The sequence below is a fragment of the Shewanella colwelliana ATCC 39565 genome (assembly GCF_000518705.1).
GTDB classification, from domain to species: Bacteria; Pseudomonadota; Gammaproteobacteria; order Enterobacterales; family Shewanellaceae; genus Shewanella; species Shewanella colwelliana.
Map to the genome: position 1 here is coordinate 173,015 of NZ_KI912479.1, position 52,961 is coordinate 225,975.

Consider the following 52,961-nt stretch of genomic DNA (forward strand, 5'->3'; position numbering starts at 1 on the left):
TTAACATTAAATCAAATTATAAAAATAACTTAACCTCAAGCGAAGAGACCTTTCAATGTGGTGCAGGGGCAATGATTGCGGGTGTGGCATTAACGGGTGAAGTGGTGACATTGAAGTAATATCACTCTGATATTGATAGTTCTAGTCGCTCTGACTAAGCTATCAATCTTAGCCAGATAAAAACGCCAGCATTCACTGCTGGCGTTTTGCATTAAGCACTATGTGTTTACGCTCGCATTGCTTTCTCACCGCGGCAAAGACCGACAACACCCGACCGAGAGACTTCAATCACTTTAGTGATCTCACCAATAGCGCTGATGAAGGCATCGAGTTTATCTGAGGTGCCCGCCATCTGAATGGTGTATAGCTCAGCGGTAACGTCGACAATTTGACCGCGGAAAATATCGGCAGTGCGTTTCACTTCTTCTCGTCCCGCACCTTTTGCCTTTACTTTTACTAAGGCTAGCTCACGCTCAATGTGGCTAGCTTCAGTAATGTTGGAGACTTTTAGGATATCAATCAGCTTGTGTAGCTGTTTTTCAATCTGTTCCAACACAGCTTCATCTGCTTCGAGGGTGATGTTAAGTCGAGAGAGCGTGGCATCATCTGTTGGTGCAACAGTCAGCGTCTCAATATTGTAGCCGCGTTGTGAGAACAGGCCGACGACACGTGACAAAGCACCCGGTTGGTTTTCAAGTAATACAGAAATAATACGGCGCATTAGCTTTTCTCCGTTTTGCTTAACCACATCTCGTTCATTGCTCCGCCACGGATCAGCATGGGGTAGACGTGCTCAGTTTCATCGACACTGATATCGACAAAGACCAACTTATCTTTCATAGCCAACGCTTTTTCAAGGCCAGCCTCAAGTTCAGCTGGATCGCTAATGGTCATGCCAACATGACCATAGGCTTCTGCAATTTTTGCAAAATTAGGTACAGAGTCCATATAAGAGTGAGAGTGACGGCCTGAATAGATCATATCCTGCCACTGTTTCACCATGCCTAAAAAGCGGTTGTTGAGGTTAATGATTTTCACCGGTGTATCGTATTGCAACGCAGTTGATAGCTCTTGAATATTCATCTGAATCGAGCCGTCACCCGTCACGCAGATCACGGTTTCATCGGGTTTGGCCATTTTGACACCCATGGCGGCAGGTAAACCAAAGCCCATGGTGCCTAGGCCACCCGAGTTAATCCAACGACGAGGTTTATTGAACGGGTAATAGAGTGCGGCAAACATCTGATGCTGACCAACATCAGAGGCCACATAAGCATCACCATTGGTGAGTTTATGCAGGGTTTCAATGACCTGTTGTGGCTTAATGCGGTCAGTGGTTTTGTCATAGCTTAAGCTATTGCGGCTACGCCACTGATTGATCTCGCTCCACCAATAGTCGATGGCACCTTCATCATTTTTGAGATGTTCATCTTCATCGAGCAATGCCAACATATTGTCTAGAATATTGTCGGCAGAGCCAACGATGGGGATGTCGACTCTTACGGTTTTTGAAATAGAGGAAGGGTCGATATCAATATGTAAAATGGTTGCATTAGGGCAATATTTTTCAACGTTATTGGTGGTTCGATCGTCGAAACGTACCCCAATACCAAAAATTAAATCTGAGTTGTGCATGGCCATATTGGCTTCATAGCAACCGTGCATGCCTAACATACCGATGCTATTCGCGTGGGTGCCAGGAAATGCACCAAGCCCCATCAGCGTGCTGACAACGGGGATCCCCAGCTTTTCAGATAGGGTTAAAATTTGTTGGTCGCAGCCAGAGATCACGGCACCGCCGCCGACATAAAGTACAGGTTTTTTAGCACTGAGTAGCGCTTGCAAGCCGCGGCGTATTTGGCCACGATGACCTGTGGTCGTTGGATTATATGAACGCATATTGATTGCTTCAGGATATTGGTATTCGTGCAATATCTCAGGGTTTAAACAATCCTTTGGAATATCCACCACGACAGGACCTGGGCGGCCAGTTGCAGCAATATAAAATGCTTTTTTGATAATGCCCGGAATATCTTTGGCGTCGGTGACCAAGAAGCTGTGTTTCACCACTGGGCGTGAGATACCAATCATGTCACACTCTTGGAATGCGTCATTGCCGATAAGATTACTTGGTACTTGACCAGATAACACCACAAGGGGAATGGAGTCCATGTAAGCGGTGGCAATCCCTGTGATGGCATTGGTTGCGCCAGGGCCTGATGTGACCAGTACCACACCAACTTCGCCCGTGGCACGCGCGTAGCCATCAGCCATATGCACAGCGGCTTGTTCGTGTCTAACTAGGATATGTTCGATGCCAGATTTCTGGTGCAGTGCATCATAGATGTCGAGCACTGAGCCACCAGGGTAGCCGAATATGTGTTTAACGCCTTCGTCGATTAAAGAACGGACGATCATGCTGGCGCCGGATAACTTCTCCATTGGTGATCCCTCATAAGTTACCGCTACGGTATGCAGTATCTTGCTACAGCGACGGTAATCGCTTGAATAATTAAGTTTGAAGGGTAATTCAAACTCGCTAACCACCCTGAAATTTGCTTTTCGCCTGTAGGCTAGGGGTGACTGTTATCTAATGAACAGAATTTCATCATATAAAAAAGAGTTGCTAATACAAGCATTTTCTTTAAAAAAATTTATAAGATGAATAAAAATCATCATTTTAAAAACGAAACCTTGTAAGGTTTGGCCTGATTTTCTTTGATTTGCGTGGATATTAGCCGAGTGGGAGCACTCCGCCGCTTGCTAGTAATGCGCTGAAAGTAAGAGACTTAAAATTAAGTCGTGGAGGACAGGTGACGTAATAAACATCAAGGTCACCTGTTTTTGGGCTATAAGCACTAATTTTGTGCTTGATGGGCGAAAAACTGAAATAGACCGACCAAGCACACCGCGCCTAACATTAACGCCGAAAAGGGCACGGCAGTTCCTGTGTAAAACAGCGCCAGTAGTGGTCCAGCTAATGCTCCGCAGCCAAAGCGTAATGTGCCTATTACCGCTGTTGCAGTGCCGGTTTCTTGTTGAAACTTCATCAACACAATCGCATCAGCATTGACTGACATTATCCCTAAGAAGCCCATAAATGGGATGAGCATGGCAACCGTGTAGTGAAAACTTAATTCTAATAGGTTAACGCTGAGTAGCGCGAGTCCAGCAAGAGTGGCTAGAATCGTGGCTGCTTTGAGCATTCGACGCGAGCCATATTTGACCACAATACGGCTGTTGATAATGTTCGCTGCCATTAACGCGCCCACATTTGTGCTAAATAAAATCGCAAACAGGGATTTATCTAAACCAAACACTTCCATATACACAAAAGGCGAAGCAGTTAAGTAGCAGAAAAAAGCAAATGAGGTCATAACGCCACTGGCAATATGCAGTTTGACGCCTGGCTTAGTAAAGACCACGGCATAGGCACCAAAAAAAGACTTCTGGCTGCGACTGCCTTGGTCTCTATCACTGGGCATTTTCAGCTTTAATACCACTAAGCTAAGTAAAAACAGTGCATAGAATGCCAAGATAAAGAATATAAGATGCCATTCGCCAAACTCTAAAATTAGGCTACCAACACTGGGGGCCAGTAGGGGGGCTAGCATCATGATCAAGCTAACATAGGACATCCCTTTGGCGGTATTATCCCCGTAGATCTCTTTGATATACCCAGGTACAACAACGGTTGCAGCTGCCCCAATGAAGGCTTGCAAAAACCGCAAGCTAAGGAACACTTCAACATTCTTCACAAACGCAAGTGCTAGACTAACGAGCATAAAACCACTCAGGCCAATGATAACCAGAGGCCGACGACCAATGCGATCGGCAATGGGGCCGAACGTCAACATGCCCAGAGCGTACCCAGCAAGATAGAGGCTTAAAGATTGCTGCACTGTGGTGATACTTGAATCAAAACTGCTAGCAAGTGTCGCCATAGCGGGTAGATACATATCAATCGCAAGGGGAGTGATGGCCACAATTGCCGCTAGCATAGGAATCAATAGCGTCAAATTTAATACGCTTGCTGTATTGGTTTGGTTCGGGATCGACGTTGACTTCACTCATACCTCTTGTGATGAATTGATGACGAAAATATGCTGATAACAAGGGGAAGAGAGTTGTTACCTGAAATGAAGCTTAATTGTAAGGGATCTATAGCCAAAGTGGCCAATGATTTATCCATAAAGCCCCATCGATTGTTGAGCTGATTTGTAACAAATATTTGCTTAAGCTTTATACTGCTGCGCTTGTTGGTTTTCGATGAGCGATTTGTTGATTCTCAGTGAATAGCTTGCTGTTTTGTGCCGCGATTAGTGTAAAAATTTGGGAACAATACCGATAAATTTGTCTTCAAAACGTCATCTCAATGTCACTTAGCTGTCGTCATCTCCACTTAGATTACCTCTATTTATCGCGTCATTTTGGCGTGAATTTGGGCATAACTTTATTAAAAGTGGGAATTTTATAATGAGAATGACAGTAATCGCATCGTTTATTGCCGGATTAACGTTAACGGCCTGCAGCGGTGATGACGGTAAAAATGGGGTGGATGGGCAAAATGGTGTGGCCAGTTTAGTGAAGGTTACCGCACTAAAATAGGTGACCCACAATGTGCGCTGGGTGGCCAGATGATTCAAACAGGCTTAGACAGCAATATCAGCGGAGTGCTTGACGAATCAGAGATTGATACTGCTCAGACTCAGTACCTTTGCACATCAAGCGGTATCGGATTGCATGCTAACCTAGTTGGGCGCTTCGAGTCGGGAGATTTTGGTCAAAGTGCTGCAGAAATTGTTGATTTTCATGCGGCGTCTAAACAGATTTTTGTGGTCAATGCTAACAGCGGCATGGTTGATATCCTCGATGCATCAAATTTGGCTACGTCACCGATAGTAGATGCTGACCGCCTACAATTGAATAACGTGGCTAAGCTTCGCTCATTAGATGTGGCTAAGGATGTCAATCAAACGCTGCTTGGCGGCGTTAATAGCTTAGCCATTTATGACAACTTGCTAGCTGTGGCGGTAGAACGCGCCGATACCCTAGGTAATAGTAAGCAAGGCAACGGAGTGATTGCTTTCTATCTGCTTAATGATACTGGCACCGCCGTTTATCAACATGCGGTAGAGGTTGGAGCACTGCCTGATAATGTGGTATTCACTCATGATGGAAAGCGAGTGATTGTTGCCAATGAGGGTGAGCCAAATGATGACTATAGTGTCGATCCACAGGGTTCTATCGCTGTGATTGCTGTTGATGATGGCGTTGTCGCTAAAACAGCTAGCTTCATCGACTTTAGCGCATTTAATGTTGGTGCTAGCCGCGCTGAAGCCTTGAGTCCACTGATTAAAATCAACGGCCCTGGGGCGACAGTTGCACAAGATATAGAGCCTGAATATATTGCGGTTTCAAGTGATAGCAAGCAAGCCTTTGTGAGTTTGCAAGAGAACAACGCGATTGCGGTAATAAATTTAGATAGTTTAACAATCGATAGCATTTTTCCATTAGGGCTCAAAGACTTTGGTCAAGCTCATAACGCTATCGATGCCAGTGATAAGGACGATAGGGTTAACCTCCAAACCTATGATGGTGTTTATGGCATGTATCAGCCAGATACTATCGCCAGTTACTCTTGGCATGGAGCCGAGTTTGTGGTGACGGCTAATGAAGGGGATTCACGTGACTATAAGGGGTTTTCAGAAGAGGCCCGGGCAGAAGATCTAGTCTTAGATCCCAACCATCCACAATTTGCAGCGGTGAAAGATAAGACCCAGTTGGCACGACTCAAGGTCACCACCTCAATGGGCGATGAGGACGGTGATGGTGATCATGACAAAATCCTTGCTTATGGTGGACGTTCATTCTCAATTTGGGATCAAAATGGTCAACAGGTGTTTGACAGCGGTAGCGATTTTGCGCGGATCACCTCGGCTGTCTTAGCTGATAACTTTAATAACAGTAATGAACAAAACAAGGGCGACAGTCGCAGCGATGATAAAGGGGCTGAACCAGAGGCTCTAGCGATAGGACGGATAGGTGATAAGTATTACGCTTTCATTGGCTTAGAGCGCACTTCTGGCTTTATGATTTACGATGTCACTAATCCATTTGCTGTGCAGTTTGTGGACTATGTTATCAATCGCAATTTTGAGGTTGATTTTGACATTGATGGCAATGATATAAGCGGTACGCCGGAGCTGGCGGGTGACTTAGGCCCTGAGGGAATGAAATTTGTCAGTGCGGCAAGTAGCCCAACAGGGCAGCCGTTACTGATTATCGGCAATGAAGTCAGTGGAACGACAAGTGTCTATCAATTGGCCTTATAAGCCGCCAATACGCTAAAAATAGCCTTAGTTGTTTTAGGCGTTATATTAAACTGAATAACAAGGGAGTGCGATTGGCACTCCCTTGTTATTTTATGCCTGTGCGCGGCTTGCAAACCCTAGATAATTGCCTGAAGATGTCCGCATACTCATTATCTACTCGCTGTCGTTTAACGCCTCGATGCGGCACCCATTTAATATTGAGAAATTTAGGCAAGCTTATGAAATATATTGGATATTAAGCCAAAAAACTGTTGCCAATGTGCATCATGGGATGGTCATGATTCAATTATGGTCTTTCTGGAAGTTTTGGCGAGGTGTTAGGGGACTGTCGCGCTAAAGTTGTCAGGTTGCATTGGTATGCGTTTGGTCAATAACAGAAATTAAGGGATTTTCATGAAAACAATTGGCCTGTTAGGCGGCATGAGCTGGGAGTCGACAGCAACCTACTACCAAAAAATCAATCAAGGGATAAAACGCGAATGTGGTGGATTAACCTCGGCTCAAATTGTGCTAAACAGTGTCAACTTTGCTGAAATTGAAGCTATGCAACATCAGGGCGATTGGGGCGGTACCGCTAAGATATTGAGTGAGGCGGCGCTTTCTGTGGAACGCGGGGGCGCAGATTTTATATTGATCTGTACCAACACTATGCACAAAGTATTTGATGAAATTGCCCATGCGGTGTCTATTCCTTTGGTGCACATTGTCGATGCAACGGCTGAGGTGTTACAGCTGCAAGGGATCAAACGCATCGGTCTTTTAGGTACCCGTTTCACCATGGAGCAAGCATTCTATAAAGGCCGGCTAGCAAACCATTTTGGTATCGAAACGTTAGTCCCGACGCCCTCTGAGCAAACAGTCATTCATGATGTTATCTATCAAGAGCTTTGTTGCGGCATTATCAGTGAAACGTCTAAAGCCAGGTATCTTGAGGTGATAACCGCATTGAAGGAGCAAGGAGCTGAAGCGATAATTTTAGGCTGTACAGAAATAGCGCTCTTGGTCGACCAAACAGATACCGACGTACCACTTTATGACACTGCGGCGCTGCATTGTGAGCGTGCAGTGCGCTTGGCACTGATAGACAGCGTGTGAACGAGTGATCCGCGCTTCGCTTTGGCAAAGCTCATGGGATTATGCTTGGCGCTAAATGTTTAGCGCCTAATGCCGTAGCCTTTATTTATTGCCTCTGTGAACCTTATAAGTTAGATCAGACCACTGAGTATGTACTGTGCTGCAAGTTAGTGATGCAGTGTTTTATCTCCTGCAGTATCTGCTCAAAAACCGTGTCGTTAACAACACCGCCTATGCTGATGCGGACATAGTTATCGTGATTATCGAAATCATCGCCATTGCGCACTAAAATTCCCTTAGCGGCCAACGCTGTCACTAGGTGGTGTGCTTTGATTGGCGTAGGCATCTGTATCCAGCCATTTAAGCCTCGCCATCGATGTTTAAGCCTTAAGTCATTAAATACGGCTTTACATCTCTGCTGCCGAGCGCGGATCAGCGTATCTCGTTCGCCACTGAGTTTGCCACTGGTGATGACTCTGGCAGCAATCTCAACATTTAAGGGCGACACCATCCAGCATTGGCTATGCAGCGCTAATTTCACGTTCGCCATAATCGAGGTGGGCAGTAACATAAACCCTTGTCTTAATCCGCCACCAAAGCGTTTCGATAGACTCGACAGGTAGACAACTTGTCGACTGGCAGCTTCAGAGCGTTGTTGTGCTTGCTGCCACAAAGGTAAGTGCCACTCTTCAGGGAGGCAGTAATTGACATCATCTTCGATGATATAAAATTGGTGTTCTACCGCTAAGTCCAGCAGGGCGATACGCTGTGCCATGCTGTATTGAATGCAGGTTGGGTTTTGATTATTGAGTGTTAGATAGATAGCTTTTGGTTGATGCTGTTTAACCAATGTTGTCAGCGCTTCCAGATCTACCCCTTCACTGGTCAATGGTATACCAAAGTGGTTGATATTAAGTTGGGTTGCAGCAACCTTTATCCCTGGATAGCAGTGTGCTTCGTGCAGTAATACCTCTCCAGGTTGGAGTAAACTATTTAACAGCGTGAATATGCCTTGCTGCGCACCATGGGTAAACAGAATTTGCTCAGGGTGATGGCTAATCCCTTGATAGGTTAACCATCGGTGAAACACTCGTTGATGATGATTGAGCGGGTTAGCGTGATAGCCCATTAACTCAGTGAGTTTGGCTGGTTCTTTGGCTAAATCAGCGAGGATATCACTTAAAGTACTGGTTTGATCGCCAAGCGGTGGCTGACAGGTGGCCAAGTTGACCTGTTGGGATGTATCGGCCGTCAGATGGGACTTTACATAGGTACCATCCCCCACTTTTGCTTCAACATAACCTCTTTGCTCCGCCAGTGCATAAGCACGGGTCACCGTGCCGACCGTCACTCCTAATACATCGGCTAGGCGTCGTTGAGGAGGGAGTTTTTGCTGTAGGCCAATTTCACCGGATTGAATGGCGGCTTCGATTGCACTCGTAAGTTGTTGATATTTTGGTCCGTTAAAGTCGGCTAAGTTTGGTGTCCAAATTGTACCCATTACAATAAATCCATTGAACCAAATAATTATCAAGATAATATGAGCTGCAATCGACTTTGTGTCAATAATTGTATGCGTACAATTTTGCTGGGTAGTGTGGAGGCATGACTAATTATGATAGATGAATCATTAATGGCTTTAATGACGTCGGCAGCACTGTTTTGTGCCACCATGACAATGACGCCAGGACCAAACAATGTGTTACTGGCCACATCAGGTGCTAATTATGGTGTCAAAAAAACTGTGCCTCATGTGGTAGGGATCCGTATTGGTTCAAGTAGTTTACACCTAGCTATGCTGTTGGGACTTGGTGCGCTGTTTCAGCAGTGGCCACAGTTGCACACTGGACTTAAATATCTGTCGCTTATCTATCTGCTTTATCTAGCCCTGAAAATTGCTCGCTTGCCTACAAGTGATGAGATCTGTGCTCAAGATGCTAAGCCGATGACTTTATCAGAGGCGGCGCTATTTCAGTGGATAAACCCTAAGTCTTGGATGGCCACTGTTACCCTATGTAGTGCGTTTACACTTGCAGGTGATGCTTATTGGTTGAGCGCTGTTGCAGGGATGATGGTGTTTAATATGGTCGGATTTCCAGCCTCATTTACGTGGGTATTTCTAGGTGCTGGCATCCGTCATAAGCTTAGTTCACCGAAAAGACGGGCGCGATTTAACTATTTGATGAGTGGTCTACTCCTAGTGTGTATACCTATGATGATTCACTAGCCATAGCGCGCCATTTGCAGTGTTAAAAAGGGACAATATAAAAAATTGTCCCCTTCATGGGCACTCATTAATCGCTATATTGGGACCAAAGGTGTGGCTTTTACCGCTTTCCAGCCATGTAGGATATTTGTCCATGATAGCAATAAATAAAGGGCTCTCTATATGCTGCCTCAGCCATCGCTGTGTTAGTGGAAACGGGGCGGAGTTCCACCAGGTTAAATCGACATGAGCAAATTGGCGAATGAACGGGAATATGGCATAGTCCGCGATGCTGTGACGGTTGTTAATCAGGGAGAGATGTTTAGTCTGGTCTGTCAGCGCACCACTATGTGCCAATTGGCGCTCTAGGACTTGGATGAATTGCTCACCTTGAGCGCGATAATAGCTTTCGTCATGTTCAGGGTGGCGATCCGCGTACTTATACTTATCTAACCAAGGTTTAAATTCAGTATCATTTTGCGCGATCAATGCCATGGCTTGTTGTTGTAGTGTTGGTGTTTGACTTAACTGCAGATCGTGGGGGTCGTTGCATGCCAATGCCCATTGCATGATTGCCAAACTTTCATCAATGACCTGACCACTTTCAAGCAGTAACACAGGAACGGTCCCCTTAGGGCTAGCTTCTAGCATCGCGTCGGGCTTATGTTTAAGCACTATCTCTCTTAACGCAACGGTTTGCTGAGCAAGCAATATTCCCAGTCTGGCGCGCATAGCGTAGGGACAACGTCTAAATGAGTACAGTATGGGGTGGGGCATCAACTTCTCCTTTTTGGCCGCTATTTTTAACTGCTTTGGCCGTGATGGCAAACCATAATCACCACTTTCTATTCTGTCTGGCTATATACCCTTACTTTTTGTCCCTGTTTGTTTGACTGTGATTTAGGTAAAATCGCCGCCAATTTTGTGCTGCAAGTCACTTTTTGTTGCACACCACCATGCACTGGGGATTAAGCCTCAGCCAGCAGTTAGAGGTTAATATGTCCCAAGTCGTCGTTTGTGCGTTATATAAGTTTGTTGCGTTACCCCACTTTGAACAGATCCAGCAGCCGTTATTGGCGCAGATGGAATCCTTATCGATTAAAGGTACCTTGTTGCTTGCCAGTGAAGGGATTAATGGCACCGTTGCGGGCGGCCAAAGTGCAATCGACTCACTACTTGCGTGGTTGGATGGCCAGCCTGGGCTGGACAATATCGTCTATAAGTTATCGTTTGATGATGAGATGCCGTTCTATCGGACTAAGGTTAAGCTCAAAAAAGAGATTGTGACCATGGGTGTTGAGGGTATCGACCCTCGTAAAGTTGTGGGCACCTATGTGAAACCGCAAGATTGGAATGCACTGATTTCTAATCCCGACGTGTTACTGATTGATACGCGTAATGATTATGAGGTGAGTATTGGCACCTTTAAACATGCGGTTGATCCTAAGACGCAAACGTTTCGTGAATTTCCTGCCTATGTCAAAGATAACCTAGATCCAAATCAGCACAAAAAAGTGGCGATGTTCTGTACTGGTGGCATTCGTTGTGAAAAGTCGACCGCTTACCTAAAAGAGCAAGGGTTTGATGAGGTTTACCACTTGGAAGGTGGCGTGCTTAAATACCTTGAAGAGGTAAAACCAGAAGAAAGCTTATGGGAAGGCGAGTGTTTTGTATTCGATAATCGAGTATCGGTAAATCATCACCTTGAGAAAGGCGAGTACGATCAATGTAATGCTTGTCGCTTACCGATCACCGAAGCGGATAAAGCCAGTGAGCATTATGTCAAAGGCGTGAGCTGTCCACACTGTATCGATAAGGTTTCTGATAAACAGCGAGCACGTTTTGAAGAGCGTGAACGTCAAGTTCAGTTGGCTAAATCTCGTGGCGAATCTCATATCGGCAGCGATGTGAATAGCGTAATTGAACAAAGACGCATGCAAAAAGCACAGTTAAAACAAAGTCAAAATACCAAGACTGAAAAATAAGCCGAGTAAAAGAGGTAAAAACGCCATAGAAGGCTATACTCATATTACTGCTAGCAGTTTGTTGCATCGGGCGACAACTCATTTTTACGGCAGGGTTAGCAGAGTGTGGTTAGCTGTTTTGGTGTTAGTTTTTTGGTTTGTCAGCAAGACTTCTGTTAACGGTTTTAAAGTAAGCAACAAAAGCGGGTATTGCATTAAGCAATGCTCGCTTTTTACTTTTATGGCCATTGTCCTGCGCAGTAAAGTGGGTATATTTCAACAAGCAACTATGTTCTAATTACGCCTTTAATTCGCGCAGACATTACCGCTCGATTATTCACCTTTTAAGCCGTTGTATTAAAGAAGCTAAAACGTCTTTAAAATAATGGCTTGATAACAGTAAAAAGGCCAGTAACACCTATGTTCAATCAATCGTCAACCCGTTTAAATAAATATATCAGTGAAAGTGGCATCTGCTCGCGAAGAGAAGCTGACCGATATGTTGAGCAGGGCAATGTGTTCATTAATGGTAAACGTGCAACCATAGGTGATCAGGTCTCTGCTGGTGACATTGTTAAGGTGAACGGGCAATTGATTGAACCAAAAGATGCAGAAGATTTTATTTTTATCGCCTTAAACAAACCCGTGGGTATTGTTAGTACCACTGAAGGCACCGAACGAGACAATATTGTGGATTTTGTTAACCACAGCTCACGAATCTTCCCCATTGGTCGCTTGGATAAAGACTCACAAGGTTTGATTTTTCTGACTAATAATGGTGATTTAGTCAATAAAATTTTGCGTGCTGGTAATAAGCATGAAAAAGAGTACATAGTGACGGTGAACAAACCCATTACTGATGACTTTATTGCTGGGATGAGTGGCGGTGTGCCTATCCTTGGTGTGGTGACGAAAAAGTGCAAGGTCACTAAGGTATCGCCACTGAGTTTTAAGATCACCCTGATCCAGGGGTTAAACCGCCAGATCCGCCGTATGTGTGAACATTTCAACTTTGAAGTGACTAAGTTAGATCGTGTGCGAATAATGAATGTCAGTTTAAAAGGTTTACCTGTGGGTGAGTGGCGCGATCTCACCGACGATGAGTTAATGGTTTTATTGAAAGCCTCTGAAGGGTCTTCCTCTGAGGCCAACCCTAAAACCAAAAGTAGTAAAAATAGTAAGCCTCGCAGCGGTGGTCATAGTAGTAAGAGTGGCAGCAAGCCCGCTGGTAATAAAAACAGTAAGCATGTCAAGAAAAGTGCGCCCAGACGAGGCGGCTCTAAACCGGCATCGCGCACCGGTGGCAAGCCATCGAGACCGGCAAAAAGTGGTCATAGACGTTAAGTATTCACACGTTAAGATTACTCATTAAAAAGCGCCGAGAAGGCGCTTTTTTGTGTCAAACACTCGTGGTTTATGGTTTTTTCGCTGGAGTGGATTGAGGGTTTTGCTCCTTATTTAAAACACCACTAAGCAGATCCATGGGTAATGGGAACAAAATGGTCGAATTTTTTTCAGAGGCTATTTCAGTCAATGTTTGTAGGTAGCGAAGCAAAATGGCGTTGGGCTCTTTAGCGAGTGTTTCTGCCGCCTCCACCAGTTTTGCCGAGGCTTCCATCTCACCGGATGCATGGATAACCTTAGCGCGTCTTGTCCGCTCAGCTTCGGCTTGTCTGGCGATAGCCCTAACCATGGTTTCATTGAGATCGACATGTTTAATCTCTACATTGGAAACTTTTATTCCCCAACTGTCGGTGCGGCTATCGAGGATAGCGCGAATATCGGTATTGAGCATTTCGCGGTTGGCCAACATCTCATCGAGCTCATGCTGCCCGAGTACCGATCGCAATGTGGTTTGAGCCAGTTGTGAAGTCGCTTGCAGGTAATCCTCGACGTTAATGATGGCTTTTTGAGCATCAATAACCCGAAAGTAGATCACAGCGTTAACTCGTACCGATACGTTATCACGGCTAATAACATCTTGAGTGGGCACATCCATCACTACGGTGCGCAAATCGACACGAACCATTTGCTGCACAAGCGGAATGACTATCACTAATCCAGGACCTTTGACCTTATAGAATCGTCCCAGCATAAAGACCACACCGCGCTCATATTCTCTTAAAATTTTAAAGGTACTAAATAGCACCACCAAGATGAAAAACATCAAGGCAGCAAAAAATAGATTGGTGTTATAGGCTAGGGTTTCCATGAGTATCTTCCTCGTTAGGCATGACTAACAGTGGTTCGATTTTGAGGGTCAGGTGATCGCGTTCAATCACTCTAACCTGTTGGTTCGTTTCAGTAGGCGTGTCGCTAATGGCCGCCCACTCTTCGCCTGCAAGGTGCACTATGCCTTGTTGTTCAAAGCCTTCAACTACTGTTGCTACAGCACCTATGATTGCTGCATCACCGCTAACTACAGGCCGACGTCTATTGCTCCAAAGCGTGGATAGTACCCACAGCGAAAAGAGCGTCGAGGTAAGAGTTACTGCTGCGATGAGTGGTAAAGAGATGGCAAACTGCTGCTGAGTATCGAGTAAAAAAAGTGAGCCGATTGAAAAGGCAACGACGCCACCGAGACCAAATAGGCCAAAGCTGGGAACCATTGACTCTGCGATAAGTAACACAATACCTAGCAGTAGCAAGCCCAATCCAGCATAGTTAAGCGGCAACATCTGAAACGCATACATGGCAATAATTAGGGCTATCCCGCCAGTAATCCCTGCCAGCCCAATGCCTGGGCTGTAAAATTCAAGTATTAGGCCGTAGATGCCAATAAGCATCAAGATATAGGCAATATTTGGGTTGGTGATTGTTGCGATTAGTTGATTCCGCCAATCACTTGGATGTTCGACCAAAATGGCATTGCTGAGATTGAGTTTTTGGGTGTTTCGTTCGAGGGTGAGTGGCCAGCCATTGAGCTTGTCGATAAGTTGATCTTCATTATCGGCGACAAGATCTATCACCTGTTGTTCTAATGCCTCCGCAGCGGTGAGCGTAGCAGCCTCTTTTACGGCAAGTTCTGCCCAGGATTGATTTCGGCCTCTAAGTTGCGCTATCGATCGAATATAGGCGATGGCATCGTTGAGCACTTTTCGCTCCATGGCGCTGCTATCGTCATTGCTGTCCTCTTTTGGGCTCGATGACGGGCTGCCCATCTGTACCGGCGTAGCGGCTCCTAAGGTTGTAGCGGGTGCCATGGCTGCAATATGGCAAGCGTAAAGAATATACGTCCCTGCGCTCATGGCTCTAGCACCAGCGGGGGCGACAAAGCAGGCAATGGGTATTTGTGAGGCCAAGATTGTTTGGTTGATGTCTCTTAAGCTACTGACGAGGCCACCAGGGGTGTCGAGCACTATAAGGATTAAGGTGGGCTGCTCAGTTTGACTCAGATTATTGGCATGGACAATTTCATTCACCAAATATTCACTCACTGCGGGGCCGATAGCGCCTTCGAACCTAAGCACTGTAATGGTTTGATGACTTGTTGCTTCTGAAGATTGGGGACTCACTTGGCCGTAACAGAATAGGGCTAGACCGAGCAAGCCAAGAGTAAATAATAAGCGTGTAAACATGGAAAACATAAGGGCTCCTCAGACATCGCTTATGGTTAAGTTTAGTTGATATTGCACCCATTAGAGGTTTTATAGCTGACTTGCTTGCATGGCTGTGGTAATTATCGGCAAGTAATGTAAACGCTGACCTATTTGCGTCGCTTTAGTTGTCTTTTAATGTCAGTGTGCTATTTTTCACGGCTTTTTATTGGGTGGAGCCGAGAAATGTTTGTTGGATTTGATTATGGCAGTGCCAATTGTGCCGTGGGGATCATGGAGCAAGGGCAGGTACGTTTGTTACCTTTGTCTAAAGATTCAAATTATTTGGTTTCAACCTTATATGCTTTAGATCGCGATCTCATTTGTGAAGCGGTGTTGCAGCAGCTAAGCCAAGATAAAAAAGCCCAGTATAGCAAGCTCCGTGCAGCGCAGTTAAGCCGTGCTCGTCATGCAAGGAGAGAACTAGACCTAGATCCCGATGAGCAAGCCGTGTTTGTTGGTGAGCAAGCGGTGCAGGCGTATTTAGATATGCCAGAAGAGGGCTTTTATGTGCGCTCGCCAAAGTCATTTCTGGGCGCGACAGGCTTGCGAGTCGATCAGGTCGCGCTGTTTGAAGATATTGTCACTATGATGATGTTGCACATCAAACAGTTAGCCGACGGATTACTCAATGGGGCGCAAATTACCCATGCGGTCATTGGCCGGCCGGTGAATTTTCAGGGCATTGGTGGTGAAGAGAGTAATCGTCAAGCAGAAGATATTTTGCGTTTAGCAGCGTCTCGCGCGGGTTTTGAAGATGTCGCTTTTTTGTTTGAGCCTTTGGCGGCCGGCATGGACTTTGAAGCGAGTCTAAACAGTGATAAAACCGTTTTAGTGGTGGACGTGGGCGGCGGTACTACAGATTGTTCTGTGGTGAACATGGGTCCAGCACATATAGATAAAGTCGATCGAAGTGAGGACTTTTTGGGGCACAGTGGTCAACGTATTGGCGGTAACGATCTGGATATCGCGTTGTCGATGAAGGCGTTTATGCATCACTTGGGTTTAGGCTCTATGATGGTTAACGGCTTACCTGTTCCGAGTAAACCTTTTTGGAATGCGGTGGCGGTCAATGACATTAGCGCTCAACGAGAATTTGCCACTTTAAGCAGCAGTAATATGATTAAAGAGCTGATTAAGGATGCAGAGCGTGCCGATCTATTAAATCGATTGTTGAAAGTGCAACGTGATCAGCTCGGTTACCGTATTGTGCGCAGTGCAGAGTCGGCTAAAATTGCGCTGTCAGAGCAAGATGAGATATCCATGGCGCTTGATTATATCTGTCCTGCACTTCATGCTGAGGTGAGCACGCAGATGTTTATCGACGCCATTGCTCAGCCTGTTGCCCAGATACAGGCCTTGATGGCTCAAGCCATTGATGAAGCAGGCCAACTGCCTGACATTATTTATGTTACTGGCGGTACGGCAAAAAGTCCTGCGATTTATAATAAGATTGCTGCCATTTACCCAGAAATTGAAATCGTGGTGGGTGATCATTTTGGTAGTGTGACCGCTGGTCTAACTCGTTGGTCTCAGAGAGTTTTTAATTGATTTTCAAGGAGAGAAAAATGAAGTACGCTAAGTTAGGCTTATTCATCGGATTAATGATCAGCCTGTTTGGATGTGGTGATGATGTTGGCAAAGTTAGTCTTGGCATGTTTACCACTAAAGATGTGATCATCGATGCCCGTGATGACCCAAAAATACCAGGGGTAACTTGTCATATTAGTCGTATTGAGGCCAATCTTGATTTTGCTGATCCATCGGATATGGGCATTGCTTGTCGTCAAACTGGACCGATAGATAAGGCTGATATTGCGCGTATAGATAGAAGTAAAAATGGTGAAGTGGTGTTTAAGGAGTCATTGAGTATTCTGTTTAAGGCGCTGAAGGTTCGCCGTATTTATGATGCAGAGAATCAAACGCTTATCTATTTATCTTACTCAACTAAAGAGACCAACGGTAGCCATAAACATGCCATCTCTACAGTGCCCCTGTACGGAACGAATGCGTGGCAATCAGCCGGGGTGGTGACAACACCTTAGTGGCACTTTATGCCCTTGTTGCCTTTAATCAATTGGTGAACTTATCGCTTAGCGTTTGAGGTTCAACTATATTTGGTGTAGACGCGCCGTCAATGTGCGGCGTTACTGCACTGGGTCATAGGGGAGCAACGGATGCATATCTCATCTTATCTTTTACTGATGGTCGAACAAGGCGCATCGGATCTGTTTTTTACCCCTGATTCTCCAGTGTTAATAAAAGTTGAAGGCATCTCATCTCCGTTAAATGAAGCGCAAGCATTAAGCGCTGCCCAGGTTAAGTCATTTGCATACTCCTTAATGAAAGACCATCAGTTGCACACCTTCGAGCAACAGTGGGATATTAGTATCGGGGTCACCATAGAGAATGTCGGGCGTTTTCGCGTCAGTATATTTCGTCAACGTAATCAAGTCGCTATGGTGATAAGGCTGGTGCGCAGTGAGCCGCCGCAACTCGACAGTCTTAATCTACCTGAATATTTAAAGCAGCTGGTGATGCTGCAGCGAGGGTTAATTTTAGTCGCAGGTGCCACAGGCTCGGGTAAGTCCAGCACATTGGCTGCGATGATCGATCACCGTAATTCACAACAACATGGACATATTCTCACTATTGAAGATCCGATAGAGTTTATTCATACCTATAAAAAATCTGTGGTTAACCAAAGGGAGGTCGGGGAAGATACTAAAAGCTTCGATAGTGCGTTAAAAAGTGCCATGCGAGAAGCGCCTGATGTGATCCTTATCGGTGAGATTAGAGATGAATCAACCATGCGCAATGCAATTAACTACGCGGAAACGGGGCATCTCTGTTTAGCGACCATCCATGCCAGCAACAGCATAGAAACCTTAGATAGAGTGATTAATCTTTTTCCTGAGCGGCAACATAAGCAGCTACTCATCGATCTGTCCCACAACCTTAGAGCGATTGTATGTCAGCGGTTGATCCCTGGGCTTGAAGGTAAACGCTGGCCTGCGGTGGAAATTTTACGAGATACACCATTTATAAAAGAGCTGATTAAACAGGCTAAAGTAGACGAAATTCGTGATGCGTTGGAACGTAATTTAGAAAAAGAGATCACCACATTCGATAATGCGGTTTTGGCCCTTTACCAAGCCAGACGGATTACGAAAGAGCATGCCATCGCTTATGGGGATTCGCAACACAATGTCGAGGTGCAAATTAGGCTACTTGACAGCAAAGCGGTGAGTGAAGGGCGCTATGATGATGTGGATGTTGATAAATAAACTGCCATGGAGTGACGGCGCCAATTAACTTGGCGCCGTGGTAACTATTTAGCGATAACTTGATTAAACCGTTCAAACCCTGCGCTGAGATCGGCAATTAAATCCTCGGGGTTTTCAAGACCAATATGCAAACGGATTAACGGTTTGCTGCTATCCCACTGAGTTGCTGTACGCAGCTTGTCGATACCAAATACCCCAAGAATTAGGCTCTCATACCCGCCCCAAGAAAACCCCATTTTAAAATGCGCCATGTTTTCGACAAATGCGGTTACCGCTTTGAGGTTGCCCTCTTTGAGTACAAATGAGAACAGCCCATTGGCTGCGCTGAAATCGCGTTTGAAAAACTCGTGCCCAGGGCAAGATTCAAAGGCGGGGTGACGCAGATGGTCAACTTCTGGACGAGTGGCTAACCAGTTGGCCACCTTTAAGGCGTTTTGTTCATGTTGTGCCATGCGCACGCCCAGCGTGCGCAGACCACGGCTGGCAAGATAGACATCGTCTGGAGACGTACATTGCCCCATGAGGTAACTATGCTCGCGCAGTTGTTCCCAGTGTTCTGCGTTGGCAGTGGCTGTGCCCATCATGACGTCAGAGTGGCCAACAATATATTTGGTGGCCGCTTGGATGGAGATATCTACCCCCATCTCAAATGGACGAGAATTGATTGGAGATGCCCATGTGTTGTCGAGCATCACAACGATGCCATGCTGGTGGGCGATTTTACTTAAGGTTGGTACATCCTGAACTTCCATGGTGATAGAGCCGGGTGACTCTAAAAACAACACTTTAGTATTTGGGCGAATGAGTTCTGCGATCCCTTCACCAATCATAGGGTCGTAGTAGGTGGTTTCTATACCAAAACCTTTTAGTAATTTATTGCATAGGTCGCGGGTTGGCTCATAGGCACTATCGACCATAAGTAGATGATCGCCAGATTGAAGAAAAGAGAGCAGGGCACCTGAAATTGCCGCGGAGCCCGATGGATAAAGTGCCGTGCCTTCACCACCTTCGAGTTGGGCGATAGCGGCTTGAAACGCAAAATGGGTAGGTGTTCCACGGCGGCCATAAAACATCTCGCCATTGGCACGATTCTGGATAGCAAAACGCATCTCTTCCATGGTATCGAATACCACAGTCGATGCACGAAATACAGGGGGATTTATTACCCCTTTGCTCCACTTTTTATCGCGACCAACACTAACAATTTGAGTCTCTTTTTTCATTGTGACGATTCCATGGCTAATCTATATCTAATTTAGCCATCTTAACATCTAAATGGCTAAATGAAAGTGAGTAATTGTCACCCCGTTAAACGCGATCAGGATAACTTATGCAGCACTTAATGGCAGGGTGATGCCAATCGTGACGCCGGTCGCCTGATTATCTTGGACAATATTACTGGCAGTAATTTCCCCGTGATGAAAATCGGTGATCAGGCGGGCGATATATAGCCCAAGGCCTAAGTGGGGCTTGTCTTGCACCTGCTGAGGCCTGACCGAGACCATAGACTCAAATATCTGTTCACTCATATTCTCAGGCAGGGCGGGACCCGTATTACTCACGCTAAGCTGTGCTGTGCGGCCCTTGGCCTGTAAGTTCACCACAATTGGACTGTTTTCTTGGCTAAACTCAATCGCGTTGGCAATCAACTTATCCATTAATTGTGCGATATATTCAGGTACCCCCGACATGACTAGGGGCGCTTCGGTGATCACTAACTCAAACTGTTGCTTGGTGTAGGTCATCTGATAGCCTTGCATACAGCCAGAAATGACCTTAGTTAACGGGAAGCTATCTCTGTCTGCATGCGTTAACGCCTCTTCCAGTCGAGTGGCTTCACTCATGTTGTTGAGGATCATATTGAGGCGGCTAACCCCTTCTTGGGCTCTATCGACATATTTTTGATGTTGGGCTGGCAGAGATTGAGCATTAAGGTGCTCCAGCGACGACCTTACCACGGCTACAGGCGTACGAAGCTCATGAGATAGCCTAGATGACATATTTTCCAAGTAGTGGGTGTATTGTCCTAAACGACTGACAATGTTGGCAAAACTTCGGGATAGATCGCCAATCTCATCACGCACTTTTGAGCCATGAATGCCTTGTTTAATTCGGCCCTGACTGTCGATGGCTTGTTCTGCTTCATCACGCAGTTTGCGGATACGGCTTGAGATACTCGAGGCGAAGAAAAATAGTGCTAAGGTGCCCATACTCATCACGGTCAAGATCACGTTAAACAGTTTTTCTAATGCCTTATTGCGCAAGGTTCTGATGCCATGAGTCGTCTCTTCGGCAATGACGACACCCATGACAGTGTCATCAATCCAGATTGGGCTGGCTGCGGCAAGTACAACGGCCTTACCGTCAGGGGTCAAACGCCATGTTGACCCCAGTTTCCCATCTAAGGCTTTGCGAATGTGACTGCCCTCTAACACGGTCGAATCTTTCAGTGAATCGACGAAGTTTTTTGGTGGCGTGGTCAATATTCGATAATAGAGAGGGTGCAAGTATTGCTGTTTAAAGTTCTCCCAGTAGCTGTTGTTTACCGTCTCTTTTGCAGCTTGTGCCCAGACATTAGTGGAGGTGTGAATATCCCCTGATTTCGCTAACACTCGACCATGTTTGTCGACCACCCAAATACGTGAGCTATTATGACTCATCCCTTTGACTATGCTTTCAATCTCGGGAGAAGGCACTAATACCGTGCCTAAATTATCGACGGTATCGGTAGCCGATGTGCCCACAATAGCCTCGATTTTGCGAGTCTTTTTATCGTTAACATCGACAATCGCAAAGCCTAACTTGCTGCCCACCATCTCTAGGGGGATTCGCAACTCAATATTGTAACCTCGGTCTGTTTTTAGCCATTTACCCTGAATTTTGACCTCAGGGACAACTGGAATTTTTAAACTGGGATCTTCTGGTAGCTCAAACGCACTGATCCAACCATCTTGCGTTGTGGCCACAATGTAGCGCCTGAACTTACCATCGGGCGCTAGGGTGGCGATGGCCAAGTGATCGTTACTGTCGATGCTAAGGCTGTTTTTACCTCGGTAGACCACATTAGCGTCAGTGACTTCAAAATAGCCGTAGAGGTAACCAGCATATTTGCCCACCATATGGGTAAAGTTGATGTTAAGTGGCGCATTCTCATCGGCCTTAAAGATTTGATGTGCCAAGCCGTAATTGATGCTTTTGTGGCGGTAAGGTGCCCAATCGTTAAGTTTGCCGTCGAGTTGAATAGGACTTGCTAGGGGATAGGCGTATAGATCACGGCCTTGCTCCACCTGTGATAGAAAGCTGGCTTGTTTGTCGAACAGTTTTGGCCGCTCATGCAGGGCGGTCGCCAAGGCTTGTGTGGTGCCCTCTAAGGTTTTTTCTTGGCCGTGACGCAGATACTTTTCCATCTCCCATACATATTGATATCCCAGCCATGGCAAGCACAACAGAAATAGCGAGAGTATGGCAACTTTTGGACGTAGGCCTATTGGAGGGTGGTACATACTTTAGCCCTGATTATCCCAACGGTAGCCCATGCCATAGACGGTGTCGATACAATCGAATTCACAGTCTTGGGCAATAAACTTTTTACGGATCCGTTTTACATGTGAGGTTATGGTGCTGTCATCGACATAGATTTTAGCGTCCTGCATCAACGCTTGGCGACTGCGAACATGGCCTGGACGCTTAGCTAAGGCGTGTACCATCCAAAACTCAGTGACGGTTAACTCAATGGGTTGTAGCTTCCAATAGACCTGGATGCGGTTAGCGTCGATAGTCAGATCACCATGTTCAATCAGATCATCTTGTTGATCGCTAGCTCCTTGTAGTTCGGAGCGGCGAAACAGTGCGGCCAAGCGCGCGATTAAGTGGGGGAAGCTAACGTCTTTACTGAGGTAGTCATCGGCGCCAAGGCGTAGACCACAAACCGTATCAAAGTCGCTGTCTCTGGCAGTAAGAAAGATAATTGGCAGGCTACTGGACATGGCCCGTAGCGATTGACATAGGGTAAAACCGCCATCTATCTCATGTTCTAAGCCAATATCTATGATGGCCAGATCTGGCAAACGGTTATTGAAGGCCTGCATCGCACTAGGGCGGTTGGCATACGCTTGTACACTATAGCCTTGCTGCTGTAATACCTCTTTGTAATTTTCGCGGATAGCGGCTTCATCTTCAACGATGGCGATACGTTTCATGCCTATCTCATTCACTGCTTAACTGACTAATTGATTGAGACTATACAGCAATTATTGCTGGAAAAAAGAGCCTCAAGGCAATTGCCTTTTTGTTGCCACAATTGATACCCAAACTGCCTTTTTTGTTCCCTGTCTGCGCCACTTCATTGGGTTTAAATAACCTCATTGAAACGAACCTCAGGGTTCTTAACTAAAACAGTTATTTGTCATATCGAGGAAAACAACATGAAAAAGCAGATTATTGCAGCCCTTATTACTAGCACTCTTCTTAGTAGTTCAATGGCCTATAGCGCAACAGATGTTGCAGTAACGTCAACTGAACATTCAGATCAAGAAGCACTCATTGGTGTGGGCTCCGGCATTGTGCTGGGTGCCGTGGTTGCCGGTCCCGTTGGTGCCATTATTGGTGCGTTTACTGGTGGCATTATAGGTAAATCGGTTGCTGATGACAGTGAGATTAAAGCGCAGCAGGCAGACATTGCTCAAAAGGAAAATCAAATCGCGCAGCTCAATAGTGAGCAGCAACGCTTACAAAGTGTCAGTGAGCAATATGCCAACGCAAAAGTGGAACTTGAGCGCCTTAAACAACGTCAAGGAGTACGTATCGAAGAGCTAGCACTGGGTCTTAATGTACAATTTAAAACAGGCTCATCGGAAATTGAGCCCCATTTTATTAGTCAGTTAAATGAGATTGCTGATGTGATGTCTATGTCTCCTGAGCTGACTTTAGACCTAACCGGATATGCAGACAGACGAGGTGAATCTACCTATAACCAAGCCTTGTCGGAGCAACGCGTTGCCGAGGTGCGCAGTTATTTAGTTAAGCAGGGCGTTGACGCCTCGCGTCTTGCTGCAAAGGCTTATGGCGCAACGGCACCCGTTAAAGATGAGCAGAGCTTTGAGAATGATTTTTTCGACCGTCGAGTGATGATCCAACTTTTGCCTAGTGAAACGGCTATCGCAGCAAACTAATAATGATGGATGGGCGGAGTGTTTATATGGATATCAAGTGGATTAACCGCTTTAACATAACCAACCTTTGCCCCCCAAGGGGGGCTTTTTTTGACAATATTAGAGGGCTCAGCCATTTGTTGCTGGTGGCAACAAGCATGCTATTAACCGCACCGATTTGGGCTACGCCAGATGATGAGCCTTTGGGGATGGGCTATTTAAGCTATACACCAGTAGACGGTAGTCCGTTGAAATCGTCCCAAATAGGCTTGCCTATCAATACCGATGTTGAGATGCAGATCTCAGGCTGGTTAAATCGGGTTGACGTGAAACAAGTATTCGTCAATCACAGTGATCAGTGGCTCAATGGCACGTATCAGTTTCCGTTGCCGCAGGATGCTGCGGTCGATGCGATGACATTGACTATCGGCACACGCGTGATAGTGGGAGAGGTGAAAACCAAAGGCGCGGCTAAGAAGCAGTTTGAACAAGCCAAAGCTGCGGGGAAAAAGGCGAGTCTACTCACCCAGCAGCGGCCTAATATCTTTACCTCACAAGTGGCTAATTTAGCACCTGGTGAGCGAGTTGTGGTTGAAATCAGTTATCAGCAAATTGTGCGTTATCGCCAAGGGGAGTTTAGTTTGCGCTTTCCCATGGCAATCACCCCGAGATATTCGCCGCTCAGCGCCAAGGTGTCTGCCGTGACGTTACCACAAAGTGCGATAAGTGATGGCTTGGAGATGGGCGTATTGTCTCAACACTTAGCCGATAGTCACGACAACCTTAATCATGACAATCAAGATGGGGGCTCGCAAAGCAGCGGCAAGGTCAATATTAAGGTTAATTTGGATGCTGGCATGCCACTTTTAGCTGTTACTACTCCATATCATCAGATGTCGCGTAGTGAACAGCATGATTCTTCAGTTGGTTTGCGTTTAACTAAGGTGGTTAACCGCGAACGTGACTTTGTGCTGCGCTGGCAGCCTGCACTTAATGATGAACCCACAGCGCTTGCATTTAGCCAATCTGGAAAGACTCATTATCCCGAATCAACCCATGAACTATCAGCATCTCTACTCGCGGGTCGCAGTGATACGGCCAAAGCAACGAATGAGACGATCAGTGATTACGGTCTGGTGATGTTGATGCCGCCACAGGATGAGTCGCGTCATAAGATGGCCAGAGAGTTAATTTTAGTCATCGACACGTCTGGCTCCATGAACGGGGAATCAATATTACAAGCTAAAAGTGCACTCCGGCATGCCTTGGCGGGCTTAAGTCACGTAGATAGTTTTAATATAATCGCCTTTGATTCCAGTGTTAGTGTGCTGTCGCCAACACCGTTAGCAGCGACGGCTGTTAACCTGGGCTTGGCCCATCAATTTGTGAATGCACTTACCGCTGACGGTGGTACAGAGATGGCGCCCGCTTTAGCGACTGCACTCGCATCAAAAAATGACACTGAAGAGCGTGGCAATAGCGCTTTAAGGCAGGTGGTGTTTATCACTGACGGTGCAGTGACCAATGAACAAGGCTTGTTTAATCTGATTGCTCAGCATATTGGTCGCAGTCGACTATTCACCATTGGTATCGGTGCTGCGCCAAATGGTTACTTTATGGAGCGTGCGGCCCAAGTCGGTCGTGGCACCTATACCTACATTGGCAACTTATCAGAGGTAGGTAAAGAGATCGGGCTATTACTTGAAAAGATTGAAAACCCTGTGATCAGCAATGTTGAAATCGCGCTCAGTGATGGCTCAATCCCTGACTATTGGCCAGTGAGTATTGGCGATCTGTATGCTAATGAACCCATTTTAGTTGCGGTAAGGTTGCGAGCAAAACAGCATCAATTTCGCAGTGATGAGCTGCTTGTATCGGGTGAACTTGATGGGCAATTTTGGCAGCGCCGTGTAGCGATAACACGAACTAGTCAAGCGGCTGGCATGGATCTCGTTTGGGCACGAAAGAAAATCGCAGCGCTATTGCTGAGCCAAAACAGTAGCAATCACGAATTGGTTAAACGGCAAGTGACGCAAGTTGCTTTGGCTTACCATTTAGTGAGTCCCTATACCAGCTTGGTCGCGGTGGATAAGACGCCGAGCCGGCCATCGAGTGAAACGGTGAGTAACGCCAGCGCTAGTGCGATGTTACCCGTGGCGACGCAGGCTAAATGGCCTAAAACTGGTTCGGGTAGTCGTTTATATTTGGCCATTGGTGGGTTAATGATGTTGTTACTTTTAGTGTATTGGTTGAGTTATACCTCGTGCGTAAGACGTTATCTCATTAATCATTTTAAATTGAGTATGGAAGTGACCCGCTGATGGCAACTGGGTTAAGTGTTGTGCGACGACGTTACGTCATCGTGGGCGTGGTTATCGCATCGTTACTGATGATTAAAGGAGGATATATGCAGGCCAAAGCGCATTTTGCTCAGTATCTGATCGAACAAGCCTGGCAGCGAACATTGGTCGATAATCTGGCCCATAGGCCCTGGAGTTGGGCGGATACATTTCCTGTCGCTAAGCTAAGTTTTGTCCATCAATCTGCTGCCCAACAAGGGGGTGATCTCTTTGTTTTGGCGGGCGCTTCGGGGCGCAACCTAGCATTTGGCCCTGCGGCAATCTTAGGGAATAGTGAGGTGAATCGTTGGGGCAATACAATTATTGCGGGCCATAGAGACACCCATTTTGCCCGCCTAAAAGGGGTTACCGTTGGCCAACTAATCAAGTTACAAGATAGCGGCGGGGCTGAGCGCCTTTATCGAGTAAGCAACACGCATATTGTTGAAGAGCACGATACACAGCTGCTGTTTGCTGCCGATGGGTTGCAACTAACGCTTATTACCTGCTACCCCTTTGAGGAGCTGTCAGAGCGAAGCAAGCTGCGATTTGTGGTGATAGCGTTACCAATCGACTCCGCTTCATTGCCCGCGGAGTCATTGGTAAAACTAGATAGGCATGACTCTATTTCGGCCTAGGCGTTTAGCTTCATAGAGGAATGCGTCAGATCGCTCAATCAACGTCACCGCGCTATCGCCAGTTTGCCATTCGCTAACACCAAAAGAGGCGGTAATATTATCGATACGTTGGTCTTTACGGCGATCTTTTAGGGTGACTTTTTCAAGTGAACGACGCATCGCATCGGCCAGGTGGCGAGCTTTGCGTTTGTGGCTGTTGGGGATAAGAATGGCAAACTCTTCCCCCCCATAACGATAGATTTTTGTGCCGTCTCTGCAAGATTCGTTGAGACGCTTTGCCACCGCTTTCAGTACGCTATCGCCCAACTGGTGGCCATAGGTGTCGTTAAACTTCTTAAAATGATCAATATCAATAAGAATGAGACAGCATCCTTCGGGCGCTTGGGCGAGCATACCATCTATATCCTGATCAAATGCTCGGCGGTTGAATACCCCTGTTAATGCATCGTGATAAACATCTTTTTCAGATCGCTTTAGCTCAGCGCGTAGTGTTTCTATTTCATCTTGTGCTTTTTGTAATTGCCCTGTGAAATATTCAGTACTGAGACGAATTTCATCTGATTCTTTAACTAAGTTACGTACTAAGCCCAAGACTTTTTCAAGGCTGACACCTTCCTCTTCGATCTTGTTGAGTTTATTGAAGTTGTTATCGACTCGTTTCTGAAACCGAGTCGCATCGTGATTGGTGTCTTTAAGTGACTGCGCTAACTCTACCGTCATCGCTTCGAGGTTTTGGCGCATGTCGATAACATCGACTTCCACCGGATCGCTAATATGGTCCCGATAGAGCAGGTGGGCGTTAACGGGAGGGCAAGTGCTGTACTGGGCGACGATACCATCCATTTTCTCATTCAGTTGTGGGTCTTGTTCTCCCACATAGGCGTACCACAATGCGTAGTTGGTTGGTGTCGTTGGGATTTGATGTTTGAGCATCAAAGGTACCGCTTTTTTGAGATTAATGGCGGCTTGGCGCATTAAATCTTTTGACATATCGCTCATTTCCTTGCCTAGCGTTAAAGTGAGCGAAAAGGCACAGTGTTGTGCTGCCTATTCGCTAGCTGACACGACTACTTATAAGAATAGCTATGTCGTGTCGCCTTAACCAAATTTAGTTGGATTTAGTTTGGGCCGGGGCCCAGGTTAGCCAAGCGGGTTCTGGTTTATCATGCAGTACAAACGCGTTGTTGCTAGATAGTTGATTCTCGGTAGATGAAACCTGCTCTGTCGCAACACCTATACCGCCAGCTAAAATGGTTTCTAAGGAACCTGTATCTATTTGAGCGCCAGAAAATAGCCCAATATCAACTTTTATGCCCGAGAGGTCCCAGAATTGGCTCGATGTATTGATTAGATGTTGATACTTGTCTGAGATATGAGCAGCCATGATCACTCCGGTTCCATCGTCAGCTAATCGATAGTGCTTAACCTCGCCAATTTTTAACCCTCTAAATATGATTGGGGTACCAACTTTGACAGAACCAAGGCTGTTATCCTTTAAAGTGACGACCAGATCATCGCCAGGGAGGGCTGCAGGCGCTTGCATCAATCCACTAAAGTGATTGACGCTCTCAGCGCTTTGCCCTGGTAAGACTGATACGTATGGACCGGTGAGCAGTGTTTCTGCCGCGGTGATGCCAGATAGTGAAATTTCCGCATCAACTAAGAAATATTGGGCATCCGTAGCCACAAATTTGTCAGCATAGTTACCATAAAGGTAAGCGTTGACATCAACACTGCTGAGATCGGCATTGAGTGAAACCGACTCAACTTGACCAACTTGATGGCCTAAATAACGAATAGGCGCGTTGGCACTTAGTTTGGTGGTTGCTGAAAAGGTGAGTCTTATGGGGACAGCTGTTGCTAAGGCTAATGCCTCTGATCCATATAAGTGATGTTGGTTACCCATTTGACCATTTTCTAATATACCTAGGGAAACACTGCCTTTTATGGCACCGTCTAGTGGTGCGACGTCAACTTTTACACCGCTTAAACTGGCATCTATCGACATGGCGCTGTTACGCCAAAACACCGTATTTTCTCTAATAAGTTGCTTAAACTCTTTCTCAATCGCCAAGGTGATGGCGAAATCTTCACTGTTAGATTGCCAAGTGACCTTTTTAACTTCGCCAATACGCATTTTTTTGAAATAGATAGGTGATTTGGCCGCTAAGCCTGCGCCATCTGCACTTGCCAGTGTGATGTTAAGTTGTTCAATACTATTGAAATACTGCTTAGCTTTGTCCGCTGATGCAAACAGGTGTAGTGGCTTGGTCAAAGGGCTTTGTTTATTACTGTTTCCTTGAACAAGGCTAATAGCACCTATGGTTAGGGTATCTAGATCGCGGGTGTTAACCGACACCCCATCAAGAGACGCTTCAATGGCAAGCGCCGATTCAGGAGTGAAATAGCTGCCTTGTGTCACCAATGCTTGATATTCAGACCAGATCTCAATTTGATAATTAACGCCGCTAAAGTCATGGTTGAAATTAACCTGCGTTACTTGACCAATTGGTAGCTGCTTAAAACGAACTTGTGCACCCGTTTTGACACCAGGGTTTTCTTCTGCGGTCAATGTCAGTACCAGCGGTTCAATATCAAGCTTTGGTGGTTGTTCTTGTAAGGTATATTGGGCTAGTGGCTCACCAGTGCCGGGGCTAAAACTCAACACGCTGCCTGTTAGTAAGCGAGCTGCATGCTTGATACCTGATAAAGAGATATCGGCGCCGCTAGGCCAAAATTGAGAATTAGCGCCGATTAAATGGGCGTATTCGCTATCGATAGTGGCGTGAAACTGGACACCATTTTCAACTAAAACGCTTTTATCTACTCGGCCAATTACTAATCCGCGAAAAACGATAGTGGCACCCGTTTGAATGGTGTCGGCATCTTTTGCTAGTAGAGTAAATTGAGTTCCACCGAGTGCAGTATCCTCATTATCATAAAGAGTAAACTGCTGATTAGTGATGGCTCTATCATCTTCACTATTAGATGAAAAGCTGACTCCGCCAGCAAGAATGGCCGATAAACTTTCGCTTTTTACTGATATGCCAGATAAAGAGGCATCGACTGACAGTCCAGAAACATTCCAAAAATGAGAACTCGTTTTAACTAGATGCGCGTACTGTTTCTGTACGTAGGCATTGAAGACAATTCGCTCATCATCGACCAGTTGGTAGCTGACAATTTTACCCACTGGGATCTGTCGATAAAATATTTGTGAACCCACATCGAGTGACCCAAGACTTGGACTGGTCAAGGTTATCATCAAACCGTCTGCGCCAGGGGCTACGGGCGGGGCTTGGGTTTCTGCAATAAATTCGCTGTTGTAATCGCCTTCTCCCGGTTGGATAGCAATGTAATTACCTGAAAACAGTGCATCGAGTCCTTCGACACCAGTGATCGATGCTTTGGGAGTCACTAGCCAAAATTTGGTTTCGTCTCTGAGAAAAGGGGTGGAGCGATAATCCATCAACAGATCCACATAGACACCTTGAAGGTCATCGTCGATGCTGATATCCACCACCTTACCCACAGTTAGCCCTTGATAGCGTACTAAGGTTTTGCCGACATCTATCCCCGTTGCACTGGGAAAGTGAATTTGCACTTCGACGCCTGACTCCCTAATGCTCTTAATGCCTAACCATGCACCCAGCGCTAGAGCGATGATGGGTAATAGCCAAATAGGAGAGAAAAGCTTTTTCTTTACGACTTTAGGTGTTTCAATTTCTGTCATCTTTCGATTCCAATCGGTCCCAGAGTAAACGCGTGTCTAATACTTTTGCTGCCAGTTGTGTCAACAAAATCACCAACGCAAAGGCTGTTGCCGCAGGAGCAGGTTTTGCATCGAGTAACTGCCCCATGTTGACCAGCGCAGCAGTGATGGAGATAACAAATAGATCTAACATAGACCATCTGCCTATCCATTCAATAATGTGAAAGCCCGCCATCAGTTTTTTCTTAGAGATTGGCAACTCGTAACTAATCGCCATTAAATAGATCCCAAGGCCAACGATTTTTAACATAGGCACAAGGATACTGGCAGTAAATAAAATAATCGCAATAGGCAATAGATCTAACTGAATGAGATGATTAATACCGCTGAATATTGTGTCTCTGCGTACCTGTCCTTGACTGGTCATGATAGTGATAGGGTAAAGGTTTGCTGGGAACAATAAAATGGCAGCGGTAATTAATAATGCCCAACTTTTTTGTAGACTGGTGACATCCCGTGCAGCAATACGCTGGCCACAACGGTTGCAGCACTCATCAGTGCTAGGGCAAAGGTTTTGGCAAGTCTGGCAACAGGTTAAGCCCAATGATTGACCTTGAACAGCGGCTTTTTTACTGTTCATCGAGCACGCTCCACATATGTTCGATATCATATTCGCGTTGTAAAAATATCACCATGACAAATAGCACTGAGAAGCAAAACGTACCTATACCGAAATACAGATCTGTGTAATCTGATAATTGAAACACGGAAACGAAGATGCTGATCATATAAATTTCGAGCATTGTCAGTTGTGACAATAACCCATGGTACCTTAGTAGGCGCTTGTAGATATCTCTAAAAAAAGGATTGTTAAGTTGATATTTAACAATCAAAATTTGCGCCAGGACCGACGCTATTAGCAAGCCCGGTGCAATGACCGCTGCGGTGAGTACAGCTATCCCGACAATCCAATAGCCTTGATCCGCAACAGACATCGCGCCTTCAATTATCGTTGTTGTACGCACACTGCCAAGAAAATGCAGCTCCAATACCGGATAAAAGTTGGCTGGAAAGTAGAGAAACAGAGCGGTTAAACACAGCGCAAGCATGCCATTGATAGAGCAGTAAGGGGTATCATAAAGATTGGTATGGCATCGCGGGCATAGTGCCCTCACGCCAGTTGGTAGCGCTCGTTTTCTCACTGCCAAATCGCAAGCACGGCAAAGTACGATACTCTTGTCTAACTCATCTTTATCCATAATGATTATGGCTTTTTTCCTATTGTTAGGTTGTTTGAATCAGAGGCTTTATTGATATAGGCCATCTTAAATGCGCTTACAACCTATTACTATAGGTAGTTACACCACTTAATGTTACTTATAGTATTGATTGAACTTGATTAACGTATAGCAAAAGATTCTATCAGATTATTTTGAACACTTGCATAAGAACTTATGTTTGTGAGATTCTACAACTGTATAAATAAACAGTGTGAGGACAGGCATGGCAGTTATAACAAAATTTGTCGTAGTCAGAGAAGGGGTTGAGAAGATGACATTCACATCTAAGAAGGAGGCTGATGCCTACGATAAGATGCTCGATATCGCGGACAATCTGCTACCTTTTTTTGAGTCATCGAATTTAGGGCTAGACGAAGCGACAACAGAAAAAATGTGTTTTTATATGGCCGAAAATAAGGACCAACTGATGTCACTGTTAAAAGGTGGCGCAGCGGCTAAACCTTTGCCAGCGAAAAAAACGGCTAAAAAAGCTGAAGCTAAAGAATAATTGTTAGGAAAATTGTATGACATCTCCATGTTACACCACGCTTGCTCGTCAGGTTGAGGCGCTATTTAACGGCGAAGATAATCTTATTGCGGCGATGGCGAACTTTTCTGCGCTTATTAATGAACACTTAGATGACATTAATTGGGCGGGGTTTTACCTAACCGAGGGTGAACAACTCATTCTTGGTCCTTTCCAAGGTAAAGTTGCCTGTACACGCATACCTATGGGAAAAGGCGTATGTGGCACGGCTGCCCAAACGGATAAAACGTTACGTGTCGCCGATGTGCATCAATTTGCAGGGCATATCGCCTGTGATTCGGCTAGCAACTCAGAAATTGTGATACCAATTCATCGTGACGGAGCGGTTATCGGTGTATTAGATATTGATAGCCCATCGTTATCAAGATTCGATGAAGCGGATCAAATCGGTCTTGAGTTAAGCGTAAAAAGCTTCGAAAAGGCTTTATTTGATTAAACTACCACCAATTTTGCGTAATTGGTGGTCGCAATCGTCTCTGGCACGCTTATAATAGGCTGTTCGACGAACATAAAAATGCCTAGTTACATTTCATTAGTTGAAATGAATACTTGGCGTTTGTTAAATGTAATTGATAAGGTATGTTGGATTGTGCAGTGAAGACATCGATTTACCCAATTTTTTGGGCGTGTTTTTGACTGAGTCTAACAAATATGAACGACGCACCCGCTACGACAACTGTAGTGTGGTGATAGTCCCTTTTAAACTGTGGAAGTAATGATGGAATCAACAGAAAAGTTGACCGACACCAACGCAATTCTTGCGTATTTATATGAAACATTTCCTTTATGCTTTATCGCTGAAGGTGAAACTAAACCTCTAAAAATTGGATTGTTTCAGGACTTGGCTGAAAGGTTAGCTGATGATTCTAAAGTCAGTAAAACTCAATTGAGAATTGCCTTGCGTCGCTATACCAGTAGCTGGCGTTACCTTAAAGGTGTCAAAGTTGGGGCACAGCGTGTCGATCTTGATGGTGTTGAGTGTGGTGAATTAGAGCAAGAGCACATCGATCATGCTCAAGCTACACTTAAAGAGAGTCAAGAAAAAGCAAAGGCAAAGCGTGTGGCGAAAGCTGCAGCGGCTAAATCTGAAGGTACAGCACCTAAATCAGAAAAGAAGCCATTTAAGAAGCCTGCGCCAAAACGTACAAAACCGACAGCGCCAAAAGCACCAAAAGCGGCCGTTGTTGAAAAAGAATTTATCCCTGCAGTGTTGACTGAGTTGAAACCAAATCAGCGTGTGAATGTCAAACTAGGTAAATCACCTGTTGCAGGTGTTGTATTGGACATCAAAAAAGAAGATGTTCAAGTACAGTTAGATTCAGGATTGACCGTTAAAGTACGGGTTGAACATATCCTGCTATAACTGTTCTATAGTCAAAGGAGTAACTTGTTGATGCGAAAACTCACTCTGGCAGCTTCAATTGCCAGCCTATTTGTAGGATTTTCAGCTTGGGCGTTGGCGCCTACAATTCCATCCAGCGAGTTGCCCTCACTGACTCAGGAACCGCAACATAAAGTAGCTAGCAAGCGAGTGACAGGTCTGTTCACTCGTGCGCACTACCATCGTTTTGATCTTGATGATGCCTTCTCTGAGCAAGTCTTTGACCGTTACTTGAAGCAATTAGATTATCGCCGTAATGTACTGTTGCAAAGCGATATTGATGGCTTTAAAGGTTATTCAACCCAATTTGACGATATGTTAAAAAGCGGTGACTTGAGCGCAGCCTATAAGATGTTTGATCTGGTTCAGCAGCGTCGTTACGACAGATTTGCTTATGCTCTGTCCTTGCTCGATAAAGAGATAGACTTCAATGCGCCTGGTGATAGCTATCAATATGATCGCGAAAAAGCCCAATGGCCCAAAGATGAAGCCGAACTCAATGAGCTTTGGCGTCAACGAGTCAAATATGATGCATTGAACCTTAAGCTGACAGGCAAGACTTGGGATGAAATTGTTGAAGTGCTTGAGAAGCGCTACAACAATGCTATCAAACGTCTTAGCCAGACCAAGAGTGAAGATGTATTCCAAGGGGTGATGAACGCCTTTTCTCGCACAGTTGAACCGCACACGAGTTACTTATCTCCACGTAATGCTGAACGTTTCCAAATGGAAATGAACCTGAGCCTAGAGGGTATCGGGGCCGTTTTGCAGATGGATGAAGATTACACGGTAATTAAAAGCTTGGTCGCAGGTGGCCCTGCTGCCAGTAGCGAAAAACTTGCCCCAGAAGACCGCATTGTTGGTGTGGGTCAAGAGGGCAAAGAGGTTGTTGATGTCATTGGTTGGCGTTTAGATGATGTTGTCGAACTGATTAAAGGGCCAAAAGGCAGCAAGGTGGTGTTGCAGATTTTGCCTAAGAAAGGCGGTTCGTCGGCAAAACCTGTGGACGTCACAATTGTCCGAGACAAGATACGTTTAGAAGACCGTGCTGCAACATCAGAAGTGATTGAACCAACAGCTGGTGATTATGCTGGCCGTAAGGTTGGCGTGATTAAAATCCCTGGTTTCTATATGAACCTTTCTCAAGATGTTTCCAAAGAGTTAGTTAAACTCAAAGAGGCAAAAGTTGAAGGCGTGGTTATCGATCTTCGTGGCAATGGTGGTGGTGCGTTAACTGAAGCAACGCTGCTAACAGGCCTATTTATCGAACAGGGTCCAGTGGTTCAAATTCGTGATGCAAATGGCAAGGTTTCGCAAAATCGAGATAATGATGGCCGAGTTACTTATGCTGGCCCATTGACTGTGATGGTGGATCGCTATAGTGCCTCGGCATCTGAGATTTTTGCTGCAGCATTGCAAGATTATGATCGTGCATTGATTGTTGGTGAGTCAACCTTTGGTAAAGGTACAGTTCAACAACATAAGAGCTTAGGTCGTATCTACGATATGTATGATAAGCCAATTGGGCACGTGCAATATACGATTGCTAAATTCTACCGTATTAATGGTGGCAGCACCCAACTTAAAGGTGTAACGCCAGATATTCCATTCCCTAGTGCCTTAGAGCCGGGCGAGTATGGTGAAGCGGAAGAAGATAATGCGTTGCCGTGGGATAAAGTTCCTGTTGCGCAATACGGCACATTGGGTGATATCAATTCTAATTTGATCAGTCATCTAGATAGCCAGCATCAAAAACGTATTAAGAAAGATGTTGAGTTTGGTTACATCTATCAAGATATTGCCGAGTTTAAAAAGAGCCACAATGAAACCAGTGTCTCTTTAGTCGAAAAAGAACGTATTGCTGAGCGTGAAACTAACGACAGTAAACAGTTAGCGAGACTTAATGAGCGTCGTGCTGCTGAAGGGCTAGCAGTCTACGCAACACTTGATGATGCCGATGAGGATGTGACGGCACCGGATGCGTTTTTAGATGAAACTGTCTACATCACCTTAGATATGGTGGATTTGGATAAGCTAGCTAAAAATCAATCGCAGTAAAAAAAAACTGTTATAAAAAACGCGCTATTGGCGCGTTTTTTTTACAAAAAATTATGAATCAAGGAGAACTGTGATGACACAGGCTCAGGCAAAATATTTAAAGGACTATAAAAGTCCTGACTACACAATTACCCATGTAGATCTTCATTTTTCTTTAAATGGCAAAGAAACCTTGGTCACAGCGAAAAGCCAAGTGAAGCGCCTTAATGAATCTGCGACAACCTTGATACTCGATGGCGACGACTTACAAATCACCCAATTGTTGTTGGATGGTGAGCCAGTATCTTACACCACAGAAAAGGGGCAGCTGATAATTAATGATCTGCCTGCCACGTTTGAATTGACGATTGTCACTCTGTTAGACCCTGAGGCGAACCTTGCGCTAGAAGGGTTATATATGTCAGATGGCGCATACTGCACTCAGTGTGAAGCTGAAGGTTTTAGACGCATTACATATTTTCTCGATAGACCGGATGTTTTGGCCATCTACACGGTACAAGTTGAAGCTGATAAGCAGGCATTTCCATATTTGTTAAGTAATGGCAATCGAGTTGCTTCGGGCCCACTAGACGGGGGACGCCATTTTGTACGTTGGTTTGACCCGTTTCCAAAGCCTGCGTATCTGTTTGCACTTGTTGCTGGCGATTTTGACCTGCTTGAAGATAAGTATAGAACTCGCAGTGGTCGGGATGTTGCATTGCAAGTTTTTGTCGATAAAGGCAATTTAAATAAAGCCCACCATGCCATTGCATCACTTAAAAAATCGATGAAGTGGGATGAAGAACGATTTAATTTAGAATACGACCTTGATATTTACATGATTGTTGCCGTTGATTTTTTCAATATGGGCGCGATGGAAAATAAAGGGTTAAATGTATTTAATACTAAGTATGTACTCGCCGATACGGCCTCTGCAACCGATGATGATTATCATGGCATTGAATCTGTGGTGGGGCACGAGTACTTCCATAACTGGACCGGAAACCGTGTTACTTGCCGCGACTGGTTTCAGTTAAGTCTTAAAGAGGGCTTAACTGTATTTAGAGATCAAGAATTTAGTTCAGATGTGGGTTCGCGGGCGGTTAATCGTATTCATGCGGTTAAGGTTATGAAAAATCAGCAGTTTGCTGAGGATGCTGGCCCGATGGCTCATGCAATTAGACCAGAATCTGTCATCGAGATGAATAACTTTTATACCGTTACCGTTTACAACAAGGGCGCAGAAGTTATTCGCATGATGCATACTTTATTAGGTGAAACGGGTTTCCAAGCTGGTATGAAGTGTTACTTTGAACGCCATGATGGTCAAGCCGTCACTTGCGACGACTTTGTTGCGGCAATGGAAGATGCGAGTGGTGTCGATCTGACTCAATTTAGGCTTTGGTATCGCCAATCAGGCACGCCAGAAGTGACTGTGACAGAGGAGCACGATGTTGAATCAAGCGAGTATCGTTTACATATAACTCAAAAGACCCAACCCACTGGCGAACAGACTGAAAAATTGCCGTTGCATATACCGTTTGATCTTGAGTTACTCAGTAGTCAAGGCGACTCATTACTTAATCGAGTTCTCAATGTCACGCAAGAGAGGCAAACTTTTGTCTTTGAAAACATGCCAACAAAGCCTGTGCCATCATTGTTGCAAAACTTTTCAGCACCAGTCAGGTTATCGTTTAATTACAGTGTCGAGCAGTTGATACTATTGATACGTTTTGCTTCCAGTGATGTGGCGAAATGGGACGCATCAGTAGCGCTATTTAGCCAAGCCGTTTGGCAAAATGTCGACAACCTCCATACTAACCGAGCAATGCACATCGACACTCGCCTTATTGATGCAATCAAAGGGCTCTTGTTAGAGGAAGGGTTAGATAAAGCACTATTAGCAGAGATCCTCCAGTTTCCTAACGTTGCGACCTTGAGTGAGCAAGTTACTCAGGTTGCACTTGATGAGTTGATACTCGCTCGTAGCTTCGTAGTAGAAGAGATTGCTACGGGGTGTGAGGATGAGATGTTAGCGCGCTATCGTGAGTTGAGAGGCATAGATGAAGCAGCGAGCCGGGCGCTTAAAAATGCTTGCTTGCAATTGCTACTGAAAATATCCGATGAGCACCAAATCCTCGCTAAATCTCAATATGATGATGCGCAAAATATGACTGACAGTTTAGGTGCCCTATCGGCGCTAAATGGTGAGCAGAGTGAACTACGCGAGCAGTTGCTGCATGATTTCCAGCTTCGTTGGGCGGACACGCCATTGGTCATGGATAAATGGTTAACCTTACAAGCAACTTGTCCTGGTGAAGATAGAATAGCCGCGATAAAGAGTCTAACCGGGCATTCAGCGTTTAGTTTTTCAAATCCAAATCGAGTGCGCTCTCTGATTGGTGCATTCGCTGCTGCGAACACTGAGGTTTTTCATCAACAAGGTGGAGAAGGTTACGCGCTGTTAACCGATGTAATTATTAAATTGAATAAATTGAATCCACAGGTTGCGGCACGAATTATTACACCGCTGATCCAATTTAAGAAGTTTGATAGTGCAAGGCAGACAAAAATGAAAGATTCATTGGCGCAGATATTGGCACTTCCCGATCTATCTAAAGATCTTTATGAGAAAGTTGCCAAGGCGTTAGGCTAAATATTGAATGACGAGACATGGATGTTTCGTCGTTTAAGTTTCCAATAATGTTAATAATATTATGACCTTCTTTTTTTCAATACAGATTAGTTATCGTGATTTTTTGAGCTACTACCAAGGTTATGTTGATAAAGTAGAAGTAAAAGAAATGGGCGGTAAAACCCTCTGGATACATGCTAGACACTTTAGACCATTTTTAACACCGTCTGGCTTAGTGGGTCATTTTAAATTGGTGTTAGATGAAAGTGGTAACTTTCAATCATTAACGCGCCAATAATTATTAGAGCTAATACTTCAAACGTTTGATTATATTTTTTGTCTTAAGCAATAATCCCTTTTAATGCTTTAATTGACTGTTTATTAGTACTTTTTTTTTGGGTAATCGTACCAGTTAAGTATTTGTTGATTATAATTTAAATCATACGTTTGAAAAACAGTCACTAAAAGCGCTTAAGTATACAAATCTCAAGGTAATTTTCTCTTTTTTCATCTTGCTCATCCCCTGCAAATACTGTAACAATGGTGTTACCTGTACGCTAACAAGATGTTGGCCTCCATTCCTATAACAAAGAATCCAGCAGGTTACGGAGAAGAGCTAAAATGAAAAACGTTAAAACTGGCTTTAATAAGTCAACGCTTGCTTTGGGGATCGTCGCAGCGTTGAGTATTGCAGCGATACCTACAGCGCAAGCGGTGTCGTTTGATTGGGGAGAAGTTCAAGGTTCGTTCGATTCAACTTGGAGTGCTGGCGCGAGTTGGCGTGTTGAAGAACGTAATTGGAATGATCACATTGGTAAGGTTAACCATCCGCGTTTTGATTGGTCTAACTATTCTGCATTTAACAACACCAAATATACCTCTGCTGAGATTTGGGCTCAGTCGGGGTCTTATTCGAGTAACGGCGATTTAAGTAACATGCTCTATTCACAAGGCGATGTTACTTCTATGGTGTTTAAAGGCTTACACGAGCTGTCGCTAAAATATAAAAACTTCGGTGTGTTTGCCCGTGGTATGTATTTCTATGATCAGAAAGCCAATAACGGCAGCTATGGTTTTAGCGATCCGCTTACTGGTAAAGAGTATGATCCTTGCGCCGATTCAGAAGCTTCAAAAGTACAATGTAAAGACGTTCGTCTGCTCGATGCATTTATTTATGGCGACTTTGATTTTAACGATGGTGCAAATCCATTAACGGTTCGTGTGGGTAATCAAGTTGTTTCATGGGGTGAGAGTACGCTTATTCCTCATGGCATTGGTGTGATTAACCCGGTCGACTTGAATATTCTTAATGCGCCAGGTGCCGAGCTAAAAGAAGCCTTTAGACCTCAAGGTATGATCTGGGCATCGTTAGGGGTTACTGATTCTTTATCGATTGAAGCGTTTTACCAATATGATTGGGAACCTGTTTGGGTACCCACTCCAGGGTCTTATTTCTCTACCAATGATTTTGCTGGTTACGGTGGCTATGGCCAAAATGCTCAGCTTGGGTTTAATGCTAACCCTGACATGAATCTTGATTTTTTAGTGTCTGAATATAATAACCTTGCTGCGATGGTTGCATCGGGTCAGTACGATGCGGCGACACTAGGTTCGCTAGCCTTAGCCTACCCAACCAAAGCCACGCTTATCGAAGATCAAGCCAGCGCCAGCGATTCTGGTCAATATGGTATTAAGCTTGGGTATTATGCTCCAGAGTTGGGTGAAACTGAGTTTGGCTTGTACTACATGAATTACCATAGCCGTCGTCCTCTCATTAGTGGTACCACTGCTAATTTTACGGCTGCAGCGATTGGGCGAGATTTAGCTCAACTTGGCATGATTGGCGCGACAGGAGGTACGGTTGACCGTGAAACACTACTTGGTTTAGAGACGTTCTCCAAGGCACAAATTGTTTACCCTGAAGATATTCAGCTTTATGGTTTTAGTTTTAACACCTTGGTCGGAGACACTTCTGTAGCCGGTGAAATTGCCCATCGCCAAGATGAGCCATTACAGATAGATGATGTAGAACTCTTGTTCGCGGCAATGCCACAGCAGCTTGCTAATGCAGGGCTACGTCCAGATCTTGATGGGATTTCACAGGTGCAGAATTATGGCCCTGGCGAATACGCTGAAGGCTTTATTCGTCTTGACACCACTCAGGCTCAGGTGACATTCACCCATCTGTTTGGCCCAACGTTAGGCATGAGCAATTTAACCATGCTTGCTGAAGTGGGCGGTGTGTGGATTCATGATATGCCTGGTTTTGATGAATTACGCCTCAATGGCCCTGGTACTGCGCGTTCTGGTGGTAATCCAGATATGCCTGGTATTATCGAAGCGGTACACAATGGCCCAGAAACTAACCCATTCCCAACCGATTTTGCGTGGGGATACCGTTTAGTGGCTAAAGCCGACTATAACAACCTTTTTGCTGGTGTGAACATGTCACCACGTATTATCTTCTCTCATGATGTCGACGGTATTACGCCAGATCCAATGTTCCTATTTACCGAAGGTAAGAAGTCGGTCGCAGTGGGCATTAACTTTGATTATCAGAGTCGTTGGGGTGCGGATATCTCATATAACTCTTTCTTTGGCGGTGTAGGCACCACGAATCAGATGTCTGATCGTGACTATGTGTCGTTTAACATCAAATATTCAATCTAATTCACAAGGACAATAATAATGAATAAATTAGGGATATTGTCGGCAGCTGTGATTGTTGCACTGAGCGCGTCTGCAGCTTATGCAAAAGTTTCAGACGCTGAAGCTGCAAAATTGGGTTCGCAACTGACGCCACTTGGCGGAGAAAAAGCGGCCAATGCTGATGGGTCAATTCCAGCATGGGATGGTGGGATCACTTCAGCCCCTGCTGGGTATTCAAAAGGGATGCACCATCCCGATCCGTTTGCGGCAGATAAGATTGAGTTTACTATTACTAACGCTAATAAAGATCAATATAAAGATCATTTAACCGATGGTCAGCGCAAGCTTTTTGAACTTTACCCAGATACGTTTAAGATGAATGTTTATCAAACTCGTCGCACCGCTTCTGTGCCTCAGTTTGTGTCTGATGCAACGAAAGCTAACGCATCACGTGCTGAACTGATTGCTGACGGTAATGGTATTTCGGGGGCATCAATTGGTATTCCGTTTCCTATTCCTCAAAACGGGTTAGAGGCTATCTGGAACCACGTATTACGCTTCCGTGGTATTGATGTTGAGACATCTCGTAGCCAAGCAGCACCGACTGCGAGTGGCGGTTACACCTTGGTCGAAACGGCTGAAGAGATCCGTTTTGAGTATTCACGCCCAGAGATGACGCTTGATAAGCTAAAAGAGACCAACACGCTGTTCTATTTCAAGCAAGTTGTTACACAGCCAGCGCGTTTAGCGGGAACGGCATTGTTGGTTAAAGAAACCATGGACCAAGAAGCGTTACCACGTCAGGCTTGGACTTACAACACCGGACAACGCCGTGTGCGCAAAGCGCCAAATGTCGCATTCGATACCCCAGGTACCGTGTCAGATGGTTTGCGTACTACCGATGATTTCGATATGTTCAATGGCTCTCCTGTGCGTTACAACTGGGAGTTAGTGGGTAAGCAAGAGATCTACATTCCTTATAACGATTACAAGTTGCATTCTGACAAGCTCAAATATGACCAAATTCTGCAACCTGGCCATATTAACCCAGAGCACGTTCGTTGGGAAAAACACCGTGTGTGGGTTGTTAAAGCGCAGCTAAAAGAGGGCATGCGTCATATCTATAAGAGCCGTACTTTCTATATTGATGAAGATTCGTGGCAAGTTTCTTTGACGGATATCTATGATAACCGTGATGAGCTATACCGTGTTGCGGTTGCCCATGGGATTAACTACTATGAAGTGCCAACTCATTGGACAACATTAGAAGTTATCCATGACCTGCAGTCTCGTCGTTACCTTGCAATGGGGCTAGATAATGAAGGTCGCATGTACAATTTTGACGCTAGCTTAAGTGAAGCAAACTTCACTCCTGCAGCGTTGAGACGTGCAGGTATTCGCTAAATCATCAGGAGAGGGGCCTTAGGCCCCTCATTTTTACGAAAAGGAAGTTTGTATGTCGTTTAGCATGCTTCGGTTAGTCTGTTTATCTTTTCTCCTTGTCTTCAACGTCTCCTCTGTTAATGCAGGTTCAGACAATGTTTCATCTTTACAGCCTTTAGCTAACCAATCATTAGTATTGGATATGGTTAAAGCGGGTCAAACCTCGATAGCCGTTGGGGAGCGAGGGCATCTATTTGTTTATCAAGATGGCTGGCAACAACAAGCATCTCCCACTTCAGCCCATTTAACTAAGGCAACATTATTTAATGAATCGCTTGGCTGGGCGGTTGGTCATGATGCTACGATTCTACATACCAAAGATGCCGGGTTAACGTGGCAGCTGCAGATGAGCTCGCCAGAAATTGAAAAACCCTTTATGGACCTACTGCTGTTTAACGAAAAGCAGGGGATAGCGATTGGCGCATACGGCTTGTTTTATCGCACAGAAGATGGTGGCGTCACGTGGGAAAGCGAATTTCACAGTGAATTATTATTTGAAGAAGATAAAGCCTATTTAGAGGAGTTAAGGGCGGAAGATGAAGCACTCTATTTGAGTGAAAGCAGTACCCTGTTGCCACACTTTAATCGAGTGGTACAACTTGATGATAAGCGATTATTGATGGTTGGTGAACTCGGGTTGGCTGCGGTATCACAAGATTTTGGTCGAACATGGCAGCGTTTGGAATTTCCTTATGAAGGCTCACTGTTCAATATTCTTGTTAGCCACCATGGTATTTATGTCATGGGGTTAAGGGGTCATCTGTTTAAAAGTGTCGGTGGATTTGATGATTGGCAAGAGGTAGAGATGCCTGTGCAGTCAACGCTAAATGGCGGCATTGTGCTGAATAAGGATGTGTTGAGGTTAGTGGGTAATGCTGGGGTCGTGGTTGATATTAAGCAAGATGATTCAGTGAAAATGGTTACGCAACGTCAAGGTGAAAATTTGGTCACTATCCTTGTTACCTCAGATGGAAAACAATGGGTTGCAGGTACAAAAGGTTTCATAGAATTAGAACAAGAATAATAGGGACCCGGACATGTTAGATAAAATCGTTAATGGACTAGAATCATTTCTCTTTAGGCAACGTGCGTTTGTCATTTTTGCCTTTGTGTTAGTTACGCTATTTTTGGGGTTTCAAGCCAGTAATCTAAAGATGGATGCGGCATTTGTTAAAAACATCCCACTTAATCATAGCTATATGCAGACATACCTTAAGCATCAGAAGCAGTTTGGTGGTGCTAACAGCATCATGGTGGCTGTCGAGGACACCAGTGGTAATATCTTTAATGCCAACTTCTTTGATACGTTAAAGCAGGTTCATGATCAGCTGTTCTTTATTCCTGGTGTTGATCGTGCCCAGGTTAAATCACTTTATTCCCCTTCAACGCGTTTTACCGAGGTGGTTGAAGATGGTTTTGCCGGGGGACCCGTTATCCCAGCCAACTTTTCCACAACCCCTGAAGGGTTAGAGACCGTTCGGAGTAATATTGAGAAGGCGGGGATTGTTGGCCGACTTATTGCCGAGGATTATTCTGCGGCCATGGTCACTGCGCAGTTGATGGATTTTGACCCGCAAACAGGTGAACCGTTAGATACCTTAGCGTTTGCAGCGCAGCTTGAGCAAGAGTTGCGTGGCCAGTATGAAGATGAGCAGATTAAGGTTCATATCATAGGTTTTGCCAAAATGGCAGGCGATGTCGCTGAGGGCGCCAAAGGCGTGGTGATGTTCTTCTTGATCGCTATCTTAGTGACGGCTGTCATGGTCTATCTATTTTCCAAATCGATAAAACTGACACTGTTCCCGTTAGCGTGCAGTTTGGTTGCCGTGGTGTGGCAGTTAGGTTTGCTGACGGTAGTGGGGTTTGGTTTAGACCCTATGTCTATTCTAATTCCATTCTTGGTCTTTGCGATTGGCGTTAGTCATAGTGTACAGATGATTAATGCGGTGAGGCGACGCGTCGGTGAAGGCGAAACGACAAAAGCCGCTGCCGCCTTAGCATTTAGAAGCCTACTTGTCCCAGGCGGCATAGCGTTACTGTCTGATACCGTCGGCTTCATGACCTTACTGGCTATTGATATCGGGATTATTCGAGAACTGGCTATCTCAGCGTCATTAGGTGTGGCGGTGATCATTTTAACTAATTTGATTCTGCTGCCGCTGCTTATCAGCTATACCAATGTCAAAGCATTGCCTGCGAACGCTAACAATAACATTGATAAAATTTGGTTAAAGCTCTCCTATTTTGCAACGCCTAAATATGCAGCTGTTGTGCTTGTTGCCACCATTGCGCTTTATTCTGTTGGCCTGCAACAGGCCAATAAAATGAAAATTGGTGATCTGCAAGGGGGCGCGCCAGCACTGCATTTTGATAGTCGCTACAACCAAGATACCTTTTACATCACCGAAAACTTTTCTATTACTACCGATGTGATGACTATCATCGTTGAGGCCTTTCCAGAGGCCTGTACCTATCATGATGTGCTGACTCAAATTGGTGAGTTTGAGTGGCAAGTTGCTAACACGCATGGGGTGGAGTCTACGGCTAGTTTGGCATCTATCGCTAAACGCGTTAATGCAGGCTTCAATGAAGGGAATCCTAAGTGGCAAGTACTCCCAAGAACAACAGCTAGTTTAGTGCAGGCTGTTGGGCAGATACCGACAACCTCAGGCTTACTTAACGGTGATTGCTCAGTAATGCCGGTCTACCTGTTTTTGACCGATCATAAAGCGGAAACAATTGAGCTGGTTATCGATGAAGTGAAAACCTTATCGGCACAGATGAATAACGATAAGTTGACCTTTAAACTGGCATCAGGTCCTGTTGGCGTGATGGCGGCCACTAATGAAGCGGTAGCCGAAGCACAATTGCCGATGATGCTATATGTCTATGGTGCGGTGTTTGTATTGTGCTTAATCAGCTTCCGCTCACTAAGAGCGACTGTGGCGGTGATTCTACCACTGTACGTCGTATCGACACTGGCTCAAGCCTTGATGACCCAACTGGATATTGGCCTTGCTGTAAGTACCTTACCCGTTATCGCTTTAGGGGTTGGTATTGGTGTGGATTACGGTATCTACATTCTGTCGACCATGGCGGTAAAACTGCGTGACGGTATGCCTGTGCAGCAAGCGTATCATCAAGCCCTAGTTGAACGTGGCAGTGCGGTTATTTTTACCGGGTTAACATTAGCAATTGGGGTAAGTACGTGGTTCTTCTCGGCACTTAAATTCCAAATGGACATGGGGATCTTGCTGACCTTTATGTTTTTGGTAAATATGTTAGGGGCCATAATTATTTTACCCGCCATTGGCGCGGTATTTTGGCGAAACCCAAGGTAGTTAAACAAAAGGGAGAGCTTAGGCTCTCCCTTTTTTTGCATAGTTACGCTAACTTTACGATTGTTTTTTCATCCAGGGTCACAAAAACGCGTCATATCGTGCGTTTAGGAGGATCTACCACTAAAATATTTCTCGAAAAGTGGCACATTTAGTAATAAACTTCGCGCTATGACCTAGGTCACACTATTTGGCCCGTCATATGATCAAGCATCCATAAAAATACAAAAACGCTACCATAGACCCTAAAGGAAACAGCAACATGGCCTTGAAAGATGCAATGCCTTCAGTACTACTTGAAAATGTAGTCAACCTAATTCATTCAAAAGTTCCCAATACACAAGCAAAGCAAGTTGAACAGTTCGCGACTAGCATATATGCCCACATGTCTAAAGATGACCTGCATGAACGCAACGATAGTGACCTATACGGTGCAGTCTTAAGTCTTTGGAACGCAGCCAATAAAACGCCTGTTGGCGATACACATATTCGTGTTTTTAATCCAAGCCAGTCTAAGCATGGCTGGAAGTCATCACACTCTATTATTGAAGTTATTCACCCTGATATGCCGTTCTTGGTCGATTCAGTGGGTATGGCGCTAAATCGTATGGGGATAACCACCCACATGATGTTACATACGCCGCTGACGGTTAGGCGCACAGATGGCAGCATTTCTCATGTTAGCTATGGTGAAGAAACGGATAAGGGAACAGAGAAGGTTGCTGTGTTCCTTATTGAGATCGATCGCTTAAGTAGCGATGCCGATATAAAGAGTTTAGGCAAAGAGATTGAATCTGTTTTAGGTGATGTTGACGCGTCAGTAAGTGACTGGCAGACCATGTCTAATAAATTGACCTCTACCATCAAAGATTTGGCCAAACGTCCTTATCCAGGTGAACAGAGCGACTTGGACGAAGCAGTTAACTTCCTTAGCTATTTAAATAATCATCACTTTACGCTATTGGGTTATCGTCGCTATGACCTCAATAAAGTTGAGGGTGATTTGGAGTTGGTGCCTGATAACGCCACAAGTCTAGGTTTGATGAACGTACCTGGTAAGCCTAAGTCTGATAAAGGCTTATTGTTATCAACGCTATCAGATACCGCCCGCAAAGAAGCGCTAGATAATAGCTTGCTTATTTTGACTAAGAGCAGTGAGAAAAGTCGCGTTCATCGTCCAGCATACGTCGATTACATTGGTATTAAGCGCTTTGATAAGAAAGGTAATGTCATTGGTGAAGATCGTTTCATCGGCTTATACGCGTCAAATCTTTACAATCGCAGCCCTCGTGAAATCCCGCTATTAGCAGAAAAAATTCAGCGTGTACTGGACGCATCAGGATTGACGCCACGTTCTCACGACTATAAAGCCTTAATGCACATTTTAGAGACACTGCCTCGTGATGAGATCATTCATGCGCGTGAGTCTGAACTTGCCAGCATGGCTCGTGGCGTACTAGAGATGCAAGATCGTGACAAACTTAAATTGTTTGTTCGCAAAGATGGATTTGGTCGTTTCTTATCTTGTTTAGTTTACGTATCGAAAGATCGTTACAATACCAAGTTACGTGAAGATACACAGCGCATTTTGGCGCAACACTTTAATACCAAAGAAGACGTAGAGTTCACTACCTACTTCTCAGAGTCGACCCTAGCGCGTACTCATTACATTGTTAAAGTTGATAATAATAATACGGATGTGGATGTGGCTGCTATCGAAAATAATCTTATTGAAGCTGCGCGCTCATGGGAAGACAAACTTAATAGTGCATTGATCACCGCTCAAGGTGAAGAGTCGGGTAATCGTTTGGTTAAGCGTTATGTCAACGCTTTCCCACGCAGTTATAAAGAAGACGTGCTGCCCAGTTCGACTGTTGTTGATGTTGAGCATCTTGAAGCGCTTGATGATGACCATAAACTGGGAATGTTGTTTTATCAGCCGCAAGAAACTGCGCTTAACGACAATAAGGTTCGTTTGAAGCTGTTCCATAAAGATGAACCGATTCATCTTTCAGACGTACTCCCTATGCTTGAAAACTTCGGGCTTAGAGTCATTAACGAGCGCCCTTGTGAAGTGAAAACTGCAGATGGCGCTACGTTCTGGATCCTCGACTTCTTGATGACAGTGCAGGGCGCTGCAGTCGATAACTTGGCAGATAGCCAAGATCGCTTTCAAACCGCGCTTTCACAGGTGTGGAACAAGCAGTTAGAAGACGATGGCTTTAACCGTTTAGTTCTTGCTACTGGTTTAACGGGGCGTGAAGTCTCAGTATTACGTGCTTATGCTAAGTATATGCGCCAAATTGATGCAACATTTAGCCAAGCCTACATCGAAGAGACATTCAGCAGCTATCCACAAATCGCTGACCTACTGGTTAAAATGTTTATTCGTAAGTTCAATCCAAAGCTCAAAACTCGCACGCTAGCGAAGTTTGTGGAACAGATTGATCTGCGTCTTGAAGATGTATCGAGTCTCGATGATGATCGTATTATTCGTCGATATTTAGATTTGATTAACGCAACGCTGCGTACCAACTTTTATCAGACCCTGCCAAAAGGCAACAATAAGCCTTATGTGTCGTTCAAGTTCTCTCCAGAAGAGATCCCTGAAATGCCACGTCCACTGCCCAAGTTTGAGATTTTCGTTTATTCACCTCGCGTGGAAGGTGTCCATCTTCGTGGTGGTAAAGTCGCTCGTGGTGGCTTGCGATGGTCTGATCGCCGTGAAGATTTCCGTACCGAAGTTCTCGGTTTGGTAAAAGCACAACAAGTTAAGAATACCGTTATTGTCCCGGTTGGCGCTAAAGGTGGCTTTGTTTGTAAGCAACTACCGACTGAAGGTGGACGTGATGCATTCTTTACCGAAGGGCAAGAGTGCTACCGTTTATTTATCCGTGGTTTACTCGACATCTCAGATAACATCATTGAAGGTGAAGTGGTTCCGCCAGTTAATGTTGTTCGCCATGATGAAGATGATCCATATTTAGTTGTTGCCGCCGACAAAGGTACTGCAACCTTCTCTGACATTGCTAATGCGATTTCAGAGGAGTATGGCTTCTGGTTAGGTGATGCGTTTGCGTCAGGTGGTAGCTTTGGTTATGACCACAAGAAGATGGGTATTACTGCACGCGGTGCATGGGAGTCGGTGAAACGTCACTTCCGTGAAATTGGTATCGACTGCCAAACGACCGATTTTACCTGTCTTGCGGTAGGTGATATGGCTGGTGACGTTTTTGGTAACGGTATGTTGTTGTCTGAACATACACGTTTGGTTACTGCCTTTAACCATATGCACATCTTTATCGACCCAACGCCTGATCCAGCTTCAAGTTATAAAGAACGCGCACGTTTATTCGAATTGCCTCGTTCTAGCTGGGAAGACTACAACCAAGAACTGATATCTAAGGGTGGCGGTATATTCCTGCGTTCGGCGAAGTCAATCACTTTGACTCCTGAAATGAAGAAGATGCTTGATACGAAGAAAGCATCTATGACGCCTAATGAGTTGCTCAAAGAGTTACTCAAGATGAAGGTTGATCTGATGTGGAATGGTGGCATTGGCACCTACATCAAAGCAAGCAGTGAAACCCATGCAGAGGTTGGTGATCGTGCCAATGACGCATTACGTGTAAACGGTAACGAAGTCAACGCACGCATTATTGGTGAAGGGGGTAACTTAGGTTGTACCCAACTTGGTCGTATTGAATACGCTGCCAATGGTGGACGTATGAACACTGACTTTGTTGACAACGTTGGTGGTGTTGATTGCTCTGATAACGAAGTTAACATTAAGATCTTACTGAATGCCATGGTTGCCGAAGGTGAGATGACAGTTAAGCAGCGCAACCGTTTGTTGGTTGATATGACTGACGAAGTCAGCCGAATTGTACTGCAAGATTGTAAAGACCAAACTCGAACTATTTCCGTTACTCAAGTTCGTGGTGCTGAACAGCTTAAAGAGCAGATCCGCTTTATTCATTATCTTGAAAAAGAAGATAAGCTAGATCGAGCGTTAGAGTTCTTACCGACTGACGATGAGTTGGCCGAGCGTCTAGCCAATGGCAAAGCGTTAACGCGCCCAGAGCTGTCTGTTTTAGTCGCCTATGCGAAGATGGTGCTAAAAGAGCAGTTATTAACCCCTGAAATTACTGATGATAGTTTCTTAAGCCAGTTGTTAATTGAATACTTCCCACGTCAACTGCAAGAAAAATACAGTGACCGTATGGTTAACCATCCGCTGCGTGCTGAGATCATCGCTACATCTTTGGCCAATGAGTTGGTTAATGATATGGGACTTAATTTTGTCCAGCGTATGCAAGATGAGACAGGTGCCTCAGTAGCGGAAGCTGCCATTTGTTATACTATGGCTCGTGAAGTGTTTGGTTTAGCTGACTTAACTAAATCTATTACTGCGCTAAACGGTATTGTACCAGCGGTAGTTCAAGGTGAAATGTTACATCAGCTGCGCAGAAATCTACGTCGTGCTTGTCGTTGGTTCCTACGCCATCGTAATCGTAACCAAGGTATTGAACAGACTGTTGCCTTCTACAGCCCTGTATTTGAAGAACTTCGAGAGAACGTTCATCAATATATGGTCGAAGACGAAGTACAAGGTATATGTGCTGAAATCAAGGCATTAGTGAAAGAAGGTGTTCCAGAGAACGTGGCGACTGACGTGGTCAACATGAGCACCTTGTTCTCGGCACTAGATATTTCACAAATTGCTCAAGTTGAAGGAAAACCTGTGGCGTTGGTTGCAGAGGCCTACTATAAGCTAGGTGCTCGTATAGACCTGCATTGGTTCCTCGAGCAGATTAGTGCTCAACCTGTGGCGAACCATTGGCAAGCCCTTGCACGAGCAGCATTTAGAGAAGAGCTTGATTGGCAACAGCGTTCATTGAGTTCTGCGGTGTTACGTACCTGCACCGACAGTTGTGATGCTGAAACCATTATTGCTCAGTGGATCGAATCCAATCAGGGCTTATTGGAGAGATGGTTCCACATGCTTGCAGACTTTAAGACCTCGCAAACCCATGAGTTTGCTAAGTTCTCAGTCGCATTACGTGAGCTGAACTTATTGATCCTTCATTGTGAAGGTCAATCATAAAATTTTATTATAATAATAAGCCCTGGCAATAGCCGGGGCTTTTTTCGGTCTAGGAGAATGCATGTTTTATAAAATCGCACAAAAAGTCATGTTTCAGATGGATCCAGAGAAAGCACATCATCTGGCCATAAACAGTCTGAAATCAACCTCTAATTCGCCGCTTGATTGTTTCTATGCGCAAAAACTAGAACAAGCACCGGTTGAGTTTATGGGACTTACTTTTCCAAATCCAGTGGGTTTAGCGGCCGGTATGGATAAAGACGGTGAGTGTATCGATGCTTTTCATGCGATGGGATTTGGTCATATAGAAGTTGGTACTGTGACCCCAAGACCTCAACCAGGTAACGAGCAACCTCGTTTATTTAGATTAAAACCTGCCAAAGCGATTATTAATCGTATGGGGTTCAATAATAAAGGTGTGGACAATTTAGTGGCTAATTTGAAAGCGGCTAAATCAGGTGCCATGGTTGGTGTGAATATTGGTAAGAATAAAGATACACCAGTAGAGCAAGGTAAAGACGATTATCTTATCTGTATGGAAAAAGTGTATGAGTATTCCGCATATATTGCGGTAAATATCTCATCACCAAATACACCTGGTTTACGTAGTTTACAGTATGGCGATCTGTTAGATGATCTATTGGGATCACTAAAAGCTAAACAAAAAGATCTGGCTCAGAAGCACGGTAAGTATGTTCCGATCGCACTGAAAATTGCGCCAGACCTCAGTTTTGAAGAAGTTGAGAAAATTGCAGATTCTCTTATTCGCAATGAATTCGATGGGGCGATAGCCACGAACACCACCTTGACTCGTGACGGGGTGAGTGGTCTAGTGAATTCAAATGAAGCGGGCGGATTAAGTGGTAAGCCTTTGAATTCATTGTCAACAAAAGTAATTAAGCAGTTGGCTGATTGCTTGAAAGGGCAAATCCCAATCATTGGCGTCGGTGGTATTAATAGTGCTAATGATGCATTTGATAAATTAGATGCAGGCGCAAGCATGGTACAAATCTACTCTGGTTTTATTTATCAGGGCCCGCAACTGATAAAAGAAATTGTTGACGCTTATCGTATTAGATAAATCTGGATCTAAATTCGATCCTATATTGAGATCGCGCGATCGTTTTTAGATCGCGTTTGATCAACATAACGTATTGTTATCTATATCATATTTGTGATAAAAATTTTGTAATTGTGTGAATTATCATCTATTATCGAGCTGTATTTACAGTAATAGGTACACGTTATGTTATTGATGCCACAAAGGGATTGGCAATGGATATATAACGACGCGTATGGAGTATTAAGCGTTTCGTTAGGTTCGGATATGGAATTCCTGACTCCCTATAAAACAAAGGCTTTGATTCCGGATGCTTTGGCGACGATGGAATTTAGTGTCGAGCACGCTAAATTTTATATCGATTTTATTGAACGCCTCGGTAAATCTATTACTGTTTCAGATGCGCTGAAAGTTCAATTAAGCCTCAACGCAACGGCTGCCCACTTTATGCTCAAACCGCAAATGCCTAAGTCGTGGTACTTTGATAGCAGTGCGGTGTGCGTATATAGCGAACTGGCAAAGGTGTTTCAGTTACGTTGTCAAAGTGTCGATGCACAAGTGATGGTCGTCGAAAGCAACATACAATCCTCATTGGTCATGCTATTGTCGCCAGAGCTAGCGCTCACAGATAGTAAAAGCCTGCGCCAATTTGATTGCATCAAAGTAATGAATGACAGATTGCAACCACTCAAAATCTCTCGCCATAAAAGTGCAGCAGCTTAATCAAAAAAGAAGAGGGCACACCTCTTCTTTTAACGTAAAGACAAAATAATAGGTCACTGAGCCCCACTATTTAGATCCTTCTAATCGCCCCTATGACTGATTATTTCATCCGCGACTTTCCGTGTATTCCCCACAGCTGCTTATTTAGCTAGAACATGATTGGCTAAATATTGGGTATCTGCAATCTTTTAATAAGCCAATAATGTCAAAAGCTGATAGTTATCCATTGAACACTAATGGCAGGGGAGCATATTGATAGCGTTTAACAACATCTTTTCAATTTGTTCATGGCGGAAGTGGAGATATTGTTGACAGCAATTTCGCTTGATTGTTTAACAATAAGAGAGGGTGCCTAAGTCCTTAAGGATCTATTCATAATTATTATGATTAAAAGAATTGGTTGCGGGAGCCAGATTACCTATTTGAGAGCCAGGCGACGACCTTCGCTGATTCTGTAAAA

38 protein-coding genes and 1 pseudogene (1 of these 39 cut by a window edge) are annotated in these 52,961 nt (G+C 44.9%); 25 read left to right on the plus strand and 14 right to left on the minus strand.

Annotated features, from left to right (window positions below):
- On the plus strand, positions 1–119 hold the end of the coding sequence (locus L876_RS0117065) for a hypothetical protein (RefSeq protein WP_028764908.1). It extends 319 nt beyond the left edge of the window; 119 of the gene's 438 nt are visible here — the last part of the coding sequence; the start codon falls outside the window, past its left edge; its stop codon occupies positions 117–119.
- Between the two features lie 107 nt (positions 120–226).
- Here L876_RS0117065 and ilvN read toward each other — a convergent pair whose 3' ends face one another.
- The 3 genes from ilvN to L876_RS0117080 all read right to left on the minus strand — a co-directional run bounded on the left by ilvN (position 227) and on the right by L876_RS0117080 (position 4,070).
- On the minus strand, positions 227–721 hold the full coding sequence (ilvN, locus tag L876_RS0117070; RefSeq protein ID WP_028764909.1) for an acetolactate synthase small subunit: 495 nt from the start codon (positions 719–721) through the stop codon (positions 227–229).
- The gene (locus L876_RS0117075) at positions 721–2,442 is read right to left on the minus strand and encodes an acetolactate synthase 3 large subunit (protein ID WP_028764910.1); all 1,722 of its coding nucleotides are present in this window, start codon (positions 2,440–2,442) and stop codon (positions 721–723) included. The genes ilvN and L876_RS0117075 overlap by 1 nt, the downstream gene beginning before the upstream one ends.
- Positions 2,443–2,858: 416 nt before the next feature.
- Complete coding sequence (locus tag L876_RS0117080) at positions 2,859–4,070, minus strand: multidrug effflux MFS transporter (RefSeq protein WP_037429136.1); 1,212 nt, start codon at positions 4,068–4,070, stop codon at positions 2,859–2,861.
- A gap of 406 nt (positions 4,071–4,476) precedes the next feature.
- Here L876_RS0117080 and L876_RS22010 point away from each other — a divergent pair.
- Both L876_RS22010 and L876_RS0117090 read left to right on the plus strand, forming a co-directional pair.
- Positions 4,477–6,335: pseudogene (locus L876_RS22010) on the plus strand (choice-of-anchor I family protein).
- 393 nt (positions 6,336–6,728) lie between these two features.
- Positions 6,729–7,430: an aspartate/glutamate racemase family protein gene (locus L876_RS0117090; protein WP_028764912.1), complete on the plus strand. Its 702-nt coding sequence runs from the start codon at positions 6,729–6,731 to the stop codon at positions 7,428–7,430.
- Positions 7,431–7,545: 115 nt separating this feature from the next.
- Here the strand turns inward: L876_RS0117090 and L876_RS0117095 are convergent, their stop codons facing one another.
- Positions 7,546–8,910, minus strand: coding sequence for an aminotransferase-like domain-containing protein (locus L876_RS0117095; protein WP_028764913.1), 1,365 nt, complete (start codon positions 8,908–8,910; stop codon positions 7,546–7,548).
- 114 nt (positions 8,911–9,024) lie between these two features.
- Between L876_RS0117095 and L876_RS0117100 the strand changes: the two genes are divergently transcribed.
- Complete coding sequence (locus L876_RS0117100) at positions 9,025–9,636, plus strand: LysE family translocator (RefSeq protein WP_037429137.1); 612 nt, start codon at positions 9,025–9,027, stop codon at positions 9,634–9,636.
- A 54-nt stretch (positions 9,637–9,690) separates the two neighbouring features.
- Here L876_RS0117100 and L876_RS0117105 read toward each other — a convergent pair whose 3' ends face one another.
- Positions 9,691–10,392 (minus strand): glutathione S-transferase, encoded by a 702-nt coding sequence (locus tag L876_RS0117105; protein WP_028764915.1) that lies wholly within the window; start codon positions 10,390–10,392, stop codon positions 9,691–9,693.
- Between the two features lie 221 nt (positions 10,393–10,613).
- Between L876_RS0117105 and trhO the strand changes: the two genes are divergently transcribed.
- Positions 10,614–11,600, plus strand: a complete 987-nt coding sequence (gene trhO, locus L876_RS0117110) for an oxygen-dependent tRNA uridine(34) hydroxylase TrhO (RefSeq protein ID WP_028764916.1) — start codon at positions 10,614–10,616, stop codon at positions 11,598–11,600.
- A 399-nt stretch (positions 11,601–11,999) separates the two neighbouring features.
- Positions 12,000–12,923 (plus strand): 23S rRNA pseudouridine(2604) synthase RluF, encoded by a 924-nt coding sequence (rluF, locus tag L876_RS0117115; protein WP_028764917.1) that lies wholly within the window; start codon positions 12,000–12,002, stop codon positions 12,921–12,923.
- 70 nt (positions 12,924–12,993) lie between these two features.
- Here the strand turns inward: rluF and L876_RS0117120 are convergent, their stop codons facing one another.
- Together L876_RS0117120 and L876_RS0117125 are read right to left on the minus strand one after the other, a co-directional pair.
- Complete coding sequence (locus tag L876_RS0117120; protein WP_028764918.1) at positions 12,994–13,791, minus strand: slipin family protein; 798 nt, start codon at positions 13,789–13,791, stop codon at positions 12,994–12,996.
- Positions 13,772–15,166: an NfeD family protein gene (locus tag L876_RS0117125; protein ID WP_028764919.1), complete on the minus strand. Its 1,395-nt coding sequence runs from the start codon at positions 15,164–15,166 to the stop codon at positions 13,772–13,774. Before L876_RS0117125 ends, L876_RS0117120 begins: the two co-directional genes overlap by 20 nt.
- A 195-nt stretch (positions 15,167–15,361) precedes the next feature.
- Between L876_RS0117125 and yegD the strand changes: the two genes are divergently transcribed.
- The 3 genes from yegD to L876_RS0117140 all read left to right on the plus strand — a co-directional run bounded on the left by yegD (position 15,362) and on the right by L876_RS0117140 (position 18,462).
- Positions 15,362–16,726 carry a molecular chaperone gene (yegD, locus tag L876_RS0117130; protein ID WP_028764920.1) on the plus strand — a complete coding sequence of 455 codons (1,365 nt, stop codon included), beginning with the start codon at positions 15,362–15,364 and terminating at the stop codon, positions 16,724–16,726.
- Positions 16,727–16,743: 17 nt separating this feature from the next.
- A complete protein-coding gene (locus tag L876_RS0117135; RefSeq protein ID WP_028764921.1) occupies positions 16,744–17,220 on the plus strand; it encodes a CreA family protein in 477 nt (158 codons plus the stop codon).
- A 132-nt stretch (positions 17,221–17,352) separates the two neighbouring features.
- Entirely contained in the window at positions 17,353–18,462 is a 1,110-nt protein-coding gene (locus L876_RS0117140; protein WP_028764922.1) for a PilT/PilU family type 4a pilus ATPase, read from the plus strand.
- A 44-nt stretch (positions 18,463–18,506) separates the two neighbouring features.
- On the opposite strand, the gene L876_RS0117145 is transcribed toward L876_RS0117140, so the two are convergent.
- From L876_RS0117145 to pdsR, 3 genes are all read right to left on the minus strand, one after another.
- On the minus strand, positions 18,507–19,685 hold the full coding sequence (locus L876_RS0117145) for a cystathionine beta-lyase (RefSeq protein ID WP_028764923.1): 1,179 nt from the start codon (positions 19,683–19,685) through the stop codon (positions 18,507–18,509).
- 105 nt (positions 19,686–19,790) lie between these two features.
- Positions 19,791–21,965: a proteobacterial dedicated sortase system histidine kinase gene (gene pdsS, locus L876_RS0117150; RefSeq protein WP_028764924.1), complete on the minus strand. Its 2,175-nt coding sequence runs from the start codon at positions 21,963–21,965 to the stop codon at positions 19,791–19,793.
- Positions 21,966–21,968: 3 nt separating this feature from the next.
- Positions 21,969–22,661, minus strand: coding sequence for a proteobacterial dedicated sortase system response regulator (gene pdsR / locus L876_RS0117155; protein ID WP_028764925.1), 693 nt, complete (start codon positions 22,659–22,661; stop codon positions 21,969–21,971).
- 225 nt (positions 22,662–22,886) lie between these two features.
- On the opposite strand from pdsR, the gene pdsO reads away from it, so the two are divergent.
- The 3 genes from pdsO (at position 22,887) to L876_RS0117170 (ending at position 26,589) form a co-directional block, all read left to right on the plus strand.
- Positions 22,887–23,633, plus strand: coding sequence for a sortase-associated OmpA-like protein PdsO (gene pdsO / locus L876_RS0117160; RefSeq protein WP_028764926.1), 747 nt, complete (start codon positions 22,887–22,889; stop codon positions 23,631–23,633).
- 137 nt (positions 23,634–23,770) lie between these two features.
- Positions 23,771–25,933 (plus strand): marine proteobacterial sortase target protein, encoded by a 2,163-nt coding sequence (locus L876_RS22015; RefSeq protein ID WP_162149008.1) that lies wholly within the window; start codon positions 23,771–23,773, stop codon positions 25,931–25,933.
- Positions 25,933–26,589 (plus strand): class GN sortase, encoded by a 657-nt coding sequence (locus tag L876_RS0117170; protein ID WP_028764927.1) that lies wholly within the window; start codon positions 25,933–25,935, stop codon positions 26,587–26,589. Before L876_RS22015 ends, L876_RS0117170 begins: the two co-directional genes overlap by 1 nt.
- Here the strand turns inward: L876_RS0117170 and L876_RS0117175 are convergent.
- The 4 genes from L876_RS0117175 to L876_RS0117190 form a co-directional block, all read right to left on the minus strand.
- Positions 26,560–27,579, minus strand: coding sequence for a GGDEF domain-containing protein (locus tag L876_RS0117175; protein ID WP_028764928.1), 1,020 nt, complete (start codon positions 27,577–27,579; stop codon positions 26,560–26,562). The two genes, L876_RS0117170 and L876_RS0117175, sit on opposite strands and share 30 nt — an antisense overlap.
- Before the next feature lie 118 nt (positions 27,580–27,697).
- A complete protein-coding gene (locus tag L876_RS0117180; RefSeq protein ID WP_028764929.1) occupies positions 27,698–30,322 on the minus strand; it encodes an MlaD family protein in 2,625 nt (874 codons plus the stop codon).
- Entirely contained in the window at positions 30,309–30,941 is a 633-nt protein-coding gene (locus tag L876_RS0117185; protein ID WP_028764930.1) for a paraquat-inducible protein A, read from the minus strand. Before L876_RS0117185 ends, L876_RS0117180 begins: the two co-directional genes overlap by 14 nt.
- Positions 30,931–31,560: a paraquat-inducible protein A gene (locus L876_RS0117190; RefSeq protein WP_028764931.1), complete on the minus strand. Its 630-nt coding sequence runs from the start codon at positions 31,558–31,560 to the stop codon at positions 30,931–30,933. Before L876_RS0117190 ends, L876_RS0117185 begins: the two co-directional genes overlap by 11 nt.
- Before the next feature lie 244 nt (positions 31,561–31,804).
- Between L876_RS0117190 and L876_RS0117195 the strand changes: the two genes are divergently transcribed.
- The 13 genes from L876_RS0117195 to L876_RS0117255 all read left to right on the plus strand — a co-directional run bounded on the left by L876_RS0117195 (position 31,805) and on the right by L876_RS0117255 (position 52,501).
- Positions 31,805–32,089: a YebG family protein gene (locus L876_RS0117195; protein ID WP_028764932.1), complete on the plus strand. Its 285-nt coding sequence runs from the start codon at positions 31,805–31,807 to the stop codon at positions 32,087–32,089.
- Positions 32,090–32,105: 16 nt separating this feature from the next.
- Complete coding sequence (locus L876_RS0117200; protein WP_028764933.1) at positions 32,106–32,564, plus strand: GAF domain-containing protein; 459 nt, start codon at positions 32,106–32,108, stop codon at positions 32,562–32,564.
- A 282-nt stretch (positions 32,565–32,846) separates the two neighbouring features.
- On the plus strand, positions 32,847–33,491 hold the full coding sequence (proQ, locus tag L876_RS0117205) for an RNA chaperone ProQ (RefSeq protein WP_028764934.1): 645 nt from the start codon (positions 32,847–32,849) through the stop codon (positions 33,489–33,491).
- 30 nt (positions 33,492–33,521) lie between these two features.
- Positions 33,522–35,567, plus strand: a complete 2,046-nt coding sequence (gene prc, locus L876_RS0117210; RefSeq protein ID WP_028764935.1) for a carboxy terminal-processing peptidase — start codon at positions 33,522–33,524, stop codon at positions 35,565–35,567.
- Positions 35,568–35,640: 73 nt separating this feature from the next.
- The gene (gene pepN, locus L876_RS0117215) at positions 35,641–38,202 is read left to right on the plus strand and encodes an aminopeptidase N (protein WP_028764936.1); all 2,562 of its coding nucleotides are present in this window, start codon (positions 35,641–35,643) and stop codon (positions 38,200–38,202) included.
- Between the two features lie 61 nt (positions 38,203–38,263).
- Positions 38,264–38,479, plus strand: coding sequence for a DUF2835 domain-containing protein (locus L876_RS0117220; RefSeq protein WP_028764937.1), 216 nt, complete (start codon positions 38,264–38,266; stop codon positions 38,477–38,479).
- 323 nt (positions 38,480–38,802) lie between these two features.
- On the plus strand, positions 38,803–40,851 hold the full coding sequence (locus L876_RS0117225; RefSeq protein ID WP_028764938.1) for a DUF1302 domain-containing protein: 2,049 nt from the start codon (positions 38,803–38,805) through the stop codon (positions 40,849–40,851).
- Positions 40,852–40,869: 18 nt separating this feature from the next.
- Positions 40,870–42,234 (plus strand): DUF1329 domain-containing protein, encoded by a 1,365-nt coding sequence (locus L876_RS0117230; protein ID WP_028764939.1) that lies wholly within the window; start codon positions 40,870–40,872, stop codon positions 42,232–42,234.
- 52 nt (positions 42,235–42,286) lie between these two features.
- Positions 42,287–43,297, plus strand: coding sequence for a WD40/YVTN/BNR-like repeat-containing protein (locus L876_RS0117235; protein WP_028764940.1), 1,011 nt, complete (start codon positions 42,287–42,289; stop codon positions 43,295–43,297).
- Between the two features lie 13 nt (positions 43,298–43,310).
- Positions 43,311–45,614: an efflux RND transporter permease subunit gene (locus L876_RS0117240; RefSeq protein ID WP_028764941.1), complete on the plus strand. Its 2,304-nt coding sequence runs from the start codon at positions 43,311–43,313 to the stop codon at positions 45,612–45,614.
- 259 nt (positions 45,615–45,873) lie between these two features.
- The gene (locus L876_RS0117245; RefSeq protein WP_028764942.1) at positions 45,874–50,718 is read left to right on the plus strand and encodes an NAD-glutamate dehydrogenase; all 4,845 of its coding nucleotides are present in this window, start codon (positions 45,874–45,876) and stop codon (positions 50,716–50,718) included.
- A gap of 61 nt (positions 50,719–50,779) precedes the next feature.
- A complete protein-coding gene (gene pyrD, locus L876_RS0117250; protein WP_028764943.1) occupies positions 50,780–51,799 on the plus strand; it encodes a quinone-dependent dihydroorotate dehydrogenase in 1,020 nt (339 codons plus the stop codon).
- 165 nt (positions 51,800–51,964) lie between these two features.
- A complete protein-coding gene (locus tag L876_RS0117255; protein WP_028764944.1) occupies positions 51,965–52,501 on the plus strand; it encodes a cell division protein ZapC in 537 nt (178 codons plus the stop codon).
- Positions 52,502–52,961: the final 460 nt, after the last annotated feature.

Coding starts and splice junctions, on each gene's coding strand:
- ilvN (WP_028764909.1), bottom strand. CDS start 721: ATGCGCCGTATTATTTCTGTATTACTTGAAAACCAACCGGGTGCTTTG.
- L876_RS0117075 (WP_028764910.1), bottom strand. CDS start 2,442: ATGGAGAAGTTATCCGGCGCCAGCATGATCGTCCGTTCTTTAATCGAC.
- L876_RS0117090 (WP_028764912.1), top strand. CDS start 6,729: ATGAAAACAATTGGCCTGTTAGGCGGCATGAGCTGGGAGTCGACAGCA.
- L876_RS0117095 (WP_028764913.1), bottom strand. CDS start 8,910: ATGGGTACAATTTGGACACCAAACTTAGCCGACTTTAACGGACCAAAA.
- L876_RS0117100 (WP_037429137.1), top strand. CDS start 9,025: ATGATAGATGAATCATTAATGGCTTTAATGACGTCGGCAGCACTGTTT.
- L876_RS0117105 (WP_028764915.1), bottom strand. CDS start 10,392: ATGCCCCACCCCATACTGTACTCATTTAGACGTTGTCCCTACGCTATG.
- trhO (WP_028764916.1), top strand. CDS start 10,614: ATGTCCCAAGTCGTCGTTTGTGCGTTATATAAGTTTGTTGCGTTACCC.
- rluF (WP_028764917.1), top strand. CDS start 12,000: ATGTTCAATCAATCGTCAACCCGTTTAAATAAATATATCAGTGAAAGT.
- L876_RS0117120 (WP_028764918.1), bottom strand. CDS start 13,791: ATGGAAACCCTAGCCTATAACACCAATCTATTTTTTGCTGCCTTGATG.
- L876_RS0117125 (WP_028764919.1), bottom strand. CDS start 15,166: ATGTTTTCCATGTTTACACGCTTATTATTTACTCTTGGCTTGCTCGGT.
- yegD (WP_028764920.1), top strand. CDS start 15,362: ATGTTTGTTGGATTTGATTATGGCAGTGCCAATTGTGCCGTGGGGATC.
- L876_RS0117135 (WP_028764921.1), top strand. CDS start 16,744: ATGAAGTACGCTAAGTTAGGCTTATTCATCGGATTAATGATCAGCCTG.
- L876_RS0117140 (WP_028764922.1), top strand. CDS start 17,353: ATGCATATCTCATCTTATCTTTTACTGATGGTCGAACAAGGCGCATCG.
- L876_RS0117145 (WP_028764923.1), bottom strand. CDS start 19,685: ATGAAAAAAGAGACTCAAATTGTTAGTGTTGGTCGCGATAAAAAGTGG.
- pdsS (WP_028764924.1), bottom strand. CDS start 21,965: ATGTACCACCCTCCAATAGGCCTACGTCCAAAAGTTGCCATACTCTCG.
- pdsR (WP_028764925.1), bottom strand. CDS start 22,661: ATGAAACGTATCGCCATCGTTGAAGATGAAGCCGCTATCCGCGAAAAT.
- pdsO (WP_028764926.1), top strand. CDS start 22,887: ATGAAAAAGCAGATTATTGCAGCCCTTATTACTAGCACTCTTCTTAGT.
- L876_RS22015 (WP_162149008.1), top strand. CDS start 23,771: ATGCTATTAACCGCACCGATTTGGGCTACGCCAGATGATGAGCCTTTG.
- L876_RS0117170 (WP_028764927.1), top strand. CDS start 25,933: ATGGCAACTGGGTTAAGTGTTGTGCGACGACGTTACGTCATCGTGGGC.
- L876_RS0117175 (WP_028764928.1), bottom strand. CDS start 27,579: ATGTCAAAAGATTTAATGCGCCAAGCCGCCATTAATCTCAAAAAAGCG.
- L876_RS0117180 (WP_028764929.1), bottom strand. CDS start 30,322: ATGACAGAAATTGAAACACCTAAAGTCGTAAAGAAAAAGCTTTTCTCT.
- L876_RS0117185 (WP_028764930.1), bottom strand. CDS start 30,941: ATGAACAGTAAAAAAGCCGCTGTTCAAGGTCAATCATTGGGCTTAACC.
- L876_RS0117190 (WP_028764931.1), bottom strand. CDS start 31,560: ATGGATAAAGATGAGTTAGACAAGAGTATCGTACTTTGCCGTGCTTGC.
- L876_RS0117195 (WP_028764932.1), top strand. CDS start 31,805: ATGGCAGTTATAACAAAATTTGTCGTAGTCAGAGAAGGGGTTGAGAAG.
- L876_RS0117200 (WP_028764933.1), top strand. CDS start 32,106: ATGACATCTCCATGTTACACCACGCTTGCTCGTCAGGTTGAGGCGCTA.
- proQ (WP_028764934.1), top strand. CDS start 32,847: ATGGAATCAACAGAAAAGTTGACCGACACCAACGCAATTCTTGCGTAT.
- prc (WP_028764935.1), top strand. CDS start 33,522: ATGCGAAAACTCACTCTGGCAGCTTCAATTGCCAGCCTATTTGTAGGA.
- pepN (WP_028764936.1), top strand. CDS start 35,641: ATGACACAGGCTCAGGCAAAATATTTAAAGGACTATAAAAGTCCTGAC.
- L876_RS0117220 (WP_028764937.1), top strand. CDS start 38,264: ATGACCTTCTTTTTTTCAATACAGATTAGTTATCGTGATTTTTTGAGC.
- L876_RS0117225 (WP_028764938.1), top strand. CDS start 38,803: ATGAAAAACGTTAAAACTGGCTTTAATAAGTCAACGCTTGCTTTGGGG.
- L876_RS0117230 (WP_028764939.1), top strand. CDS start 40,870: ATGAATAAATTAGGGATATTGTCGGCAGCTGTGATTGTTGCACTGAGC.
- L876_RS0117235 (WP_028764940.1), top strand. CDS start 42,287: ATGTCGTTTAGCATGCTTCGGTTAGTCTGTTTATCTTTTCTCCTTGTC.
- L876_RS0117240 (WP_028764941.1), top strand. CDS start 43,311: ATGTTAGATAAAATCGTTAATGGACTAGAATCATTTCTCTTTAGGCAA.
- L876_RS0117245 (WP_028764942.1), top strand. CDS start 45,874: ATGGCCTTGAAAGATGCAATGCCTTCAGTACTACTTGAAAATGTAGTC.
- pyrD (WP_028764943.1), top strand. CDS start 50,780: ATGTTTTATAAAATCGCACAAAAAGTCATGTTTCAGATGGATCCAGAG.
- L876_RS0117255 (WP_028764944.1), top strand. CDS start 51,965: ATGTTATTGATGCCACAAAGGGATTGGCAATGGATATATAACGACGCG.